Source organism: Glycomyces rhizosphaerae (assembly GCF_042647865.1).
Taxonomy (GTDB): domain Bacteria; phylum Actinomycetota; class Actinomycetes; order Mycobacteriales; family Micromonosporaceae; genus Glycomyces; species Glycomyces rhizosphaerae.
Window position 1 is genome coordinate 56,097 of record NZ_JBHRWO010000013.1, and the last position, 57,448, is coordinate 113,544.

Genomic DNA, 57,448 nt, shown 5'->3' on the forward strand with positions numbered 1-57,448 from the left:
GCTTGCGCCAGATGATGATCGCGCCGATGAGCGCGGCCAGCGAGATCCACGTCAACGGCCGCCCGATCGTGCCCAGGGCGGCGTCGGCCTTGCGGATGAGGATGTTCATCGCGGTGCCGTCCAGGACCGAGCCCACGAACCGGCCCAAGTGGGTCTGGTCCTCCTGCGGCCGCAGGTAGTCCAGGAACCCGCCGATCGCGAACACGCCGAGGGCGATACCACCCGCCAACGCGAGCGCACCCAGCGAAAGCTTCCGGCCCCACAGTTTCAGGCAGCACAAGATCCCCGCGGCGACGAGAGTGAGCGTCCCGCCCATGTCCCGCCCGAGAGTCGGGGCGCCGACGATGACGACGGCGCACACGCCGATAGCGATCGGCCCCCACACGCGGGCACGGCCCCTCCACGGCAGGAACGCCACCAGCAGAATCACCGCGGCGGCGAACACACTGAAGGCGTAGTTCCCGAGCCCGGTGAACCGGGCCCCGGCCTGCGCCGTGTACCCCATCGGCGTGTGCAGCGGCCACGTCGCCCCCGACACCTGGTCGACGGCGATCAAAGCCGCGCAGACCCCGGCGACCAGCAGCGTCGCCCGCGCACCCCGCCGCATCCACGGCACCGAAGCGGCAACGGTCAAGACCGCGACACCCGCGGCGATGAGCGCCCAGAACGCCAAGACCGGGTTGTCGGCCCGCCACCAATGCGGGATACCGGCCGCGACACCCGCGACCGGGATCGACGCCACCGCCAGGCACACCGTCCGCGCCAAGCCCCGGTACCGGTCATCGCCGCACAGCAGCCACACGGCCGCGACGACACCGATGACCCCCAGCCCCGACAGGACCGAATAGAAGATGAAACTGACATCGATGACCGACTGCGACGCGGCCGTCTCGTCGATGCCCTGCGCCACCGCGTCACCGCTCGTGCGGTTCTCATCGGGCAGGACCGTCACCGCCGCACCCGCCACCGTCGCCGGCACCTCCGCGCCGACCGAGGCCAGCGCCGTCGCCGTCAGGTCCACCAACTGCACATACCCGTCGCGACCCGTGGTCGCCGAAGTCAACTCCCCCACCTCGACACCCGCACCCGAATACAGGACCGGATGCAACGCCGACGGCGCCGAAGCATCCGCGACACCCGCGACCAGCAGACGCCAATCCTCCGGCAGCGCCGCCTCGACCTCGCCCACGGCGGCGTCAGCCGCCGCCGCGGCACGGGCGCGCACCGCGTCGGCCTCAGGCTCGATCTCACCGGTGTCGATCTCCCCGGAAGGCTCATCGGTGCCCACACCGATGTCGTCCTCACCGAGCTGGTCGTAGTCGGTGCCCGTGTCAGGCGCCTCATCGGCCGTGTCCCCGATGACCACACCCGGGTCCACGATCACCACATCGCACGCCGCCATCGCATCACCGAGCGCCGCCAGTTCCGGGGCCCAGAACGAGATCCGGCCCTCCGTGTCCGCCGCCGCCAGCGCCGCACCGTCACCGATCCCAGCCACGCACGCACCCGGATCAGGCTCGACCACCGGCTCCCCGGCAGTCTCCGCCTCAACCGCGGCCGCCTGCTGCTGGAGGGCCATCTCGGCCACCGCATCCGCGAACGAACCCAGCCGCGCCCCGTAGTTGAACGACTCGTTCGCCTCGACGATCGCGTCCCAACCCCCGACCGACCAACCGGACCCGTCCTCCACCGGCGCCGGCAACTGCGACTGCGCCGCGCACTGCGCATCCCGCGGCGCCGCACCACCGGCACGCTCACCGGCCCCCAGACTCAACCAGCCCGCCTCCGGGCACGTCCACGACCCGATCGTGCGCACACTCATCGACGCCGACGCACCCGAACCCGCCATCGCCCACAGATGCGGCGTCACCGACGCATCAATGTCCGTCCACGCCAAACCCGGCACACCGAACACGATGATCCCGGCGACCTCGTCCTCCTCGGCCGCCACCGCCGCAGGAGGCAGCGCCAACGCCGCGCAGACCACGGCCAGCACGGCCGCGAACCCCCGCACCCATGAACCGCCCCACGGCACTCGCACGCCCGCCCCCGATGTCATGACAGCAGTCTATGGGGTCCCCCCGACCGCACCAGGTCCCTCCCGCCAGACCTCCGCCACACCCCGTCGCGCCGCGGCCAGCCGAGCCACCACGGCCGCGTTAGGCTGGGCCGATGCGCACCATCGCCACCGCCAACGTCAACGGAATCCGAGCCGCCGCCAAGAAGGGCATCGTCCCCTGGCTCGAACAGACCACAGCAGACGTGGTGCTGCTCCAAGAAGTCCGCGCCGACCACACCCAGATCCCCGCCGAAGTCCTCGAAGCCGGCGGCTGGCACTGGCACATCGCCCCCTCCACCGTCGCCAAAGGACGCGCCGGCGTCGCCGTCCTCACCCGCACCGAACCCGAAACCGCCCGCATCGGCTTCGGCGCCGAATTCGACGACCACGGCCGCTACGCCGAAGTCGACCTCCCCGGCCTCACCGTCGCCAGCCTCTACCTCCCCTCAGGCGAAACCGACACCCCCCGCCAGGTCGAGAAGGAACGCTTCATGACCGTCTTCGCCGACTACCTCGCCGAAGCCGCCGAGAAAGCCCAAACCGACGGCCGCGAACTCCTCGTCTGCGGCGACTGGAACATCGCCCACGCCGAAGCCGACCTCAAGAACTGGAAATCCAACAAGAAGACCGCCGGCTTCCTCCCCAACGAACGCGCCTGGCTCACCGACCTCTACGCCACCGGCACCTTCGTCGACGTCGTCCGCGCCCTCCACCCCGGCGTCGAAGGCCCCTACTCCTGGTGGTCCTACCGCGGCCGCGCCTTCGACAACGACGCCGGCTGGCGCATCGACCTCCACATCGCCACCACCGGCCTCGCCGCCAAAGCCCGCAAAGCCTGGGTCGACCGCGCCGCCGCCCACGACCAGCGCTGGTCCGACCACGCCCCCGTCCTCGTCACCTATGACGTTTAGCCCCCCGGCTGGCCGACCGGCCAGGTGAACGGGCACCATTGAACCCCGTGAGCCTCATCGACTACCTGCCAGACTCGAACACGCCCGAACCCGACGACGTCTACACGGCCTTCGCCCAATGGGCCGAGGACTCCGGGATCGTCCTCTACGAGCACCAGGAAGAGGCCCTCCTGGCCATCTGCACCGGCCAGAACACCATCATCGCCACCCCCACCGGCTCCGGCAAGTCACTCATCGCCGCCGCCGCGCACTTCAACGCGCTCGCGAACCAGCGCACCTCCTTCTACACCGCGCCGATCAAGGCGCTGGTGTCGGAGAAGTTCTTCGAGCTGTGCGAGCAGTTCGGGCACGAGAACGTCGGCATGCTCACCGGCGACGCCGCCGTCAACCCCGACGCGCCCTTGATCTGCTGCACCGCGGAGATCCTCGCGAACCTCGCGCTCCGCGAAGGCGCGGCGCTCGACTGCGACTCGGTCGTGGCCGACGAGTTCCACTTCTACGCCGAACCCGACCGCGGCTGGGCCTGGCAGGTGCCCCTGCTCGAACTCCACCGCGCCCAGTTCACGCTCATGTCCGCCACCCTCGGCGACACCGAGTTCTTCCAGACCGACCTCACCCGCCGCACCGGCCGCGAGACCGCGCTCATCGCCTCCGCGACCCGGCCCGTGCCGCTGCACTACGAGTACCGCAAGACCCCGCTGCACGAGACCGTCGAGAACCTCGTGAACAACAACCGGGCTCCGGCGTACCTCGTGCACTTCACGCAGGCCGCCGCCCTGGACACGGCCCAGGCGCTGTCAAGCCTGAACCTCGTGGACAAGGACGCCAAGGCCGCGATCAGTGCGGCGCTCGGCGGGTTCCGGTTCACCACCAAGTTCGGCCAGACCCTCGCGCGGCTCGTGCGCTCCGGCATCGGCGTGCACCACGCCGGGATGCTCCCCAAGTACCGCCGCCTGGTCGAGCGCCTCGCCCAGCAGGGCCTGCTCAAGATCATCTGCGGCACCGACACCCTCGGGGTGGGCATCAACGTGCCCATCCGCACCGTCGTCTTCACGGGCCTCGCCAAGTACGACGGCCGCCGCACCCGCCGCCTGCGCTCCCGCGAGTTCCACCAGATCGCCGGACGCGCGGGCCGGGCCGGGTTCGACACCGAGGGCTTCGTCGTCTGCGAGGCCCCCGACCACGTCATCGAGAACGAGAAGGCCCAGCAGAAGTTCGGGCTCGACCCCAAGAAGCGCAAGAAGATGGCGAAGAAGAAGGCCCCCGAGGGCTTCGTCGGCTGGTCCGACGAGACCTTCGCGTCCCTCTCCGAGGCGCCTCCGGAGCCGCTGCAGTCGCGGATGCGCATGACCCACGCCATGCTCATCAACCTGCTCGCCCGGCCCGGCAACACCTTCGAGCACGTGCGCACGCTGATCGAGGACTCCCACGCCGACCGGGCCACGCAGCTGAAGATGGCGCGCACCGCGCTCACCATCGCCCGCACCCTCCGCGAGGCGGGGATCATCGTCATCGACGGCGGCAAGGTCAAGCTCACCGTCGACATGCCCGACCACTTCGCGCTCAACCAGCCCTTGGCCCCGTTCGCGTTGGCGGCGTTGGAACTGCTGGACACCGAGTCGGACGACTACCCGATGGACGTCGTCTCCATCGTCGAGTCGACCCTCGAGGGCCCCGGCCAGATCCTCGCCGCCCAGCGCAGTAAGGCCAAGGGCGCGGCGATCGAGGCGATGAAGGCCGACGGCCTCGACTACTACGACCGCATGAACCAGCTCGAAGACACCGAAGTGGACTACCCGAAGCCGCTCGCCGAGCTCCTCGAAGAGGCGTTCAGCGCCTACCGGACCAGCCACCCGTGGGCCGCGGACTACCAGCTCGAGCCCAAGTCGATCCTCCGCGAGATCTGGGAGGGCCGCATGAGCTTCGGCGAGTACATCGGCCTCTACGGGATCCAGCGCGGCGAAGGCCTCCTGCTGCGGTACCTCTCCAGCGCCTACAAGGCCCTGATCCAGACCCTGCCCGAGGACACCGGCGGGCCAGAGTTGGACGACCTCACCGCTTGGCTGGGCGAGACGATCCGCCAGACCGACTCCTCGCTCATCAACGAGTGGGAGCAGCTCACCAACCCGGCCGAAGACGAGAACCTCGACACCGGCCGCCCCAACAGGGCCTTCACCGACAACGAGCGAGCGTTCACCATCGCGGTGCGCAACGCCGCGTTCCGCCATGTCGAACTCGCCGCCGCCGACCGCCTCGACGCCTTGGCCGCGTTGGAGACCGGCTGGCCCGTCTCCAAATGGGACACGGCCCTGGAGCGGTACTTCCAGGCCCACGACGACATCGGCACCGCCGGCGCCGCCCGCGGCAACGAGTTCCTCGACATCACCAAGGACGGCCGGACCTGGACTGTCCGCCAGACCATCGACGACCCGGCCGGCGACAAGGACTGGGCCATGACCTTCAAGGTCGACCTCGACGCCTCAGACGAGACCGGCACCGTGGTCATGACCCTGGAGGACTTCACCGACTAACTTTGGGCCACAAGGGATTCGAGGAGTCGGTAGCATCACCGGATGCCCCGACTCCTCCCATTTGACGCCCTCAACGGCCCACCGGTGCGTGCCAGATGGACCGCGGTCCTCGCCGTCGCCCTCTCCATGACCGCCTCGGTGACCGACTGGACCGCCGCCTGGGACACCACCCGCGGCCTGGCCCCGACCACGAGCGACCGCTTCGAGTGGACCGCCGCCGACCTCGAAACCGCCTTCGACGCCGCCGCCTTCCCCGGCGATTTCGAAGGCATCGCCGATCCGACCGGGGCCCGCACGGCGCAACTGCGCGCCGAAGGCATGCTCCTCGACCTGGTATGGGACCCGACGCTGACGGTCGCGAACGTCCGGGTCGAGATCTACGAGGACGGCCTGGGCACCGGCCACCGACTCGCCATCGCCATGGAGTCCACGACCGCGGACGGTATCGGCTGTCTCAACGCCTCCCTGACGGTCGCGGCCGCGGTCTCATCGGACAGCACCACCCTCCAGGTCTGCTCCCGCGCCGACCTGCACGAACCGCCCGGCGAACCCACCGGCGAATGGCGCCCCGACCACCTGTTCATCACCCAGACCGCCAACCTCGACGCGGCCGCCTTCGCCGATCCGACCCTGGTCGACTACTACGGATTCGGCCTCGAAACCGGCAACTCCTACGACACCGGCCTGTGGGGCCCGAACTCAAGGTCTTCCCAACCGCAGACCACAGCGGAATGCGCGAGCGAACCCAGTGTCTACATCGGCCTCGACGACCTCCACCTCAGCGACCGGTACCAGGACCCCGCCCAGCACCGGAGCGGGCCAGAGCCGACGCACGTCGGCTCCCCGGCCTACCCGCTGGAGAACCGGCTGGTCCTTCCGGCCTGCACTTCCGTCGACGACGACGACTTCGACGACATCACCGCCCTCGAGCCGTACTACGACACCGCCTTGGTCCCCTTGGCCTCCTGGTCCGTGTTCAACGCGGCGAACCACGCACCGCAGCCACTGCGCACCGCCGTCGCCTTCGATGTCCGCTCCTGCGACACCGATCCCGGTCCGTGCAGCAGCGACCGCAACGACAACCGCGACGGCTATGCGGACAACGAAGGCATCGCGAGCGAGTGGCTCACCGAACTCCTCGGCCGCTTATCGCCTCGCGCCGCAGTGCATCAAGTGGCAGAATCGGCCGGTGCTCTCCGACCCGCTCCACTCCCCCATCGGCGCACCGGTCCGCACTGTCGCCGCGCTCCAGCACAACACCGGCAACCAGGCCACCGGCGGCATCTGGCGGGTCTCCGGGCCCGGCGGGGACGCGATCCTCAAGCACCTCACCCCAGGCGGCGACGGCTACGCGCACTGGGAGGCCTCCGACGACCCCCGGCACTGGAACCACTGGCCGCGCGAATACCTCGCCTACACCTCGGGGTTCGCCGCCGCATACGGCCTGGAATCCGGGATCGGCGCGCCCGCGCTCCTCGCCGCGGGCGAGCGCCCCGACGGCAGTCGCGAGCTGTGGCTCGAAGCCGTCGACGGCGTCCACGGCCGCCATTGGACCGTGCCGATGCTCGCCGACTTCGCACATCGCCTGGGCACTGTCCAGGCGCTGCATCGCGACACGCCCGAGCAGCCCTGGCACTCGCGCCGCTTCCTGCGCCAGTACGCGGGCCGCCGCGACTTCCCCGACATACCGTGGGGCCACCCGGCCGCGGCCGCCCACTGGCAGAAGGACACCCGCGAGGGCCTGCGCCTGATCTGGGAGCGCCGCACCGACCTCTTCACCGTCGCCGAAGACCTCCCGCAGACCATCTGCCACCTCGACGTCTGGCCCATGAACCTCGTCCAGCGCAGTGGCGCACCGGTCCTCCTCGACTGGTCCTTCACCGGCCGCGGTGCCGTCGGCGAAGACCTCGCGAACCTCATCGCCGACACCTTCTTCGACGGCCTCCAGCCCGTCGAGCGCCTCGCCGAGACCGAGACCGCCCTCACCGACGCCTACCTCGCCGGACTCACCGAAGCCGGACACCGCGACGAGGCCGCCACCCGAAAAGCCATCGCCGCCACCGGCGCCGCCAAGTACTGTTGGCTCGCCCCGGCGATGCTCACCCGCCTCGCCGCAGGCGAATCGATCGCCAGCGCCGACTACGATGCCGCCGAAGACGAAGCGGTGCTCCAGCGGCGCCGCCCGATCTTCGACATGCTCGTACGCTGGGCCCGCACCGCCCTCGACCTCTGAGAGACCACCATGCCCGTCCAAGTCACCGAGACCATCGCCATCCCCGACAGTGAACTGCGGTGGCGCTTCTCGCGGTCCTCGGGCCCGGGCGGGCAGGGGGTCAACACCACCGACTCGCGCGTGGAGCTGGTGTTCGACATCGCCGGGACGAAGACGCTGCCGCCGGCGCTCATCGAAAGAGCGCTTGCGCGCCTGGGAGACCGGGTGGTGGACGGGGCAGTCGTGATCGCCGCGTCCGAGTTCCGCTCGCAGCTGCGCAACCGCGAGGCCGCCATGGAGCGGCTCGCCGAGCTGCTGCGGCGGGCGATCGCCGCGCCGCCGCCCACGCGGCGGGCCACGAAGCCCTCGAAGGGAGCGAAACGGCGGCGTCTGGAGGACAAACGCCGCCGCTCGGACGTCAAGAAGCTGCGCCGCAGCACCGACGACTAGTTCTCGGGCAGGGGCTGCCCGAAGTCGGGGGTGCCGTCCTCGTTCCAGCCGAACGGCTGGACGCGGCAGTGCCGGTCGGGGTTGTCGAGCGGGTCGCCGACAATCTCCTCGTACGCGCGGGCGTGGAAGACCAGGAGGTCGTTTCCGTCCTCGTCCACGGTGAAGGCGTTGTGGCCGGTTCCGAAGATGCCGTTGGCCTCGCTGGTGGTGAAGACCGGGACGGGGTGCTTGGTCCAGGCGCCCGGGTCGAGCAGGTCGGCATCGGCGTCGGCGGTGAGCAGGCCCATGCAGTACTCGGCGCCGGTGCCGGAGGCCGAGTAGGTGATGAAGACCTTCCCGTTGCGCACGATCGCGTAAGGGCCCTCGTTGACGGCGAAGCGGATGGTCTCCCAGGGCAGTTCGGGGCGGGAGAGCTCGACGGGCTCGCCTTTGAGCGTCCAGGGGTTCGCGAGTTCACCGAGGAACAGGCTGGTGTTGGAGCCTTCGAGGCCGGGGTCGTGCTGGGCCCAGCACAGGTAGCGGGTCCCGTTGTGGGCGAATGTGGTCGCGTCGAGGGAGAACGAGTCGATCGGCGTCTCGATCTGGCCTTTCTCGGTCCATTCCCCGACCAGCGGGTTCGGGTTGCGGTTCTCCAGGACGTACATGCGGATGCGCCAGACGTCGGCGGTCGCCGACTCGGCCTCGCCGGCGGCGAAGTACACGTACCAGGCGTCGTCGATCCAGTGCAGTTCCGGCGCCCAGATGTGCGAGCCCATGGCGCCTTCGGGGTGCTGGACCCAGATGGTCGTCTCTTCGGTGTCGCGCAGCCCCAGCAGGGTGTCCGCGCCGCGCAGCACGATCCGGTCGTAGGCCGGGACCGTGGCGGTGAAGTAGTAGCGGCCGTCGGTGTGCCGGGTGATCTGGGGGTCGGCGCGCTCGAGGATGAAGGGGTTCGGGAGCGCGCTCGACGCAGTGGTCTTGTTATCGGTCACAATGCTGATGTTACAACTCCACCCGGAGCGTGCCCGCAGGCTCCACCTCGGCGGCGCCCGCCGATTGGGACGCGAGCCAGTCGACCAGCAGTTCCGCGTCCGCGCACCCGAGGTCGAAGACCACTTCCGCGCCGAAGGCGACGTTGACCAGGCGCACGTCCTCGCGCAGCCGCAGCAGCCCTTCGAGGCTCCCGGCCAGGCCGTAGTCCACGCGCACCGAGAGCCGCTGCCAGTTCGCCAGCGCGACCGTGCCTGCCGCGTCGATCGCGGCCGAGACGGCGGCGCCGTAAGCGCGCACGAGGCCGCCCGCCCCGAGTTTCACGCCGCCGAAGTGGCGGGTGACGACCGCGAGCACGTCGGTGAGGTCGCGGCCGCGCAGTACTTCGAGCATCGGGACCCCGGCGGTCCCGGCCGGTTCCCCGTCGTCGTTGGAGCGGGCCGCTCGGCCCTCGTCCAGGACGTAGGCGGTGCAGTTGTGGGTGGCGTCCCAGTTGGCCCTGCGGTGGGCGCTGATGCGTTCGCGCGCTTCAGCATCGGTCGTGACCCGGTAGAGCGTGCAGATGAACCGGGACCGGTTGACGACGGTCTCGGTCTCGGATCGGGCGACGGCGATGGTGTGCATGTCAGCCCACGACGCCGTGCTCCCAGGCCCACGCCGCGATGCCCACGCGGTTGCGGACCCCGAGTTTGGCTCTGACGGCCTCGAGGTGGGTCTTCACCGTAGAGACGGAGACGAAGAGCGTCTCGGCGATCTCTGCGTTGGTCTTGCCGCGCGCCACCAGTTCGACGACGTCGAGTTCGCGTTCGGTCAGCACGTGCGTCGCCTTCGGCCCCTCGGGGACCGGGTCGGTGAGCCGCTCCAGGAGGCGCACGGTGACCGACGGCGAGATGAGCGACTCCCCGCTCGCGGCGGCGCGGACCGCCTCGACCAGGAGCGTGGGTCCGGAGTCCTTGAGCAGGAACCCGGTCGCGCCCGAGCGCAGGGCCCCGTACACGTATTCGTCGGTGTCGAACGTGGTGACCACGACGATGCGGGGGCCCGTGCCGTTGCCGCCCGCGAGGAGCGTGCGCGTCGCCTCGAGTCCGTCGAGCCTCGGCATGCGGATGTCGAAGAGGCACACGTCGGGCTTGAGCCGCCGCGCCTCGGAGACCGCTATCACCCCGTCGGGGGCGTCGGCCACCACTTCCATGTCGGGCTGGGCGTCGATGATGGCCCGGAACCCTGCCCGGACCATCTCCTGGTCGTCTGCGATCAGCACTCGGATTGCCACGCCCCGAGCCTAACCGGCCGTCGGCCTTACGCGGCCGCACCCGCCAGTTCGAGCTCGCGCGCCACAGGCGCGTGCACCGGCTCGACGACCGGGGCCGAGCGGACCGGCATGACGGCCGAGGCTTCCGCCTCGCGCTCCAGGACGGCCTGGCGCCGCGCCGACCGCTGCCGGATGGCGAAGGTGGTGGTCACCAGGAACAGCCAGGTGCCCTCGAGGAGGATCAGGCCCCAGTCGTGCCCGATGATGGCCGCGGTCAACAGGATCGAGCAGGCCGAGATCACCAGGAGCAGCGAGGCCGGCTTCGTCGCGTGGATGCGGTGGGTCTGCAGGAGCAGGAAGTTGGTGATGTAGAGGAGCGCGCCGATGATCTGGAACATGATGCGGATGTCGAAGTCGTGCATGAGGAATCCTCGAGAAGACGTGAAGCAGGCAGGAAGGAGCCGCTCCGCACCGGCGATGGAGCGGAAGCGAAAAGAAAGGAAGTGAGGAGAACCGAGGAGGTTACGCAGTGGCGGCCGGGTGGCCGATCGGTCTGCTCCGCGCACAGACCTCCATGACGGCGCCGCGCAGGACCCGCGTCTGGAGCGAACCGCAGATGCACCGGGTCCACACCGTCACGCCCGTAGCACTCCTATGCTTGGACACGGTCGTCACTGGATCGTCGTCGGGCCAGCCGCAAAACGGGCAGCACTGCATAACCGCGTCCTCCTTACAAGGCTTCGGGATTCATCAGGGATGAGCGTCGGCCGATGCCGCCCTGGGCGACGATCGCGCACGGTTTCTCGCGCTCAATAACGAGGTTAAGGTCCCAATCGTCCGGGCTACAACACCTTGGTGACGCTAGTTTGCGAAACTCATCGTGAAGCGAATACTTAAGCGATTGGGGCCACACCGTGATCGACCTCAGGAGACTGCACGTGCTGCGGGCGATCGCCCACCACGGCACCGTCTCCGGTGCGGCGAAAGCCCTGCACATGTCCACTTCCGCGGCCTCGCAGCAGATCCGGTTGCTCGCCAAGGACCTCGGCGTGTCGCTGCTCGAACCGGTCGGGCGCGGCGTGCGGCTCTCCTCGGCGGCCCAGGTACTGCTTGCTCACATCGACGCCATAGAGGCCATGTGGCGCCTCGCCGAGGCCGAACTCCAGGCCACCGAAGGCGAACCGTCCGGCATGCTGCGCCTGTGCGGCTTCCCCACTGCGATCGCGACGCTCCTGGCGCCGCTCGTCGACGCCGCCCGCGCCCGGTACCCGGCTCTCGAGCTGCGCCTGCGCGAGGCCGAGGCCTCCGAGAGCTTCGACCTGCTCTTCGCCGGCGAGGCCGACCTGGCGCTCGTCGAGGCCACGCCCGACAACCCGCCGCCGGAGGACATCCGCTTCGACGCGCAGACCGTGTTCAACGACCCGTTCGACCTCGTCGTGCCCGGCGGGCACTGGTGCGACGGTGCCGAAGCGGTCGACCTGCGGGACCTGGAACGCGAGCCGTGGATCCTCGGCGTGCCCGGGTCCATGCACCGCCGCCACGTCCTGACCGCCTGCTCCAACGCCGGATTCCGCCCCACCGTGACCGGCGAGGCCCGCGAATGGAACGTCATCGCCGTCATGGTCGCCCACCAGATGGGGGTGGCGCTCATCCCCCGCCTCGTCGACCTCCCCCACCACCTCGACCTCGTGCGCGTCCCCGTCTCCGGGCCCTTCACGCCGTTCCGGCACTTCCAGGCCGTCACCCTCCGCGGCGGCGCCCGCCGCCCGGCCGTCGCCGCCGTCATGGAGCTCCTCGACGAGCAGGTGCGCGCCGCCGAGGGCATCGGGCCGCTCCCCGAAGCCCAGCCCTGAGCTCCAAGACATCCGCGTTACACCAGTGCTGAGCTGGGCGAACCAGAGAACGCGAATGCCCCTACAGGACACTGAACTCCGTTACGCTGACCGCATGTTCGACTACGACGGCGTCTCCGCGGCCGAGCCTGCAGGCCCCCGCCACCTGCGCGTACGCGGCGGCACCGCCCTCACCGGGTCGATCGACGTCAAGACCTCCAAGAACGCCGGCGTCGCACTCCTGTGCGCCAGCCTCCTCAACCGCGGCCCCACGACGCTGCGCCGCGTCGCCCGCATCGAGGAGGTCAACCGGATCCTGCGGGTCCTCACCAGCATGGGCGTCGAACACGAGTGGATCGGCACCGAAGGGGACCTCCGCATCCAGCCGCCCGAACGCCTCGACCTCTCCCGCATCGACGCCGAGGCCGCCCGCCGCACCCGGTCCATCATCATGTTCTTCGGGCCGCTCCTCCACGACTACCAGCAGTTCGAACTCCCGTTCGCCGGCGGCTGCGAACTCGGCGACCGCACCGTCGAACCGCACCTGAACGCCCTGCGCCGCTTCGGCCTCTCCGTCGAGCGCTCGCAGGGCTGCTACCGCGCCACGGTCAAGGAGAACGTGGAGGCGCCCGGCTCGATCGTCCTGACCGAACGGGGCGACACCGTGACCGCCAACGCGATCATGGCCGCAGCCCGCTTCCCCGACGTCACCGTCATCCGCAACGCCTCCTGCAACTACCAGGTCCAGGACCTGTGCTGGTACCTCGAACGCCTCGGCGTCCGCATCGACGGCGTCGGCACCACCACCGTCGCCGTCCACGGTGTGGCCGATATCGACACGCCGGTGGACTACGCGCCCGCCGAGGACCCGATCGAGGCCTGGAGCCTCGTCTCCGCCGCGATCGTCACCGAATCCGAGATCACGGTCCGCCGCACGCCCATCGAGTTCGTCGAGATCGAACTCGCCCTCGCCGAGGAGATGGGCCTGGTGTACTCCAGGGGCGACGAGTACCTGGCCGCCAACGGCCGCACCCGCCTGGTCGACCTCACGGTCCACCCTTCGCCGCTGCACGCCGCGGTCGACAAGATCCACCCGATGCCCTTTCCTGGGCTCAACATCGACAACCTGCCGTTCTTCGCGCTCATCGCCTCGTGCGCGGAGGGCTCGACGATGATCCACGACTGGGTGTACGAGAACCGCGCGATCTACCTGACCGAGCTCAACCGGCTCGGCGCGCAGGTGAAGCTGCTCGACCCGCACCGGCTCCACGTCCAGGGACCGGTCCGGTGGTCGGGCGCCGAGGTCGTGTGCCCGCCCGCGCTGCGCCCGGCCGTGGTGCTCCTGCTGGCGATGCTGCGCGCGCAGGGCACCTCGGAGCTGCGGCACGTCGACGTGATCCACCGCGGCTACGAGCAGCTCGCCGCACGCCTCCAGCAGCTCGGGGCCCAGATCGAGCCCTTGTCAACTACCAGTGGTTGATGCCGGTGGTTTGCCGCTCGTGTCCGCCGCTGGCTGCGGCGTGTCGGCGACATTGTCCTTGACCACCCGCGCCTCCCGGCGCGCACGGGCCTTCAGCTTCCACTTCGCCGACTTCGTCGCCTTGGCCTGCAACTCGGCCCGGCCTTCGCCATCCGCTCGTGATACCGGCGCAGCCCCTCGCCCTCAGAGGTGGTGGCGATGTTGACGATCCCCATATCAACGCCGAGGAAATCGGCCGGGTCGGTATTCGGCTCGGCGCCAGCCACCACGGCGGTGGCGACCAGGTATCAGACACCTTCGCGAAAGACCAGGTCCGATTCGCCTTTCCGATGCTGCTCCAAGGTTTTGATCTGGTCGACATTCCCGGTGAACGAGACACGCAATCGCCGCGAATTCCTCCCGGCACAGAGGTACCTGGGTTCCTTCGGGAACCGAACTGACCACGGGCGAACGGGCTGCGACCGTATGTGACACTTCCACTCATGAACATGCCGTCCGATGTGCCGCCGCAGACCTATGCGCTCCTGAGCCTCGTTCAGGCCCACCTCAAGCACCTCGACAAGGTCGAGGGCGAGGTCCTGGAGAGCCCGCAGTGGGAGGCCACGGTCGAGTCCACGCGGACGGTCGCGGCGGTCAAGGCCCCCGGACTCGAGGTCACGGCGGCGGACATCCCGATGATCGTCGGCACCGGCTCACCCGACCGCAAACGGCGCCTCTACACCACGATGCCCGTGAGCACCGAGATCGCCTCTCTCGCAGACGAGTCCGAAGTGGCCCTGTTCGCCTACAACCGGCGCGGCCGTCTCCAGCCGGCCAACCGCACCGCGGTCCAGTCCCAGTCGCGTGCCTGGTATCCGCCCGCGAAGGCCCTCGCCCCCATGCGGATCATCGACGAGACGGTCTGGGCGCCGGTCGCCGCCGCGACCGGCGACAGCGGCCGCCCGGGCATCATGGAGGCCGCCGCCGGATGGCTCGTCCTCTTGGCGGTCATCGCCTTCATCGCCGCCGCGGCCTATCTGGTCCTGTGGTACTTCCACATCATCTGATCCCCCTCGACCGAGAGCCCCCGAGCCTCCCGTTTTCGCTGCTCAGCAAGCGAAACCGGGAGGCTCTCCTTTGGCCTGCTCTTTTTGGTGAGTGCGCGGGCGAAGCCCGTGCCCGTGCTTCAAATTGACGGATTACGTTGACTGACAACGAGGTTTTCTACCTCGGAGTCGATATATCTTGTATTAACTGCCATAATGGACGCATGCTGAAGATGGCCATACTCGGATTTCTGCGGGACTTCCCGCTCCACGGCTACGACCTCAAGAACCGGGTCGCCAGCCTCGCCGGGCACGTCCGGCCCGTCGCCGACGGGACCCTCTACCCCACGATCAAGAAACTCGAAGACGCCCAGTGCCTGACCCGGCGCACCGCGCCCGGGTCGGTCGCCGCACCGCGCCACATGCTCGAGATCACCCAGACCGGCACCGACCAGCTGCGGCGGTGGCTTCGAGACCCCGAGCAGGGGTTCATCACCGACGACAACAAGTGGTACGTGATGCTCGCGTTCCTGCACCACCTCGAGAACCCGCGCGAGCAGGCGCTCGTGCTCGCGCGCCGGCGCGAATTCCTCGACCAGCCCGCGCAGCTGTTCTTCGACGAGAACGGCGTGCCGATCCCGCCCGAGCTGCTCGAATCACCCTTCCGCAAGGGCCTCATGCAGATCCACCGGTCGACGAACCTCACCGAGATCGACTGGCTCGACCGCCAGATCGGCGAACTGAACCGCCGCGCCGGGTTCTCAGCCTCTCGGCGAACGCTTGCGGAGCCGTAGATCCGGCGAGCCGGCGCGACGGTGCACAGCCCTAGGGCTCGTTCAAGAATCCCGGGCGTTCGTCAGGCCAGGATCGTCGACAGCAATACGAAGAAGATGACGATCAGGACGATCACGGCCGCACCGGTCACCAGCACCGCCGGCTCCTGGGTCAGCGGGCGCCTGACGGGAGCCTGCTGCTGTTGCGGCTGCTGGTAGGCCGGCTGCGGGGCCGGCGCGTGCTGCGGGTAGTTGGTCTGGGGCGGCAGCATCTGCGGGGCCTGGGAGGGCGCCTGCACCGGCGGGCGGGGCCCGGACATGTGCGCGGGCGAGACGGGGCCGCCCGAGGTCGGGCGCAGCGGCTGCTCGGAGGGCGCCGGGCCGGAGGCGGCGCGCACGGCGCCTTCGACGACGACGGTCTCGGGCTGCTCGAAGGTCTGCGGCGGCACGCCGAGCTTGGAGTGGATGAGCTGGGAGATCGCGGGGATGCGCGAGGAGCCGCCGACGAGGAAGATGCCGACGAGGTCGGCGGGGTTCATGCGGGCGGCGCTGATGGCCCTCTGGAGGCAGTCGACCGTGCGTTCCAGGGGCGGCCGGGCGATGTCCTCGAACTCCGCGCGGGTGAGGTGGGCGTCCACTTCGAGCGCGGGGAGGTGGATGTCGGCGCTCGCGGTGCGCGAGAGGGTCTCCTTGGCGCCGCGCACGTCCTCGTAGAGCATGCGGCGGTAGCGGCGGTCGCGGTCGTCGGCGGGGCTGAGGAGGCGCTTCCAGTCGTCGGGGTGGGAGGCGCCGTACGTCTTGCCGAGGTGCTCGACGATGCCGTGGTCGAAGTCGAGGCCGCCGATGTCGCCGATGCCCTCTTCGGCGAGGACTTCGAAGCCGGTCTGGGTGCGGCGCACGACGGTGGCGTCGAAGGTGCCGCCGCCGAGGTCGTAGATGGCGAGCGAGCGTCCGGGCGGGACGGCGGTGCCGAGCACGGAGGTGAAGTAGGAGGCCGCGGCCACGGGCTCGGGGATGAGCTGGGGGGCGGGGAGCCCGGCGAGGCGGGCGGAGTCGACGAGGATGGAGCGGCGGCGCTCGCCCCAGCGGGCGGGGTGGGTGAGGCGGACCTGGCCGGGCATCTGGCCGGCCTGGCGCTGGGCCTCGAGGGCGACCTGCTGGAGGACGTACGCGAAGACCTGGGGCACCGGGATCTCGGAGGTGCCGAGGAACAGGGACCCGTCGTCGATGCGGCGCTTCGGGTTCGGTTCGAACCGGGCGGGGTCCATGCGGGCGTTGCGCTCGGCGTCGCGGCCGACGAGCATGCGGCCGTCGGAGTTGTAGTAGACCGCCGAGGGCAGGATCGGGGCACCGTCGAACAGCAGGGGGCGTACGCGTCCGTCGGCCGAGCGGAGCACGGCGACGGTGTTCGAGGTTCCGAAGTCGATTCCAAGCACGTGCATGTGAGAACTCCTTGTCTGATGCACACCATACTGGGCGCGTCCACGCCCGATGCGACCCGTTCGGTGTTCACGCGTCGCTCACGCCCCGTTCGCACCGCCGTGGCCGGATGGGCGGGGCTCGGCAGAATTACGGCTCGCGAGTCGTAAATCGGCAGCGCCGAGGGCGCTCGCCTCCGGTGATGTCCCGCGCGGAACGGGACGAGCGGCATCTCACGTGCTCACCCGCGCGGATCCGGGCCCGTGTTGTGTCACACTTCAGGAGGACGTCCGTGGGCGGCAGTAGGAGCGCCGGGCCACACTTGGGGGTCCGCATCGCGAACGCGGCGCCTGGAAACGGCGGTGCCGGGAAGGATCCGGCCGCGTCCCGGCGTTGTACGAAGCGAAACCCCAGGAATCGGCGTGATCGGTTGGGGACGTTTGCGGCCGGCTACGGCTGACCGGGTCGGCAGCGAGGTCATGGGCGAATGCCCCAGAGGAAGTGCAGGGGAACATGAGCGACAGAATGCTGAGGGGCTCCCGTCTCGGCGCCGTCAGCTACGAATCGGATCGCAACACGGAGCTGGCCCCGCGCCAGACCCGCGACTACGTGTGCCCGCAGGGGCACCGCTTCGAGGTGCCTTTCGCCGTCGAAGCGGAGATCCCGTTGACGTGGGAGTGCCGGCTCGACGGTTCGACGGCCAAGCTGGTCGACGGCGAGGAGCCGGAGACCAAGAAGGTCAAGCCGCCGCGCACCCACTGGGACATGCTGCTTGAGCGCCGGTCGATGGAGGAGCTCGAAGAGATCCTCGACGAGCGGCTGCAGGAGATGCGCGCCCGCCGCGGCGAGCGCTAGGCGCAAGGAACGCTAGGCTCACGGGCCCTGGTCGATGGACCGGGGCCCGTTTTTCGTGTCCCCGTACTTGACGGTCTCGTCCTCGTCCCATTCGGTCGTGGCATCGGCGTTCGCGCTGCGCTCGTCGATGACTTCGCCGTCGATGACGTCCGCTCCCCCGAAGCGCATCGTGGGGGTGCGCGCGGCGATCCAGCGGCCGAGGCCGCGGAAGATGAGCCGGGTGGGCGGGAAGAGCAGCAGCAGCCCGATGAAGTCGGTGACGAAGCCGGGGACGATGAGGCACACGGCTCCGGCGAGGGCGTAGCCGTTGGGCAGTTCGCGAGAGGGGTCGCCGCCGGAGTTGAGGTAGTCGCGGGCTTCCCGGAACGATTTCTTGCCCACGTATTGGATCAGGGCGACGCCGAGGAAGCTGGTGCCGATGAAGATCATCAGGGTGTAGCCGATGCCGATGAGGTAGGCCAGGCCGAAGAAGGCGGCGGCCTCGGCGATGACCCAGATCGCCAGCGCGAGCCGGAGTGCGAACGGTGCTCGCTGGGGCGCCGCGGGCGGCTGCTGGTACGTCACCCCTCGATTCTGCCACGCCGGAAGGCGTTCCGGAGTTGGCGTGCGCGGTGGGCGAGGCCCCAGCGGCTCACGTTCCACAGGGCTTCGACGGTGATCGCGCCGCTCATCTTGGACGCGCCGGCGCGTCGTTCGGTGAAGACGATGGGGACTTCGCGGATGTCGAATCCGGCTTTGACGGCGCGCCAGGTGAGGTCGATCTGGAAGCAGTAGCCGACGGAGTTGACGGTGTCGAGCTGGAGCTTGTGGAGGCCGTCGAGGCGGTAGGCGCGGTAGCCGGCGGTGACGTCCTTGACGCGGAGTCCGAGCATGGCGCGGGTGAAGACGCCGGCGGCGCGTGAGAGGGCGAGGCGGTGGAGGGCCCAGTTGCGGACGGCGCCGCCGGGGATGTAGCGGGAGCCGATCGCGACGTCCGCGCCGGCGTCGAGGGCGGCGAGGAGTCGGGGCAAATCGGAAGGATCGTGGGAGCCGTCGGCGTCCATCTCGACGACGGTGCGGTACCCGTGTTCGGCGGCCCAGGCGAAGGCGGCGAGGTAGGCGGCGCCCAGGCCCTGTTTCTCGGCCCTGTGGAGGACGTGGACGCGTTCATGGGCCTCGGCGAGGGCGTCGGCGAGGTCGCCGGTGCCGTCGGGCGAGGAGTCGTCGACGATGAGGATGTCGATGCGCTCGCATCCGGTGAGCGCAGCGGCGACGGTGGTCTCGATGTTGTCGCGCTCGTTGTAGGTCGGAATGGCCACAATGGCCGGACTCGTCTCGCTGCCGGTCGGGTGCGGGTCCGGTGCTTCGCTCATGGTCGGCTTTCTAGGTCTGGCTGCGGCGGTGCTTGATGTTGATCGCAATGGCGCAGGCCAGGACCACCAGTGCCGCTCCGGTGAGGACCGCTTCAGGAAGGATACCCACTGTGGAGGCCGGAGTCGAGCGGTCCGAGAGTGTCAGATCCGATTGGATGACGGCGGCGGTGTTGAACTCGGTCGCCTGGGAGACCTCGCCGGTGTGGTCGGTGAAGCCGGAGACGCCGACGGTGGAGGCCATGAGGCCGTCGCGGGCGTGCTCGATGGACCGGAGCTGGACCATGGCGAGCTGCTGCTGGGCCTCGTTGGTGTCGAAGGTGGCGTTGTTGGTGCCGACGGCCATGAGCTGGGCGCCGTCGAGGACGGAGGCGCGGGTCTCTGCGTCGAACGCGATCTCGAAGCAGATGAGACCGGTGAGCGTGAGGTCGCCGACTTCGACGATGCCGGCGTTCTGCCCGTGCTCGAATCCGGCGACGTTGTCCAGGCCCTCGGACATGCGCGGGTCGATCCATCCGGCGACGGTGCTGAAGAAGCCCTTGTAGGGAACGTATTCGGCGAAGGGCACAGGGTGGCGCTTGGAGTACATGTAGACCGGGCCGTCTTCGGGGTCCCAGACGATGGTCATGTTCGAGCGGGTGCCGTCGTCGTTGTGGACGATGCCGCCGAGGACGATGGGCGCGCCGATCGCGGCGGCCGCCTGGCTGATGACGTCGTAGGCGTCCTGGTTGGCCAGGGGATCGATGTCGGAGGCGTTCTCGGGCCAGACGACGAGGTCGGGGCGTTCGGCGGTGCCTTCGTTGACGGCGTCGGCGAGGTCGAGGGTGGCCTGGACGTGGTTGTCGAGGACGGCGCGGCGCTGCTCGTTGAAGCTCAAGCCCAGGCGGGGGACGTTGCCTTGGACGACGGCGACGTTGATGGTGTCGCCCGCGGGCGCGGTGGCGTTGATCGGCAGTGCCATGGGGGCCAGCGCGGTGAGTGCGGCAGCGGCGGTGAAGGCGGCGGCCTTGCGGATCCCGGCGGCGCGGCGGGTGACGACTGTGAAGCCGGCGGCGAGGAGGAAGCCGCCGCTGAGGGCCACGAGGAAGCTGAGGAAGGGGGCGCCGCCGAGCCAGATCGCGGCGGCGGTGGGGGCGTCGGCCTGGCTGAAGGCCAGGTTGCCCCAGGGGAAGCCGCCGAAGGGCTGGCGGGAGCGAAGGGCCTCTTCCGCGACCCAGGCGACACCGGTGAGGGGCGCCCAGATCCAGCGATGGCGGTCGATCAGGCGCGAGCAGACGGCGAGTCCAGCGCCGAGGAGGCCCATGCCGAGGGCTTCGAGGGCGCACAGGAACAGCCAGGGCCACTGGCCGACCTGGGTTGAGGACCAGGCGAGGAGGGGCAGGAAGAACGCCATGCCGTAGACGAAGCCGACGCCGAGGCCGCCGCGGAGGCGGCGGCGGTGGACGGCGGCGCCGAAGCCGGCTACGGAGACGGCCGCGAGGGGCCAGGCGCCGTAGGGCGGGAAGGCGAGGACGGCGAGGAGGCCGGAGACGGCGGCGAGGACGAGCGCGGCGGGGAGCGTGAGCCGGCGCCCCAGCGGGGTGTCGGTCAGCAGCAGCGGGCGGCGCTGGGACGCGGGGGCGGTCGCCTCGGACGTCGCGGCGGCGTCGCGGTCGTCGTCGATCACGGTGCTCAAGAAGGGCGCTCCTCGCTGGTACGCGGTGTTCGTGCTCGGCGCCGCGGCACCCGGCTCGCAAGCGTCGCAAGGCTGCTTGGGAACCGCGGATCCGGTGTCGCCGAAGGCGCCCGGCCTGAAACGAGGAGTCCTCGCCCGACCGGGTGGGGCTCTAGCCTACTTCGGGTACGGCAAAGGGGCGTAGCTGTGTCCGGCTACGCCCCTCGCACGGGTTTCTCCCAGTCCCTGTACGGCCGGTGTCCCCTGCCGCGTCAGCTGGTGATCTTCGGACCAACTCGCACCCGTCTGGCTGAGCGACTACGAGTTGTTGTCTAGGGATCTCCTGCGTCTGCTGCGGGTCCACCACCGGCGACCGGCTCGCCTTCCTCCGCCGACCCCCGCGATCTGGACCTGGCCGCCGGTAGCAGTGCGGCCGCGCTGCCACCTTGTCCAGTCTGCGTGGGAGCAAAGCAAGTCGAGTCGCCCCCGACGTTCGGCGAGCTTCCGTTTCCGGTCATCCGCCGAGGACCAGACCACCGTAAGCCAAACTGCGCTGATGGCGTCAACCGGGTCGGATTTTTGATCCCACAATTTTTCTCGCGTCGTTCGGCTGCAACGCGGCGGGCCTGGTCAGGCACGCGAGTACACGACACGCCCTCCGGCGACGGTCATCGAGCACTTCGGATCGGGTGTGCGCGAATCACTCAAGTCGGGGAGGCCGCCGGTGAGGTCCCACACGGTGAAATGGGCGCGCTGCGAGGGCGCGAGGGCGCCGGCGTCGTCGATGCCCAGGGCCCTCCAGCCGCCCCTGGTGGCCGCGGTGAAGGCCGCGGCCATTGGGAGTCGGGAAACCGGGTTGCGGTGCAGCAGCGCGGCTCTCACGCCGCCCCAGGGGTCAAGTGCGGTGACCGGGGCGTCCGATCCGAAGGCGAGCGGGACACCGACCCCGGCGAGCTTCGAGAGCGGGTTCGCCGCCAGCGCCCGCGCGCGCCCGAGCCGGGCGGCGTACATGCTCTTCGGGCCGCCCCAGGCGGCGTCGAACGCGGGCTGGACGGAGGCGTGGACGCCGTGGTGGACCATGCGGGCGATGAGGGCGGCGTCGAGCAGCTCGGCGTGCTCGATCCGGTGGCGGGCATGGCGGATCGCGTCGAGGCCCACTTCGGCCTCGACCCGGTCGAGGCCGTCGAGGACGGCTTGGATCGCGCCGTCGCCGATGGCGTGGAACGCCGCGGACAGGCCGATGCGGTGGCAGTCGAGGAGGTGCGCGGCGACGTCGGCGGCGGTGAGGTACTGGGCGCCGAGGGTCTCCGCATCCGCGTACGGCGTACGAAGAAACGCGGTGCGGGCGCCGAGCGAACCGTCGGCCGAGAGGTCGCCGCCGCAGCCGTGGGCGCCGAGGTCGCGGGCCTTTTCGGCGGCGGCGAGTTCGCCCCACCAGCCGTAGACGGCGGGCAGGTCGGGTTCCCCGCCGAGGGCGATGAGGCCTTGGAACTCGGCTTCGGTGAGCGGGTCGGCGGGGTTGGGGATGGCCATCTCAGCGACGGCGGCGATGCCGAGGCTCGCCGCGTGCGCGAGGGCGGCGCGGGCGATGACCAGGCGCTGGGAGACGGGCACGGCGGTCTGGAGCAGGGCGCGGGCCCCCCGGTGCGCGGCCCGGGTGAGGACCCCGGAGGCGTCGAAGCCGTCGAGGGCGGCCAGCTCGGGGTGCGCGGCGAGGAGGCGGGGCCCGGCGACGCCGGTGTGGCCGCAGGCCCGCGAGAGGTAGGCGATGCGGCCCCCGGCGGCGCGTTCGAGTGCCTCCGCGTTCGGCAGGGCCTGGTCCGCCCAGGCGGTCTCGTCCCAGCCGCCGGCGAGGACGATCGCGTCCTCGGGCAGCGACGCGGCGAACGAGTCGACGCGCTCCAGCACCGCTGCGGCCGAGGGCAGGCCGGCGAGGTGGAGGCCGATGAGGGAGGCGCCGGTGCCGGTCAAGTGCACGTGGGAGTCGACGAACGCCGGGGTCACCAGCGCGCCGTCGAGGTCGACCGCGCGGTCGGCGGCGGGCGCCTCGTTCTCGGGCCCGACCCAGGCGATGCGGTCGCCTTCGGTGAGCAGGGCGGTGGCGGCCGGGCTCGTCGGACTGAGGACGCGCCCGCCGCGCCACAGTGTGCGCTCTGCCGTTGCGGGACCTGTCTTCTGGAGGAGGCTCATACCTCCCATGATGTCAGTCGACGGGGTGCAGGATGCGGTGGAGGAAGCTGCGGGCCCGTTCGGTCTTGGGGTTGGAGAGGACGGCGGCGGGCGGCCCGGACTCGACGATGACGCCGCCGTCGAGGAACAGGACCCGGTCGGCGACCTCGCGGGCGAAGGCCATCTCGTGGGTGACCACGAGCATCGTCATGCCTTCGGACGCAAGGCCCTTCATGACCGACAGGACCTCCCCCACCAGTTCGGGGTCGAGGGCGCTGGTCGGCTCGTCGAACAGCATGAGCTTGGGGCCCATGGCGAGCGCGCGGGCGATGGCGACGCGCTGCTGCTGGCCGCCCGACAGCTGCGAGGGGCGCGCCTGCTCCTTGCCTTCGATGCCGACCTCGGCCAGGCGGCGACGCGCCTCGGCCTCCGCCTCGGACCGCGACCGATGCAGCACCCGGCGCTGGGCGATCGCGATGTTGTCCAGGATCGACAGGTGGCTGAACAGGTTGAAGTGCTGGAAGACCATGCCGATGTCGCGGCGGGCCGCGTCCAGGTCGGCGTCGGGGCCGGTCATGTCGTGCCCGGCGGCGGCGATGGTGCCCTCGGTGGGGGTCTCCAGGAGGTTGACGCAGCGCAGCAGCGTGGACTTGCCGGACCCGGAGGGGCCGATGAGGCACACGACTTCGCCTTCGGCGATGTCGAGGTCGATGCCGCGCAGGACCTCGTTGTCGCCGAACTGCTTGTACAGGCCTTCGATGTGAACGAGCGGGGTCGCTTCGGTGCTCATCGGGGTTCTCCTCGCTTCTCGAGGCGGCGGGCCAGCAGCCCCAGGGGCACGGTCAGCAGCAGGTAGAGCAGGCCGCCGACCAGCAGCGGCGTGGCGTTGGCGTTGGCGGTCAGTTCACTGCGGGCGAACTTGGACAGCTCCATGGTCGCGGTGGTCACGCCGAGGACGAACACGAGGCTGGAGTCCTTGGTGAGCATGACGAGCTCGTTCGTCAACGGCGGGATGACGATCCGCAGGGCCTGGGGCAGGACCACCGTGATCATCGTGCGGGTGTGGCTCATCCCCAGCGACCGGGCCGCCTCGATCTGCCCTTTGGAGACGGCCTGGATGCCGGCGCGGACGCTCTCGGCGATGTAGGCCGAGGAGGTCAGGCCCAGGCCGATCGCGACCTGGCCGTAGACCCCGCCGGGGTACTGGATGCCCGGGAACGCCTGCGGGACGCCGAACCCGACGAGGAACAGCACCAGGAGCGCGGGCAGGCCGCGGAAGATCTCCACGTACGCGGTGGCGAACCACCGGTAGGGGCCGAAGGAGGAGACGCGCATGAGCGCGATCGGGACGCCGACGACCATGCCGAAGATGAACGCGAGGACGGTGTAGACGATCGTGTTCCAGAACGGGGTCCACACCGCCGGGAACATGGCGGCCGCGATGTCGAGCCGGAAGAAGGAGTCGGCGATCTGGCCCCAGTCGGCCACCACCGCCAGCACGGCGACGACGACCGCGATGACGGCGTACTGGATCGTGCGCGAAAGGCGCTGCCGCTGCCGCGGCGACATGCGGCGGTCGAGCGTGTCGGTTCGAGTGCTCACTACTGCCCGGCGTCTCCGGTGTAGGGCTCGCCGATCCACTTCTCGTAGAGCTCGGCGTAGGTGCCGTCTTCGAAGGCCTGGTCGAGCATGGCGTTGACCTCTTCGAGAAGCTCCGTGTCGTCCTTCTGGACGGCGAAGCCGTAGTGCTCGGCGGTCTCGATGGTCTGGACGAGGGTCAGATCGGTCGCGGTCTCGACCATGTCGGTCCACGTGGCGAGGTCGGCGATCGAGGCGTCAGCGCTCTTCGCGGTCAGCGCGGAAGCGATGTCCCCCATCGACTCGAAGGCGACGACCTCGTAGCCGTACTCGGCCGCGTTGTCGTTGGCATAGGTCTCGCCGGTGGAGCCCGACTGGACGGCGACCCGCATGCCGGAGAGGTCGTCGAGGGTCGCGACGGTCGAGCCGGTGGCGACCACGAGGGCCTGGTCGGCGCGGTAGTAGGCCTGGGACATGCCCATCGCGGCCTGGCGCTCCTCGGTGATCGTGAGGCCCGCCGCACCGATGTCGCAGGTGCCGGCGTTGAGGGCTTCGCCCGAGGCGATCGACTCGAAGCCGATCTCGACGACCTCGACTTCCTGGTCGAGGCGTTGGGCCAGGAGGTTCATGAGGTCCATGTCGAAGCCGACGTACTCATCGCCCTCTTTGGACTCGAAGGGAGCGAAGGGCACCTCCGTGCAGACGGTCAGGGTGGAGTCGTCGCCGGAGTCCGACGTACAGGCGGCGGCGGCCAGCCCGGTCCCGATCAGGACCAGGGCGGCAGCGGCGCGGCGGGCGTTGGTCTTCACCTGAGGACTCCTCAAACTTCGCTGAATAGCCGATCAATCCGGTCGGACCCTCCCATAGTTATTCGACCTGGTTGCGAATGTGGCAGGTTTCGCACTAAAGGGGGCGGTCGAATCGCCGTTCGCGCGCCCCGTCACACCCGCATGAGACAGTGGTGGGCATGCTGATGCTCATCGACGCCGCCTCGTTGTGGTACCGCGCTTACTACGGGCTCCCCTCCTCGATCAAGGCCCCGGACGGGCGGCGTTCGGGAGCGGTGCGCGGCTTCTTCGACGGCCTGGCCGTGCTCGCGCGCAAGTACTCCCCCACCGGGATGGTGTGCTGCCTGGAAGGGAACTGGCGGCCCGAGTGGCGGATCGACCTGATGCCGGGCTACAAGGCCGACCGGGCGCGGCCGGACGGCTCGGAGGACACCCCGGAGGGCCTGAACGAGCAGGTCGCGGCGATCGAGGCCCTGCTGCCGGCCCTGGGGCTGGCGACGGCGACGCACCCGCGTTTCGAGGCCGACGACGTGATCGCGACCCTGGCGGCGCGCACCGCCGAGCCGGCACTGGTGGTCACCGGCGACCGGGACCTGTTCCAGCTCGTCGACGACGAGCGGGACCGCAAGGTCGTATACCTCGCACGCGGGATATCTAAAGCAGAATTGTTCGACGGCGAGGCGGTCGCGACGAAGTTCGGTGTGGACCCGCGCCACTACGTGGACTTCGCGGTGCTGCGCGGCGACCCCTCGGACGGGCTGCCGGGGGTCAAGGGCATCGGCGCGAAGACCGCGGTGACGCTCGTGAACACATACGGCGGCATCGCGGGCTTGAAAGCCGCCGCGGCCGAAGATGGATCGGATCTGCCTGAGCGCCAGCGCAAGGCGATCACGGAGGCGAGCGACTATCTGGACCGTGCGGTCAAAACCTCGACGGCGGTGACGGACGTCGACGTCCCCTTGATCGACGCGACCCTCCCGAAGTCCCCGAAGGAGCCCGCCAAGGTCGAGACCCTCGCGGCCGAATGGGGCGTGGCCTCGGCTCTCAAGCGCTTCCACGAGGCCATCGGCACCGAAGCGGCCTAAGTCACCACACCGACCAGGCCGCCGAGCCCCGAAACTGTCGTACCCCGAAGCCACGCTTGAAATCGGGGGCCCAACCCAGACCCGATTCGCACGACCGGCGTGCCCGCCGGACCGCGCCGCGGTCCTGGCATGTTGCAACGTAAGGTCGCCGGGTTGTCGGACCCTCACGGCACCATTGCAAACCGGGGGCCCAACCCCGAGGCCGCTACGGACGGTCGGCGTGCCCGCCGATCCGACCACATCACCGTGGCCTCACTCCCAGATCGTCGCCGCCGCTTCGAACTCCGCCCGGTCGGAGTGGACCGGGATGACGCATACGATGTGGCCGCCGGGAACTCGCAGGGTCCGGCAGTCGAGCCAGCGCGAAAGCTCCGTCGCGCCGAGCGCGATCAGCCGCGCGGTCTCGGCGTCGAGGTCGTCGGTCTCCATGTCCACATGGATCCGCGGCTCGCCTTCCTCGATGCGCTGCACCACCGTCACGAGCCCAGGCAACGCTCCTTCGAGCACCTTGAAGTGCTCCTCCCCCACCGCCGGCTTCGCCGGCACGCCGAGAGCCCCCGACCAGAAGGCGACCGCCTCGTCGGCTTCGGGGGTGTCGATCAGGACCGTCGAGATGCGACTGCGGTGCACGGGATTCCTTCCAGCTCAAAGACGTCGGGTGCGGTGGCGGCAAAGCCGCCACCGCACCCGAAGCCACACTTGCTCAGGGCCCGTTCGGGTCAGACGTCGGCGACGACGCCTCGGCGGATCGCGTCCACCGCGTCGTAGGCCTCGTCAGCGAGCTTATTGGAAGCCTCGGTGCCGATATATCTTGCAGCAGTCCCCATTTGATGCAGGAGGTCAGCGGTGCGGCGGGCCCAGCGCACGAAGTCGCCACCGGGCATCGGCCACGGCCCGTCCGCGGCCGCGAGCGCCTTCGACAGCTCCTCGCCCTTGGTCCACCGGTAGATCGGCCAGGCCAGACCCATCTGCGGGCGCGAGATCAGCGACAGGCCGCGGGTGTTCTCGGCCCGCCGGATCGCCTCCCAGCGCCGCACGGTCTTCGCCACCGGCTCGGTGATCGGGCCCGGCACCGCCACGAAGAACTCGTCCTCCTCGAAGCGGGACTCGTAGATCACCGTGGACGCGATCGCGGCCAGCGACGCCGCGTCCAAGCCCTCCCAGATGCCGTCGCGCAGGCATTGCGCGACAAGGAGATCGGTCTCGACAAAGAGGTTGCGCAGCAGCCGCCCGTCGCTCGTGACGGTCTCGCCGTCGAGGTACCCGAACTCGCTGAGGACCTCGCGCACGGCGGTGAACTGGCGGGCCAGGGAGTGCTCGCGGCGCTCGGAGCGGCGGCGCAGCAGATCGCCTTCGCGTTTGAGGCGCGACCAGCGGGACGCGTGCACGGTATGCTGCCCAGCGTCGGGGCAGGTGCGGCACGGGTGAGCCTTGACCTCCTCGCGCAGGCGCGCGATCTCGGGGGTCTCGGCCGCGCCGCCGCGGCGGGTCGGGCGCGAACGGTCCCGGGTGGCCTCGCGCAGGCTGGCGGCGAGGTCGGAGCGGGATTTGGGGTCGCGCCGTTCGAAGCGCTTGGGCATGCGAATGCGGGTGACGACCTCGACGCCGCCGTCGAACGCGGAGGTCTCGAGGGTGCCGGTCCAGCCGTCGGCGGTGAGCACCGACCAGCGCGAGTCGTGGTGGCGCGAGCCGCCGGTGGGACGCAGGAACACGGCCCAGCCGGTGCGCTTGCCGCGGGAGATCCAGATGACGTCGCCGCCGCGGAGCTTCTCGAGGTTGGTGCGGGCCTCGTCGCGCAGGGCGCCCTTGCGCTTCTTCTGCGCGCCGCGTTCGGACTGCGAGAGCTGCTGCGTGAGTTCGTAGTACGCGAGGAAGTCGCCCTTGTGGCAGGTGGCGCCCTCGGCGGCCTCGGCCGCGCGGCGGCTCAGAGTGCGGGCCTGCTCGGCGATGTGGACGGCTTCTGAGTCGGACTGGAACTGCGCGAAGGACGAGGCCAGGACCTCTTGGGCGCGTTCGACTCCGGCGGCACCGATGAGGTTGACGGCCATGTTGTAGGACGGCGCGAAGCTCGAGTTGAGCGGGTAGGTGCGCTTCGAGGCGAGACCGGCGAGCTCCTTGGGGCGCACGTCCTCGGCCCAGACGGTGACGGCGTGGCCCTCGACGTCGATGCCGCGGCGCCCGGCCCGGCCGGTCAGCTGCGTGTACTGGCCGGGGGTGAGCATGACGTGGTCGGAGCCGTCGTACTTGATGAGCCGTTCGAGGACGACGGACCGGGCCGGCATGTTGATGCCGAGCGCGAGCGTCTCGGTGGCGAAGACGGCTTTGAGCTGGCCGCGCTCGAAGAGCTTCTCCACGACTTCCTTGAAGACGGGGAGGAGCCCGGCGTGGTGGGCGGCAATACCGGCGGCGAGGCCGGCGAGCCACCGGTCGAAGCCGACCGCTTCGAGGTCGGCGGCGTCGATGTGGGCGACGGCGGCGGTCGCGTAGTCGACGATGTCGTCCCGCTCGCGACCGTCGGTGAGCCGCAGCCCTGCGCGGACGCATTCGTCAACGGCCGCGTCGCATCCGGCGCGGGAGAAGATGAAGTAGATGGCGGGCAGCAGCGCGGCCTGGTCGAGGCGGGAGACGACGCGGCCGCGGTCGACGTACGGTCGGCCACCACGGCGACGGCCTCCGGTGCGGCCTTCGTTGCGTTCGCGCGCGCGGGCGTCCTTTTTGAGCAGCTCTTGGGAGACGTAGTCGCCGTCGGGCTCGAACAGGTCGAGCAGGGCGCCGCCGACCATCATGTGCTGCCACAGCGGGACCGGGCGGGTCTCTGAGACCACGACCTCGGTGGAGCCGCGGACGCTCTTGAGCCAGTCGCCGAACTCCTCGGCGTTGGACACGGTCGCCGAGAGGGAGACGACACGGACCTCTTGCGGGAGTTCGATGATGATCTCCTCCCACACGGCGCCGCGGAACCGGTCGGCGAGGTAGTGGACCTCGTCCATGACCACATAGCGCAGTCCCTGCAGGGTGGACGAGCCCGCGTAGATCATGTTGCGCAGGACCTCGGTGGTCATGACGACGATCGGGGCCTCGCCGTTGACGACCGTGTCGCCGGTCAGCAGCCCGACGTTCTCGGCGCCGTGCGCGACGACGAGGTCGTTGAACTTCTGGTTCGACAGGGCCTTGATCGGGGTGGTGTAGAAGCATTTCGCGCCCTCGGCCAGCGCGAGGTGCACCGCGAATTCACCCACGACGGTCTTGCCAGCGCCGGTGGGCGCGCACACGAGCACGCCGTGGCCCCCTTCGAGGATGCGGCAGGCTTCGACTTGGAAGTCGTCGAGTTCGAACGAGTAGTCCCCTGCGAAGGCCGCCAATTGAGGCCATTGCCGGCGCGCCTGGGAGGCGGCGTGGCGTTGAGCCGGGGAGCGGTCGTCGGCGTAAGGCACGTCGGCGGTAACCATGGCCTCAACACTAGTCTGCCACCCCGACAAGAGCACTCCGGTAACGCGCTTCCGCACCCGGCTGTGACGACGCCTACACGGCCGGGTATCGTCCGGTTGTGCACCGGGATTCCTCACCAGGAGATGACGATGCGGGACGCGGAGGGGTCGACGCGGTCCTGTTCGATTTCCACGGCACCTTGGCGCAGCTCGAACCGCTGACCCGGTCGGTGTCGCTCGCGGCCGAGTCCTGCGGGAGGCGGCTCAATCCGCTCGCGGTGACCGCTCTGGCCGACGCCATCGGCGCTCAGGGCTGGCTCGGTTCAGGCATGGAGCCGCGGGTGCGGCCGGATTTCGCCGACGCCTGGGCCGATCGCGACCTTGACGAAGAGGCCCACCGTGAGGCGTTCACCGCGCTCGCGGCGCAGGCCCACGGGGTCTTCGAGGGTCTGGCCGAGGCGCTGTACGACCGGATGGCCTCGCCTGAGGGCTGGGTCGCGTTCGCCGACACGATCGGCACGCTGGTTTCGCTGAAGGCCCAGGGATACCCGATCGCGCTGGTCTCGAACATCGGTTTCGATGCGCGTCCGATCCTGCGGCGCTTGGGTATCGACCGGTTCATCGACGAGTGGGTCCTGTCGTACGAGGTGGGCTACTGCAAGCCCGACGAGAAGATCTTCTACGCCGCCTGCCATGCGCTGGATGTGGAGCCGAGCCGGGTGCTCATGGTCGGTGACACGATGGCCGACGCGGGGGCGGCTCGGATCGGTGCCCGCTGCTACCTGGTGCCGCACGCCGAGGCGGGCCGGATGGTCGGCCTTGATGCCGTGCTGCGACTGGTGCGCACCGGCTGCTAGAGGGAACAGAGACGCTGAAAGGGCCCCACCGCTGTCGCGGTGGGGCCCTTCTTCAATGCTCGACCTTCTTCGTCCTCAGGGGACTCAGGTGATGTCGTCGTAACCGTCGACGCGTCGGCCGAAGCGGTTGCGCCGCTCGGGCTCGCCGGGATAGTCATCGTCGTCGAGGTTGCTGGCGCCCACGTCCGCGGTAGCGGTCATGTCGTCCGAGGCGCCGATGTCACTGGCCTCCTCGTCGTCCCACTGGTCGGTGTCGGTGATGCCCTTGCGCTTGTCGTTGAGCGTCGCGACGATGAGTGCGACCCCGTACAGGAGCAGCATGCAGATCGCCAGCGCGGTCATGCCGAACGGGTCGGGGGTGGGGGTGAAGATCGCGGTGAACGTGAAGCTCACCAGGACAACGATCCGCCACCAGCCGCGCATCCGCTTGGCCGTCACCAGGCCCATCACGTTGAGCATCAACATGATCAGCGGGAACTCGAATCCGATCCCGAAGACCATCATGACGGCTACATAGAAGTTGATGTAGGCCTCGAGGTCCAGCTCGATGCTCATATCGGCGCTGGTCAGGATCATGATGAACTGCATGCCGTGGGCGACCACGAAGTACGCCAAGACGGCGCCGCTGAGGAACAGCGGCGCTGCGACACCGATGAACAGGTACGCGTACTTGCGCTCGTTGCGGTGCAGCCCGGGGGCGATGAACGCCCAAAGCTGGTAGAGCCAGATCGGCGCGGTGCCGACGAGGCCCATGTACAGCGAGATCTTGAGGTACAGACCCAGATGGGAGATCGGCGACTGCAGGTTGAAGTTGCAACCCACCAGCGTGTCACTGGATTCCTGGACAGCGTGCTGCGAGTCGCAGTACGGCTGCGTCAGAAAGGTGATGACGTCCTTGGAGAACGCCATGCCCAGTGCGGTGCCGACCAGGATCACCAGGACGGCGATGAGCAGCCGGGAGCGGAGGTCCGCGAGGTGCTCCATGAGCGTCATGGAGCCGTCGGCGGCGCGCTGGAATTTGGACGGCTTGCGGGCCTTCCCAGCGGTCCGCGGTGGTTCGTCAGCCATATGCGTAACGGCCGGATCCGGGCTATCGGGTCTTCTTGTGGTCGACCGATTCGCCGTCGATCACGGACTCGTTGACCGGCGCCGGCGGGTCGAGCGGCTCACGCGTGTGCCTGGGCTCAGCGCGGGTGTCGCCGTCCTCGTCGGGGTTGCCGGAGTCCTTCTTCATGGCCTCGGTCTCCGACTTGAGGATCCGCATGGAGCGACCCAGACCACGCGCCATGTCAGGGAGCTTCCTGGAGCCGAACACCAGCAAGATGACAACGACGAGAATGATGATGTGCCAGGGCTTCAATGCACCCATTGTTCGGTCCCTCCGGATATATGTCGGTGACGTTAACCATCGTATGCCGCTTGGAAGGCGGATGCCACGGAGCCTGAGTCTCGGTTCGAACCGAGGTCATCTGCGGTGGCGTGGCTACGACATGTCGAGCCGGACAAGCATGACCGACGTTTGACACTTCCGTCAACACTGGAGCCTTCGGGAACCCTGATCTTTATCAGAATGTGGCGGCAGTGACGGTGCCACGTCACTTCTTGGGCAGTGCGGCGGCGGTGCGTTCGGCTTCGGCGAGGGTCGCGTTCAGGCGTTCTTGCAGGTCCTGGAGCTCTCCGGCGCGTTCTTGGACGCGTTCGAGGCCGAAGCCGAGCTCTTTGAGGCCGCCGAGGAGGCGCATGGCCGCTATGGCCAAGAGCACGAGTCCGGCGAGTGCCAGCACGACCGATATCGCCCAGATCATGGCGTCAGTCTAGCCCCGGGCCCGGTCGTGTTCGAGCGGGCCCGGCGGCGGGTCGAGCGGGTTCACGCGGCCTGGTAGCGGTCCAGCGCGGCTCGGGCGGTGTGGCGGACGGCGTCGCGCAGTTCGGCGGGGGCGAGGACTTCGGCTTCGCCGCCGAGGCCGAGGACGAAGCGGCGGGCCCAGTCGAGGTCCCGCACACGCATGGTGACGCGGCGGCGGCCGTCGCTCTCGCCGATGACCTCGTCGCACGGGTAGGCGTCGGTGACGCCTTTGGCGCCGGGGCCGAGGAGCAGCTGGATGCGCGGCAGCTCGGAGGCGAGGAACGCGGTGGGCGCGGGCTGGTTGGTCAGGCGCAGCGGCTCGGACGGCTCGTCGAGTTCGGAGCACGCGTCGATGCGGTCGATGCGGAACTGACGGATCTCGCCGGCGGTGCGGCACCAGGCGCGCAGATAGGCGTGTCCGTCGGCGGCGACGACCTCGATGGGGTCGACGACGCGTTCGGAGGTGGTGTCGCGGCTGGCCGAGTAGTAGGTGATGCGGGCGGCGTGCCCGGAGGCGACGAGCGCCGCATAGCGTTCGGCGCCGGGGTCGGCGACGGTGCCGCGGACGGTGACCTCGGCGGGGGCCTCGCCTGCGGCGGCGGCGAGCTTGTCGAGAGCCGAGGCGATCGCGGCGCGGTCGCCGACGCCGGGCGTGTCGGCGAGGACCCGCAGGGCGACCGAGAGCGCCATGGCCTCGTGGGCGGCGAGGCGAACCGGGCGGTCCATGCCGGCGGCGAAGAGGACGCGGACGGTGTCGGCGTCGAAGGCGAGGTCGATGAGATCGCCGGGGCCGTAGCCGGGCAGGCCGCACATCCACAGCATCGTCAGGTCGGACTGGATCTGGTCGGCCGAGACGCCGAAGTCGGCAGCGATCTCGGTGATCAGGACCCCTTCGGGCCGGGCGACGAGGTACGGGACGAGGTTGAGCAGGCGGGCGAGGCGGTTCTGCGTCACGGCGTCTCCTCCTCGTCGACGAGGGCTTGCAGGCACGCGATGGTCTCCTTGACCAGTTCGGGCGGATCGAGGACGAGGACGTCGGCGCCGAACGAGGCGATCCAGGCGGCGGTCGCGGCGGTGTCGGTGTAGGAGAAGCAGGCGTGGTCGCCTTCGGCGGTGCGCGGGCCGATCTGGTCGGCGCGGCGGCGCACGCCCCAGGCGCGCTTTGGCCGGACGAGGACCGTGGCGCGGCTCGGGAGCTGGCGGGCCTCGGATTCGGAGGCGAACGCGAGGACGTCGACGTCCTCGGGGATCGTGAAGGCCCCCTCGGGGCCGGTGAGGCGGACCTTCCCGGTGATGCGCGAGAGCCGGAAGCAACGCTGGGCCTCGCGGTCGAGGTCGTGTCCGGCGACGTACCAGCGGCCGCGCCAGGCCGCGCAGCCCCAGGGCTGGATGCGGCGCTGCTGGGCCGACTCGTCGCGCGAGCCGAGGTAGTCGAAGACGACGGCGCGCCTCGACGCGACCGCTTCGAGGAAGGGCGCGAGGGCCGCTTCGGCACCGGGCAGGGACTTGACCGGGGACGCGGCGGCGTGCGACTCGACGTCGATGCCGGCGGCCCGGAGTTTGCGGAGCGCGTCTGAGGACCCGGACTGGAGCTCGGGCTGCTGCCAAAGGCGCGCCGCGGCGGCCACGGCAGCCGCCTCGGCGTCGGTGAACTCGATCTGCGGCAGCTCGAAGTCCGAGCGGGCGATCCGGTAGCCCGGTTCGCCGTCGCCGAGGTAGTCGACACCGGACTGCAGCGGAATGCCGATGCGGCGCAGCTCGGCCTTGTCGCGTTCGAACTTGCGCTGGAACGCGTCGTGGGCCTTCTTGTCATCGAGGTTGTGCTCGTAGCCGGGAACGGTCCGGGCGATCCTGCTGGAGGTCTGGAAGCGCCGCGAGGACAGCAGGCAGAGCACCAGGTTCACCAGTCGTTCAGTGCGATCGTTGGACACCTGCCCAGCCTATGCCAGGCGGCGCGGGCACTGCCATCACGCCTGCCCGCGCCCGGCGCGTCGCCGCCCGAACGCGGGATCGGGTCGTGTCGCCGCGGTGCGCCGCGAGCGGGGGCGCTTGATAATGTCCGGGCGTGATCAGATGGCGATACGGGACCGTCACCGGCGTGCGCGGCGGCTGGCGCGGCTGCACCGAACTGGAAGTCGACGTCGAGGCCCGCGAGGGCGAGGACGCGTTCTCGTGCCGAGGCCTGGCCTACGACGAGCTCGTGGGGGTGCCCGAGGTCGGCGACCGGGTCCTGCTCAACTGCAACGCCATCGCGAAGGGCCTGGGGACGGGCGGGTACGCGCTGGTCGTGGCCGTGCCCGACCGGCTGCCTGCGGACGTGGAGGGGCCGGGGCACATCGTCAAGGCCCGCTATACGCCGATGCAGGCGATGCGCCTGGCCGTGGACGAGGACGACTCGCCGCACCGGGCGGCGGTGGAGGCCTGCGAGGACCTCGGCGGGATGCCGGTGGTCGTGGCGGACCTGCACTCGGCGCTCGCGCCGGTGCTCGCCGGGATCCACTCGACCGCGCCTGACGCGCGGGTCGCGTACGTGATGACCGACGGCGGTTCGCTTCCGGCGTGGTTCTCGCGCCAGCTCGACCAGCTGTCGGATCGGCTGTGCACGACGGTGACGGCCGGGCAGTGCTTCGGCGGCGACCTCGAGGCGACGAACATCCACAATGCCCTCATCGCGGCGCGGGTCGTCGGCGGTGCGGACATCGCGATCGTGGCGCAGGGCCCGGGGAACCTCGGGACCGGCACGGTCTGGGGCTTCTCGGGGACCGCGGCGGGAGAGGCGGTCAACGCCGCGGCGGTGCTCGGCGGCAGGCCGGTCGCGTCGCTGCGAATCTCCGAAGGTGATGCGCGCGAACGCCACCGCGGAATCTCGCACCATTCGATGACAGCTTACGGCAAGGTCGCGCTGGCGGCGGCGGACGTGCCCGTGCCGGACGAACTGCCGGCCGACCTCGAAGCCAAGATCAAGCGGCAGTTGGCGCAGCTCCCGGAGCGCCACCGCCAGATCGAGATCGACTGCTCGGGCCTGGTGGAGGCCATGGAGGCCCTGCCGGTCAGGTTGTCCACCATGGGAAGAGGACTCGACCGCGACCGCGTGTACTTCGTGGCGGAAGCGGCAGCGGGAAGGCACGCGGCCCAGATCGCCAAACACCGCGCTTGAGGCCACTCCCCCGCCCTCGCTTCAGCTCCCCTTCAGGTTCACCGCGCTAGCGTCGAAACCGGGGGTCCTTCCCAGCGCCCGAGCGAACGTTTGGCGTGCAGTCCGGCTTCTCACGCTTCAGCTCGGCTTCAGGATCGCCCCGACAGTGTCGAAACCGGGGGGCCTTCCCAGCTCCGAAGCTGACGTTCGGCGTGCGCCGGAACGCGAACCGCCCCGCCGGCGCTTTCGCGTCGGCGGGGCGTCGTTCACTTCAGTGTTCGATTCGCTAGAGCACGAACAGGACCAGGATCCACACGCCGATGACCGCGGCCAAGGCGAGGGCCAGGACCCAGGTCGGGACCGTGTACTCGCCGCGGCGGTTCCTCGCGATCTCCTCGCGGATGCGCGAGGTCCGTCGCTCGTAGACGGCCAACGGGTCGAGTGAGCTCAGTGCGCCGGTCCGGCGCTCCTCCCGCTCGCCGTGCCCCGTCTCGGCGGTGCGATCCGCGTCGGCCGGGCGCTCCGGCTCGGCGGCGCCGTTGCGATCGGACATCACTCGACTCACATGCTGGCGATGAGCTTGTCGACGCGCTCGTCCCGCGAACGGAACGGGTCCTTGCACAGGACCGTGCGCTGCGCCTGGTCATTCAGCTTCAGATGCACCCAGTCCACAGTGAAGTCGCGTCGCTTCTCCTGCGCCTTGCGGATGAACTCCCCGCGCAGCCGCGCCCGCGTGGTCTGCGGCGGCACTTCCTTCGCCTCGAAGACCTCTACGTCGTGCGTGAGCCGCTCGGCCTCGCCGCGCTTCTCCATCAGGTGATGCAGGCCCCGGCCGCGCCGGATGTCGTGGTAGGCCAGGTCGAGCTGCGCCACGCGCGGGCTCGAGAGCGCCAGGCCGCGCTTCTCGCGGTACCGCTCGATGAGCTTGTACTTGGCGACCCAGTCGATCTCGCGCGAGACCGAGTCGAGGTCCTCCGACTCGACGGCCTGCAGGACCCGGCCCCACAGGTCGATGACGCGCTTGGTGCCCGCGTCGGCGCCGCGCTGGTCGACGAAGTCGATGGCCTTCTCGAGGTACTCGCGCTGGATGTCCAAAGCGGAGGCCTCGCGGCCGCTCGCCAAGCGAACCAGGCGCTTGCCCGTCGTGTCGTGGCTGATCTCGCGGATCGCCCGGATCGGGTTCTCCAACGTGAGGTCGCGCATCGTCACACCGGTCTCGATCATCCGCAGCACCAGGTCGGCAGAGCCGACCTTGAGCATCGTGGTGATCTCGTTGATGTTCGAGTCGCCGACGATGACGTGCAGGCGGCGGTAGCGTTCGGCGTCGGCGTGCGGCTCGTCGCGGGTGTTGATGATCGGGCGTGAGCGCGTGGTGGCCGAGGAGACGCCCTCCCAGATGTGCTCGGCGCGCTGCGACAGGCAGAAGCGCGCGCCGCGCGGGGTCTGCAGGACCTTCCCGGCGCCGCAGATGAGCTGGCGGGTGACCAGGAACGGGATGAGCACCTCGGCGAGACGCCCGAACTCGCCGTGACGGCTGACGAGGTAGTTCTCGTGGCAGCCGTACGAGTTCCCGGCCGAGTCGGTGTTGTTCTTGAACAGGTAGATGTCGCCGGCGATGCCCTCGTCGTGGAGGCGCTTCTCCGCGTCGATCATCAGGCCTTCGAGGATGCGTTCACCGGCCCGGTCGTGCTTGACCAGGTCCTCGATCGAGTCGCACTCAGGGGTGGCGTACTCGGGGTGTGAGCCCACGTCGAGATAGAGGCGGGCGCCGTTGCGGAGGAACACGTTGGAGGAGCGGCCCCAGGAGACCACACGCCTGAAGAGGTATCGGGCCACTTCGTCCGGGGACAGGCGGCGCTGTCCCCTGAAGGTGCAAGTGACCCCGTATTCGGTCTCCAGTCCGAAAATGCGCCTGTCCATGTCGAAACCCTACCCCGATTCGGTTGAGGAGAACACCCCTCGCGGTCGAACGGTTCCGTACCGCGACGGGCACTATGGAGATTGTTCGCATTACGGCGATATGCACCGGGTCTGTTCCGGCTTCGCCGGGCCCGACCGTCCACTTGAGTGGGACGGCCGGTTTTTCGTAGGAACGTCGGCCATGGGGCCCTGCAACCGCGATTGAGCGGTTGCCGACCGGGCCGGTCGGGGCCCGCGCAAGCGCGGGTACCCCGCTCGGCCCGGTCTCAAGCGATGGCAGAACGCCAGGCAGTCGTCAGGATTCGTCGGTTTCGGGTGTCTCGTCAGCTTCCGTGGCGGTTTCGGCTTCAGCTCTCGATTCGGGCTGCGCCAGCAGCGCGTCGAGGGCCAGGCCCTGGATGCGCCGGAAGGCGCGGCCGGGGCGGGCCCGCTCGAGCACCGCGACCTCTAGGACGTCCTTGGTCAGCTCCCGGGGGGTGCCGTTGCCACGGTCGGTCGAAAGCGCCCGCAGCGCCAGCGCGAACGCGTCGGCGAGCGGGGCCGCGAAGTCGTGGCCTTCGGCCAGGACTTCCTTCAGCTGGTCGGCGTCGCCGCCCATGGCGAGGTAGCCGGGTTCGTCGTTGATCGAGCCGTCGAAGGTGAGCCGGTAGAGCTCGTCCTCTTCCGGGCCGGCCCCGACGCCGGCGACGCAGATCTCGACCTCGAAGGGCTTGGTCTGCTCCGAGAAGATCGCGCCGAGGGTCTGGGCGTAGGCCTTGGCGAGGCTGGCGGCGTTGACGTCGCGGCGGTCGTAGGAGTAGCCGCGCAGGTCGGCCATCCGGACGCCGGCGGTGCGCAGGTTCTCGAACTCGTTGTACTTGCCGACGGCGGCGAAGCCGATGCGGTCGTAGAGCTCGTAGACCTTGTGCAGGGCCGAGGAGACGTTCTCCGCGACGAGGAGGACGCCGTCGGCGCAGGAGAGCACCACGACGTTGCGGCCCCGGGAGATGTTCTTGCGGGCGAACTCGGCCCGGTCCCGCATGATCTGCTCGGGACTGGTGTAGAACTGCATGGCCATGTCCGGCTCCTCTCCTTATCCGTAGGGGTTCTCGGTGCGGGCCGCGATGACCGAGCGGGCGACCTCGGCCACGTCGGCCTCGTCGATCCGCTTGGAGCCTTCGGCGGTGGCGGTCATGACCACGGGGTAGAGGTCGCGGGTCGGGTCGGGTCCGCCGGTGGCGGAGTCGTCGTCGGCCGCGTCGTAGAGGGCCTCGACGGCGATCTTGACGGCCTCGTCGGTGCCGATGTCCCTGCGGTAGCGCTTCTTGAGGGAGCTCTTGGCGAAGATCGAGCCGGAGCCGATCGAGTCGAAGTCGCGTTCGGCGTAGATGCCGCCGACGACGTCGAAGCTGTAGATCTTGCCGGCTTCGGGGATCGACGGCGCGTCGACGTCGAACCCGGCGAACAGGGGCACGACGGCGAGGCCCTGGAGGGCGATGCCGAGGTTGCCGCGCAGCATGGTGGCGAGGCGGTTGGCCTTGCCGTTCAAGGTGAGCGGGGCGCCCTCGATCTTCTCGTAGTGTTCGAGTTCGAGTTGGTAGAGCTTGACCAGCTCGATGCCGAGGCCGGCCGTGCCCGCGATGCCGACGAGCGAGTAGCCGTCGGCCGGGAAGACCTTCTCGATGTCGCGGCTGGAGATGTAGTTGCCCATGGTCGCGCGGCGGTCGCCGGCCATGATCACGCCTTCGGCGGTGCGCAGGGCGACGATGGTGGTGGCGTGGGCACTGATCGATGCGAAGTCACCGGGCGGCAGCGGTCTGCGTCCCGGCAGCAGTTCGGGTGCCACCTGCATGAGGAACTCCGAGAAGGAGGAGGTTCCAGCCGTCATATACGCGTTGGGCAGTTTGCCTGGGAATCCTTGACCTGTCACGACATGACCTCCCTAGTCCTCTATTCAGTAAATGCGCCGGTAGAACGCGGCTGGCCGCTTCGACCCCGCGGGGCCGGCGGGCTCCGGTGGGGCAAGGCCCCTGATGCGCCTCTATGGCGTCGCATCAGGCGGCCCTGTCACCGGCAGGGGGGCTGCTATTGGCCGCCCTTTTGCACGAACGAGCGAACGAATTCCTCGGAGTTGGTCTCCAGGACCTCGTCGATCTCGTCGAGCAGGTCGTCTACTTCTTCGGTGATGGCTTCGTGGCGTTCGGCAATCTCGGGGTCTACAGCGGCCTCGGTGGCCTCGGCATCTGCTTCCTGCCGCGACCGCTGTGACTGCGACTGCCCGCCGGAGTCCTTCGCTGCCATAGCTGTTCCCTTCTACCTCGACGGTGCCTAAACCGTACCGCGAGAGTACGACAGCACGCCAGATACGACGCTGCATCGCTCTGCAATATTCCCGCGGCTGAAACAGGCGCCTCAGTCGGCGGTGATGACGTCGAGGAGGTCCTTCGCTGCGGCGCAGCGTTCGAACAGCTCCCCCACATGGGCTTTGGTGCCCTTCTCGGGCTCCATCATGGGCACTCGCACGAGCGAGTCGGCGCCGACGTCGAAGATGACGGAATCCCAAGAGGCGGCGACGACTTCGGAGGGGTAGCGGGCGAGGCAGCGACCGCGGAAGAACGCGCGGGTGTCGCCGGGCGGCTCGGTCATCGCGTCGATGATCTCGGTGTCGGTGAGGAGGCGCTTCATCTTGCCGCGGGCGACCAGGCGGTGGTAGAGGCCCTTCTCGGGGCGCACGTCGTGGTACTGCAGGTCGATGGCCTGGAGTTTCGCGGAGCCCCAGTCGAGGTTCTCGCGTTCGCGGTAGCGGTTGAGCAGCGAGAGCTTGGCGGGCCAGTCGAGCATGTCGGCCAGTTCCATCGGGTCGCGGGCCAGCGCGTCGAGCACGAACGCCCACATGTCGAGGACCTCGCGGGTGTCGGGGTCGGCGTCGGCGCCGCAGTAGGCCTCGGCCTGCTCCAGGATGGACTGCTGGAGTTCGATGGCGGTGACGCGCTTGCCGTTGCGCAGTTCGATCTTGTGCCGCAGGGTCGGGTCGTGGCTGACGGCGCGCAGTTCGGCGACGGGCTCGGCGATGCCGAGGGTGCCGTCGAAGGCGCCGGACTCGATCATGGCCAGCACGATGGAGGCGGTGCCGACCTTGAGGAACGTGGCGTGCTCGGCGAGGTTGGCGTCGCCGATGATGACGTGGAGGCGGCGGTAGCGCTCGGCGTCGGCGTGGGGCTCGTCGCGAGTGTTGATGATGGGTCGCTTGAGCGTGGTCTCCAGGCCCACTTCGACTTCGAAGAAGTCGGCGCGCTGGGAGATCTGGAAGCGGTGCTCGGAGGCGTCCTGGCCGATGCCGATGCGCCCGGCGCCGCAGAAGATCTGGCGGGTGACCAGGAACGGCGTGAAGTGGGCGACGATGTCGGCGAAGGGGGTCTGGCGCGACATGAGGTAGTTCTCGTGCGCGCCGTAGGAGGCGCCCTTGTTGTCGGTGTTGTTCTTGTACAGGTTGATCGGGCCGATGCCGGGGGTGTGGGCCGCGCGGAGGGCGGCCTCGGCCATGGTCATCTCGCCGGCCTTGTCGAACAGGACGATCTCGCGCGGGTTGGTGACCTCGGGGGTGGAGTACTCGGGGTGCGCGTGGTCGACGTAGAGGCGTGCGCCGTTGGTGAGGATGACGTTGGCGAGCCCGGAGTCCTCGTCGGCGAGGTTCTCCGCGGGGTCGTAGAGGGCGCCGGTGTAGGTGAAGCCGCGCGCGTCGCGCAGGGGGGTCTCCTCCTCGTAGTCCCACCTGGCGCGTCCGCCCTTGGAGAGCTCGGGGCGGGCGGCGTAGGCGTTGACGATCTGCGAGGAGGTCACCATCGGGTTGGCGCCCGGCTGGCCCGGCACGGAGATCCCGTATTCGATCTCGGTGCCCATAATGCGGCGTACGGTCATGCCTTCGAGCCTAGTCCCTTCGGGCGCGGCGGCGCTCCCTCCGATCGGAGAGGATTGGAAATCGCGGCCGCCGAGTTTTGCGCCGTAGAGGTTCTCCGTCTTCATGGCGACCGGTTACCCGGTTGTGGGGCCGCTGACACGTTCGGCGGCACGCCGATCGGCCGGCGGGGATGCCGCCGGCCGATCGTCGCGTAGTTGCAGCCTGTGCTTCCGGTACTTCCGGTTCGCTACAGGTACTGACCGGTGTTCGACACGGTGTCGATGCTGCGGCCGGAGTCGGGGCCCTTGCCGGAGACGAGCGTGCGGATGTAGACGATCCGTTCGCCCTTCTTACCGGAGATGCGCGCCCAGTCGTCGGGGTTGGTGGTGTTGGGGAGGTCCTCGTTCTCGCGGAACTCGTCGACTGTGGAGTCGATGAGGTGGCTCAGCCGGATGCCCTTCGACTGGTGCGTCAGGAAGTCCTTGATGGCCATCTTCTTCGCTCGGGCGACGATGTTCTCGATCATCGCGCCGGAGTTGAAGTCCTTGAAGTAGAGCACTTCCTTGTCGCCGTCGGCGTAGGTGACCTCGAGGAACCGGTTCTCGTCCACTTCGGAGTACATGCGCTCGACGACCGCCTGGATCATCGACTGCACGGTGGCTTCGCGGTCCTTGTCGTGTTCGGCGAGGTCGTCGTCGTGCAGCGGCAGGGTCGTGGTGATGTACTTCGAGAAGATGTCCTTCGCCGATTCCGCGTCGGGCCGCTCGATCTTGATCTTGACGTCCAGGCGGCCGGGCCGCAGGATCGCCGGGTCGATCATGTCCTCGCGGTTCGAGGCGCCGATGACGATGACGTTCTCGAGGCCCTCCACGCCGTCGATCTCCGACAGCAGCTGGGGGACGATGGTGTTCTCGACGTCAGAGGAGACGCCGGATCCGCGCGTGCGGAATATGGAGTCCATCTCGTCGAAGAACACGATGACGGGCATGCCCTCGCTGGCCTTCTCACGGGCCCGCTGGAAGACCAGGCGGATGTGCCGCTCGGTCTCGCCGACGTACTTGTTCAGCAGCTCGGGACCCTTGATGTTGAGGAAGTAGCTCCGTCCGGAGGCCTCCTCGCCGCGCATCTCGGCGACCTTCTTGGCCAGCGAGTTGGCGACGGCCTTGGCGATGAGCGTCTTGCCGCAGCCGGGCGGCCCGTAGAGCAGGATGCCCTTGGGCGCGCGCAGCTCGTGCTCGCGGAAGAGGTCGGCGTGGAGGAACGGGAGTTCCACCGCGTCGCGGATCATCTCGATCTGCCCGTCGAGGCCGCCGATGTCGTAGTAGTCGACGTCGGGGACCTCTTCGAGGACGAGTTCCTCGACCTCGCTCTTCTGGATGCGCTCGTACGCGTACCCGGCGCGCGGCTCGATCATGACCGAGTCGCCCGCCCGAAGCGGCGAGTTGATGAGCGCGTCTGAGAGCAGCACGACCCGCTCCTCGTCGGCGTGGCTGGTCACCAGGGCGCGGTCGGGTGGACCGCCCGGGGTCTCGATGAGCTCTTTGAGCGTCACCACCTCGCCGATGCGCTCGTAGTCGAGCACCTCGACAACGTTCATGGCGTCGTTGAGCAGGACTTCCTGGCCGCGTTCGAGCTCGTCGACGTCGATCGACGGCGCGAGCGAGACGCGGAACTTCCTCCCGGAGGTGAAGACGTCGACGGTGCCGTCTTCACGGGCCCCCAGGAACACGCCGTAGCCGGACGGCGGTTGTGCGAGCCGGTCGATTTCCTCTTTCAGTGAGACGATCTGCTCGCGGGCCTCCTTCAAGGTGGCCACGAGCCGCTCGTTCTGCTCCGACAGGCGATCGATCTGCGATTGAGCGGCGGCGAGCCGCTCTTCCAGAATGTGCATGTGTCGGGGCGTTTCGGTGAGACGGCGTCGGGCAGCGGCCAGTTCTTCCTGGAGCTCTTCGACCTGTCCTGACAGTTCGTCGTGCTCTGAGCCCTGGCTCAGGTTCTGTCGACGGTCATCGTTGCTACGTGCCACGGGTCACACCTCCCGAGTGAGGGTTGTCCTACACCAACCGTAACTGGTTGTGGAGGCCAATAGTAAGGCTCGACACCGACATTCGCCAGATCCTTTGACGGTGTCTACGCTAGATCCATGTCTGAAGATCGTGAATTGGAAGTGTCGATCGACCAGGACGCCTGCACGGGCGACGGTCTGTGCGTCCAGTACGCGCCCACGATTTTCGAGTTCGACATCGATGGACTTGCCTACGTCAAGGACACCGACGGCGAGCTGTTGACTACTGCCGGTTCGCAAGTCAACGTGCCCGAACACCTGCGTCTGGACATTGTGAACGCGGCTCACGACTGCCCGGGCGAATGCATCTACGTCCGCGATCGCAAGGACAAGACCGCCGTCGCCGGCCCAGGCGCGGACGACTAGCGAGACGAGACAGGGATGAGAGACGCATTCACGTCTCTCATCCCTGTCTTGTTTCAGCGCTTGAAAAGTCGTGAATCCGACTCAGAGTGTGACCGGATCGTTACGAACCGGCGGGCTCGTCCTCAGTGCCGTTGAGGGTCTCGGCGGCTTCGGCAGCCTGAGCTTCGACCACGCGCGCCTCGGCCTCGGCGGCGATCCGCTCCTTGCGCTCGCGCAGCGCCTGCTGTCCCTTGGAGGGCTTGAGCTTTCGCATCGGCGCCACCGTGCCGGGGGCGAGTTTGCGGGCGGTGATGAGGAAGGCGGTGTGCGCGATCATGCGGTGGTCCGGGCGCACCGCCAGGCCCTCGAGATGCCAGCCGCGGATGAGCGACTCCCACGCCGAGGGCTCGGTGAAGGTCTTGCGTTCCCGCAGTGCCTCCACGAGCTCCGACATCTGCGTGGTCGTGGCGACGTAGCCGATGAAGACGCCGCCGGGACGCAGGATGCGCTCCACAGTGTCCAGTACTTCCCACGGGGAGAGCATGTCGAGCACGACCCGGTCGACCGGCTCGAGCTCAGCCTCGGCCACGTCCCCCACCGTCAGGGTCCAGTGGTCGGGCACCTCGCCGTAGTAGCCGCGGACGTTCTCCTCCGCGATCTTCGCGAAGTCCTCGCGCAGCTCCCATGAGTAGACGTGCCCGGTAGGGCCCGTTGCCCGCAGCAGCCAGTTCGTCAGAGCGCCCGACCCGGCCCCGGCCTCCACGACCCGCGACCCGGGGTAGATGTCGCCGAACGTGAGGATCTGGGCGATGTCCTTGGGGTAGATGACCTGGGCGCCGCGGCGCATCGACAGGCCGTAATCGGGCAGGAGCGGACGCAGCGCCAGATAGGCGGTGCCGCCCTCGGTGGTCACGGTGACGCCGTCAGGGCGGCCGATCAGGTCGTCGTGGAACAGCCGACCCCGATGGGTGTGGAACGCGCCGCCCTCCGCGAGGGTGATCGTGGCCATGCGGCCCTTCGCGTCGGTCAGCTGGACGCGGTCGCCCGGCCCCAGCAGGTCAGATGCCAATTCGGTGTACTCCTTGCTCATTTACGGCTCGCAAGCTTCGCCGCGACTGCTCTTCACGGCTCGCAAGCTTCGCCGAGACTGCTCAATTACGGCTTGCAGGCTTCGCCGAGGTTGCTCAATTGCGGCTCTAAAGGCGTCGCCGAAGCTGCTCGTTCAGGGCACCCAAACGTCGCCGGGGCCCGGTAGGTCCGAAGCATCTTAACGGAGGGCTTCGATCACGTCGGCGGTGTAGAGCAGGCCTGTCGGGCGGCCCTCATCGACTATGAAGAACCGCTCCGCGCCGCTCTTGCCGATCACGTCCACCAGCGCCTGGCCTTTGAGCCCGGTCTCGATGCCCGGGATCTGCCCGGCCGAGCGCAGCAGCCCCGCCAGGGGCATCGCGTCGACCTGGTCGGCCGGCACCGCTTCGGCCGCGGCGCGGTCGAGGACCCCGACGATCTTGACGTCGACGGCGACGACCTCGCGTCCGGCGGCGGCGCTCAGCGCCTCCCCCAGCGTCGCGGAGGCGGGCACCAGGGCCACCGGGCGGGCCAGCGCCGCGGCGTCGAGGGCCTTGACGCGCGGGCCCATCCGGGCGGCGCGGATCGCGCCGGTCGCGCCGCGCCACAGTTCGAAGGCGACGAAGACGAGCAGGAGCAACCCGAACGCGGAGAACCAGTTCTCGGCGAACAGCCACAGACCTCCGGCGATCGTGGCCAGCGCGACGACGCGGCCGGCCCAGCCCGCGACGAGGTAACCGGTCCACCGATCGCCGGTGGCGGCCCAGATGCCGGCCTGAAGGGCTTTGCCGCCGTCCAGCGGCAGGCCCGGGAGCAGGTTGTAGACGGCGACGAGGAGGTTGGCGACGCAGATCTGGAAGGAGAACTGCCAGATCAGGGAACCGGGAACGGTGAGGAAGAGGCCGGCGAGGCCGATGCCGCCGAGGACGGCCGAGACGGCCGGTCCCGCCAGCGCGATCGCGGCGGCCGTGCTGGGTTTGGGGGCCTCGCGGTCCATCTCGGTGAAGCCGCCGAGGGCGTCGAGGTTGATCTGGCGGACGCCGATGCCGGCGCGGAGGCTGACCAGGGCGTGGCCGAGTTCGTGGAGGAAGACCGAGACGAGGAGGGTGACGGCGAAGAGGGCGGCCACGATGAGGGCGGCGCCGGCGCCGAGTCCGGGGACCGAGCGCTGCACGATCGGGGCGTAGACGATCACGACCACGGCGGCCAGGAGCAGCCAGGTGTAGCCGAGGGTGACGGGGATGCCCTTGAAGCGGACGAGCGTGAATCCGGATCGGCGGAAGGCCAGGACGTTTGTGGTCGACATCGGCGGCAATGCTACGCGCCCGCCCGCTTGGGCGGCTTCGCGAACCACGGAGCGGGCGCGCTTGTGAGGATTCCGATCCGGTCAGGCGGGGTGGGCCCTGAAGGCGGTGGTCACGTACGGCATCGCGAACGTCTCTTTTCCGGCCAGGTCGGGGTGCGTGTCGACGAGTCGGCCGACGGCCTCGGTGAGTTCGCGCTGACGGGTCGCGTCCGCGGTCAGGTAGTAGGAGCGGGAGTGGACGAGCCGGATCAGGCCTTCGCGGTTGAGCGGCTTGCTGTGGCGGAAGACGCGCATTTGGACCTCGCCGAAGTCGGGGGCGAAGTATCCGGGGTCGGTGGCGTCGATCGGGGTGAGCTCGCCTCTGGAGTTGCCGATGATCTCGGTGAGCTGGTCGACCCAGTCGACGGATTCGTCGCGGATGTTCCAGATGGGCGCGAGGACGCCGCCGGGTTTGAGTACGCGGCGCAGTTCGGGGAGGGCCTTGGGCCGGTCGAACCAGTGGAAGGACTGGCCGGCGGTGATGACGTCGGCTGAGGCGTCGGGGAGCGGGAGGGCTTCGGCGGCTCCTTGGCGGGCCGCGGCGACGCCGGGGCTGGAGGCCCTGAGTCTGTCGAGCATCTTGGTGTCGGGGTCGACTGCGGTGACGTTGTGGCCCAAGGCGATGAGGCCGCGGGTGAGGAGGCCGGTCCCGGCGCCGACGTCGACGACGTCCTTCGGGGCGTCGCCGACCATCCATTCAAGGGCTTCGGTCGGATAGGTGGGCCTGATGGAGTCGTAGAGGTCGGCGGCCTGTCCGAAGGAGCGAGCGTGGCGGCTGGGACCGTTGCCGTGCGTGTCGGTTTCGATGCTCATGCCCTCAAACCGTACGCGCGTTATGTTGAAAAGGCAAGGCACCCGCCGGGAGTGTCGGCCCCCGGTCCTATGCTCGACCCATGCCGCAAGCCGCCCGTCCGAGCCAGCTCTCCCCTTCGCGCGCCGGGGATTTCAAGCAGTGCCCGCTGCTGTACCGGTTCCGGGCGGTCGACCGCCTGCCGGAGCCGCCGTCGAAGGCCCAGGTGCAGGGCACGCTCGTGCACTCGGTGCTCGAACGGCTCTACGAGCTGGACGCGGGCAGGCGGACACCGCGGCAGGCGCTGGCGATGATCGAACCTGAGTGGGCGAAGCTCCAGGCCTCCGGGGAGTACGCGGAGCTGTTCGAAGGCCTCGACGACGAGTCGGCGTGGCTGCGGAACGTGCGACGCCTGGTCGAGACATACTTCGCGATGGAGGACCCGCAGCGGCTGCAACCGCACCGCACCGAGTGCCTGGTGACGACCACCTTGGATGACGGCACGTCGTTGAAGGGCTTCATCGACCGCGCCGACGTCAACCCCGATGGGCTCGTGCGGCTCGTGGACTACAAGACCGGGAAGCGCCCGCCGGACCGCTTCGCGGACAAGGCGCTGTTCCAGATGAAGTTCTACGCCCTGGTGTGGTGGCGCACGCGTGGCACGGTGCCGACCCTGCTTCGGCTCATGTACCTCGGTGACGGGCAGATGCTCGACTACTCCCCCGACCAGCGCGAGCTCGAGGGCTTCGAGAAGACCCTCAAGGCCCTGTGGTCGGTGATGCGCGAGGCGATCGCCACCGGCGAGTTCCGACCGCAGAAGTCGAAGCTGTGCGGCTGGTGCGCGCACCAGGCGATCTGCCCCGAGTTCGGCGGCGAGCCGCCGGCGTACCCGCTGCCGACGGTGCTTCCCGGACTGGCGATGCCGGTCGCGGAGGAACTGGAGGAGACCCCTCCTACCTGAGACGGACTCGCGGATCGTCCTCACGTTCGATGAAACGGGAGTGAACGGCGGATACGGTATAGAGCGTGCAAGCCGCCACCTCCTTCCGACGCCTGCGATGCGGGATCCATGCCCGACCGCTGCTGTCCGACACGCTCCTGGCGCTCGCGCTGGCAATCGGGTACACCGGCTTCTACGCGATCTCGGTCGCGGTGAGCCCCGATCTGACCATGACCGCGGCCGATGTCGGATTGATAGCCGTCCCTTTCACCGCGATCTGCCTGCGGCGCACATGGCTCTGGGGCGCAATCGGACTGTCACTGGCGATCATGTCGGTGGCGGTGCTCGTCGAGCCGCTGCAGAGCCTGGGGTTGGACAGCGGCGTCGGCATGTTCGTCCTGACCTACACGGCGGCCGCCTACCGGCCGCTGTCCAAGGCGCTGGTGGCCAGTGCGGTCATCTGGGTGCCGGTAGTCCTGGCCGTCCAGTCCGCTGCGTTCAGGGAGGACGGTGATCACCTGACGAGCACGCTCGTCACCGTGCTCAACCTGATCCTCGCCACCACCGTGTTCTGGATCGGCTGGGTCATGCGCAACAGGCGCGAAAAGGTCGAGGAGCTCTCTGATCGGGCCCGGTTCGCCGAGGAGCGCCAGGAGGCGCTCGCGGCCCAGGCCGTGGCCGACGAGCAGCGGCGCATCGCCCGGGAGCTGCATGATGTCGTCGCCCACCACATCTCGGTCATCGGCGTCATGTCCGAAGGGGCCAAGCGGGTCCTGCGCTACGACCCCGACGCGGCCGAGGAGGCGCTGACCACGGTGAACCAGACCGCGCGCACCGCGCTGCGGGAGATGCGGGACATCCTCACCGTGCTGCGCCAGGGCCATGACGAAGGCGGCAGCGCCGACCTCGAGCCGCAGCCTACAGTGGACTCGCTGCGGGCGCTGGTGTCGCAGACCAAGGACGCCGGCCTGCCGGTGCGCTACACCGTCCGCGGCGAGGAGTACCCGCTGCCGACGGGCGTGAGCCTGGCGGTCTACCGGATCGCCCAGGAGGCGCTCACGAACACCATCAAGCACGCCGGTCCGCAGGCCAGGGCCGGAGTCGTGATCGATTACAGCGACACCGAGTTCCGCATCTCCATCGGCGACTCCGGGCACGGCGCCCCCGTCGTCGCCGGGTTCTCCGGCGGCCACGGCCTCATCGGCATGAGGGAGCGCGCCACGCTCTACGGCGGCACCCTCGAAGCCGGGCCCCGGCCCGGCGGCGGCTACCTCGTCGAGGCCCGCTTCCCCAAGAACGCGCACCTCCAGGGAGTCACACGTTGAACGACCGGCCGATCCGCCTACTGCTGGCCGATGACCAGCAGCTGCTGCGCGCGGGCTTCAAGATGGTCCTCGGCGCCGAGACGGACCTCGACATCGTCGGCGAGGCCGGCGACGGCGTCGAGGCCTTCGACCTCACCAGGCGGCTGGTCCCCGACGTCGTGCTCATGGACATCCGCATGCCGCGCCGCGACGGCGTCGCCGCCACCGCCGACATCGTGCAGGCGAACCTGCCGACCCGCGTGCTGGTACTGACCACCTTCGACCTCGACGAGTACGTCGTCGGGGCGCTGCGGGCCGGCGCCGCCGGATTCCTCACCAAGGACGCGCCCGCGGCCGACCTGGTCGAGGCCATTCGGACCGTCCATAGAGGCGGCGCGGTGGTCGCACCGCACATTCTCTCGACCCTTTTGGGGCGCTTGGCGGAGCACTACGGCGGGGACGGCGACGCCAAGCCCGCGATCGTCGACTCCCTGACTGCTCGCGAGCGGGAGGTCTTGCTGCTCTTGGCGAAAGGGCTGACGAACGCCGAGATCGCCGACGCCCTCACCGTCGGCGAGACCACCGTCAAGACCCATGTCGGACACCTGCTCACCAAACTCGGCGTCCGCGACCGCGTCCAGGCCGTCGTCCTCGCTTATGAAAGCGGCCTGGTCAAACCGGGCCAGCCGGGCTTATCCGGCGAGTCGCACGCCGAAAGTCATACCCGGGTACCGCCGCATCCGCCCAGCGACGTAGACGAAGACCGTCCTCGAAGCGGATGCGGGCGTGCCTGATGTCCAATATCGTCGAACCATGACCACACGACCCACGACGTCAAATGACATCATGTATGATGTCACAATCGGGCGAGTCGACGTCATCAGTTCGCATCACGTCTGACGCCACGACTTCGCGAGCGTCGTCTCGCGGACCAGGAACCCAACACACCGAATCCCTCGGCACATCGACACCTGCACCGAAAGCGAGAGCGTCGTGTCAACCGCATCCCCCGTAAAGACCACCGCCGTATCGGCCCAAGGCCTCTGGAAGGCCTACGGTATGGGCGAAGCCCAGGTCGTCGCCCTCCGCGACGTCTCGGTCGAGTTCGAATCCGGCGCGTTCACCGCCATCATGGGCCCCTCAGGCTCGGGCAAGTCCACCCTCATGCACTGCCTCGCAGGACTCGACACCACCGACCGCGGCACCGTCCACATCGGCGGTACCGTCGTCACCGGCCTGAACGACAAGGCGCTCACGAAACTGCGCCGCGACAAGATCGGCTTCATCTTCCAGCAGTTCAACCTGCTGCCCACGCTCACCGCCGAAGAGAACATCACCCTGCCCGCGGCCATCGCCGGGGCCAAGGCGGACCCGGACTGGATCAACCAGATCATCAAGACCCTCGACCTCGCCGACCGCCTCTCCCACAAGCCGACCGAGCTCTCGGGCGGCCAGCAGCAGCGCGTCGCCTGCGCCCGCGCCCTCGCCACCCGGCCTGACGTCGTCTTCGCCGACGAACCCACCGGCAACCTCGACACCCGATCCGGCGCCGAAGTCCTCCGCTTCCTGCGCAAGTCCGTCGACGACTTCGGACAGACCATCGTCATGGTCACCCACGACCCGACCGCCGCCGCCTACGCCGACCGCGTCGTGTTCCTGGCCGACGGCCAGATCGTCGAGGACATGGTCGAACCGACCGCCGACAAGGTCATCGACAAGATGAAGCACTTCGAGGAACTCGTCGCCGCGGCCCAAGGGGAGCACGCCTAATCATGCTGCGCGCCACCCTCAAGGGCATGGCGAGCCGCAAAGCCCGCCTCGTCCTCACCAGCCTCGCCGTCGTCCTCGGCACGATGTTCGTCGCCGCGGCGATGATCCTCACCGCGACCATGGAGAAGTCCGTCACCGGCGTCATCTCCGACGCCTTCACCGGCGTCGACGCCGTGGTCTCCTCCGCGGAAGACCCCGCTGCGGCCCAAGGGAACACCCCCAGCGCGACCCTGATCCCCGGCGACGTCCTCGAGACCGTCCGCGGTGTCGACGGCGTCGAAACCGCCGCCGGCGACGTCTCCGGCCAGGTCAACGCCATCGGCGACGACGGCAAACTCGTCGGCGCCTTCGCGCCCACCATCGGGTTCAACTGGAACGACCAGTCCACCGGCGCCAACGAGATCCGCGACGGCCGCGGCCCCGAAGCCGACGACGAGGTCATCGTCTCCGCCCAGTTCGTGAAGGACTCCGGGCTCGGCTTCGGCGACACCGTCACCGCCTACTCCTACACCGCCGACCGCGCCGACTACGAGATCGTCGGCGTCTTCGGCCTCGGCGGCGACCGCGACTCCCTCGCCGGCGAGACCCAGATGGGCTTCACCACCGTCGAAGCGCAACGCCTGCTCGCCCAGGGCGAAGACGCGTACATGGCGATCTACGTCGAAGGCGACGCCAGCACCGGAGCGATCGCCGACGCGATCGGCGGCGACTACCGGGTCCAGACCGGCGAAGAGGCCAGTGAGGAAGCGGCCCAAGGCTTCGCCGCGGTCGCCGACATCATGGGCTACATCTTCCTCGGCTTCGGCCTCGTCGCCGTGTTCGTGTCGGTATTCCTCATCATCAACACCTTCACGATCATCGTCGCCCAGCGCCAGCGGGAACTCGCGCTCCTGCGGGCCCTCGGCGCCGGCCGGAACCAGGTCGTCGGATCCGTCCTCGCCGAAGCCGCCGTCATCGGCGTCATCGCCTCCATCGTCGGCTTCGGCCTCGGCGTACTGCTCGGTTGGGGCCTGTCCCAGCTGGTCAGCTCCTTCGCGATGGGCGGTCTCCCCGTCGAGCTCCAGGTACCGCTCACCGCGCTGTGGGCGCTCGCGGTCGGCATCGGCGTCACGGTGCTCTCCGCTATCGTCCCCGCGGTCAAGGCTTCCGGCGTACCGCCGGTAGCCGCCATGCGCGATGCGGTCAACCCGCCGAAGCCGTTGCGCGGCATCACCATCGCCGGCCTTGCCGTCACCGCGGTCGGCGGCGTCCTGGTCGCGCTCGGGCTCACCGACAACCTCGGTGAACTCGGCCTCGGCGGATTCCTCACCGGCGTGGGCATCGCGTTCGTCGGCATCACACTGCTCACGCCGATCCTGTCGCGTCCCCTCGTGGCGCTCCTCGGCGCGGTCATGTCCTGGTCGTTCTCAGGCCGCCTGGGCAAGCTCAACGCCGGGCGCAACCCGCGGCGCACCGCGATCACCGCCTCCGCGCTCATGATCGCCGTCGCACTCGTCACCGGCATCGCCACACTGGTCTCCAGTTTCAAGGAGACCACTGCGGAGCTGACGGACTCCAACCTCGAATCCGACCTGATCGTCATGGGGCAGCAGGGGGCCAACATCCCCACGTTCCTGCCCGAGACGCTCGCCGAGATCAAGGCGCTGCCCGAAGTGGCGGCCGTCGGCGACCTCTACGGCGAGTTCTTCGGCGCCGAGGTCAACGACGAGCCGACCATGATCTACGCCAGCGAGGACCTCCCCACCACCCTCGGCATCTTCAGCGGCACCGTCGCCGACGGCTCTGTCGACAACCTTCCCGACGACGGCCTCGCCGTCAACGAATCCGCCGCCGAGGACCAGGGTCTCGCACTCGGCGACACCGTCCCGGTGACGTTCGCCAACGGCACCACCGAGCAGTTGCGGATCACCGCGATCCTCGACGACTCCCAGCTCACCGACGGATGGTGGGTCGCACCGGCGCAGATCCAGCACTTCACCGTGCCGAAGCCGATGCAGGCCTACATCCAGGTCGTCGACGGGGCCGACGTCGCCGCGGTCCAAGACGAAGTGGACGGGGTCCTGGCCGACGAACCCGAGGTCAGCGTCACCAACAACGCCGAGTTCGTGGAGCAGCAGACCAGCCAGCTCGACGTCCTGCTCGCGTCGGTGCAGATCCTGCTGGCGCTGGCGATCATCATCGCGATCATCGGCGTGGTCAACACCTTGGTCCTGTCGGTCCTCGAACGCACCAGGGAGCTCGGGCTCCTCCGGGCGGTCGGCATGACCCGCGGCCAGGTGCGGCGGATGATCACCGTCGAGAGCGTCATCATCTGCCTCTTCGGTGCGGTCCTGGGCATCGCGGTCGGCATCGGCCTCGGCTGGACGGTGCAGCAGGCGCTCGAAGAGGAGGGCCTGACGAACTTCGCGCTCCCATGGGGACTCATCGTCGGGTACCTGTTTGCGGCCGTGGCCGTGGGCCTCCTCGCGGCGATCGCCCCGGCGGCGCGCGCGGCGAAGCTCAACGTGCTGGGCGCCATCGCCTACGAGTAGACAACCGATTCTCAAAGCTCTGCACAAGGAAACCAGGTGAGGGGCGGCGCCGAACGGCGCCGCCCCTCCCGTCTGCCCTGCCCCAAACCCCTCACGCCGCCGAACGGCCGAGCCGCGGCTCCCCGGCCCTCGGCCGTTCGGCCGAGACCGGGCCCGGCACTCCGCCTCGCGGAGGACGTGAACTCCGGCCCGCGGACCGAAGCTGCCCGGCGTCCCGCTCAATAGCCTTGTGGCAACAGGAAAGACACCCGATCAGAAAGGCGCTCCCGTGCCACTCAGCACTCCCCCCGCCCCGCAGAGCCTGATGACGCGCACTCGCGCCGCGGTCACCGCCTCCGGCCTCTGGCGCGCGTACGGTTCGGGCGAGGCCCAGGTTGTGGCCCTGCGCGACGTGTCCGTCTCGTTCGGCTCCGGTCAGTTCACCGCCATCATGGGCCCCTCGGGCTCCGGCAAGTCCACCCTCATGCACTGCCTCGCAGGACTCGACACCACCGACCGCGGCACCGTCCACATCGGCGACACGGTCATCACGGGCCTGGGCGACAAGGCGCTCACGAAACTGCGCCGCGACAAGATCGGCTTCATCTTCCAGCAGTTCAACCTGCTGCCGACCCTGACGGCCGAAGAGAACATCCTCCTCCCTGCCTCCATCGCCGGCGCGAAGTCCGACCCCGCCTGGATCCACCAGATCATCCAGACCCTCGACCTGCAGGAACGCTTGACGCACAAGCCGACCGAGCTCTCGGGCGGCCAGCAGCAGCGCGTCGCCTGCGCCCGCGCCCTCGCCACCCGGCCCGAGGTCGTCTTCGCCGACGAACCCACCGGCAACCTCGACACCCGCTCCAGCACCGAGGTGCTGCGGTTCCTGCGCAAGTCCGTCGACGACTTCGGACAGACCATCGTCATGGTCACCCACGACCCGACCGCCGCCGCCTACGCCGACCGCGTCGTGTTCCTGGCCGACGGCCAGATCGTCGAGGACCTGCGTGACCCCACCGCCGACTCCGTCATCGACACCATGCGCGGCTTCGAGAGCCGGGTCCCGCTGGCCGGAGAGGCCGCCTGACCCGATGCTCCGCTCCACATTGAAGGGCATGGCGGCCCGCAAAGCCCGCCTGGCCCTGACCAGCCTCGCCGTCGTCCTCGGTTCAGCCTTCATCGCCGCCGCGCTGGTCCTCACCGCCTCCATTCAAACCACGGTCGACGACCTCAACGGTGAGTCCTACGCCGGCGCCGATGTCCTCGTCCGGCCCATCGAACCCGAAACCCGGGGCGACCGCCTTGTCCGCGAAGGCGTCTCGGCCGACACGCTGGCCGCGGTCGAAGCGACCGACGGCGTCGGCGAAGTGACCACGTCCGTCTCCTGGATGGTCAACGCCATCGGCGACAACGGCAAGATCGTCGGCGGCCTCTCCCCCACGATCGCCTCCAACTGGGAGGACGAGTCCACCGAACGCGAACTGCGCGACGGCCGCGCCCCCGAAGCCGACGGCGAAGTCGCCGTATCAGCCAAGTTCGTCACCGACTCCGGGTTGGGACTCGGGGACACCGTCACGGCCTACTCCGAGTCCACCGACAAGACCGAGTACGCCATCGTCGGCGTCTACGGCTACCCCGGCGGGCGCGACTCGGTCGGCGGCACCACCGAGATCGCGTTCACCACCGCCGAAGCCCAGCGACTGGTCTTCGACGGCGAGGACGCCTACTCGATGATCGCCGTCGACGCGGCCGAAGGCACCGGCACCGGCACCGATGAGCTCCTGGCGGCGCTCGAACCGGTCCTCGGCGCCGAGTCCGAAGCCCTCGCCTGGGAGGACTACAACGCCGAGATGAACGCCGAGACCGCCGAGGCCACCAGCCTCATCGGCAAGTTCCTCCTCGGGTTCGGCCTGGTCGCAGTGTTCGTCTCCGTCTTCCTCATCGCCAACACCTTCTCGATCGTCATCGCCGGCCGCCTCAAGGAGATCGCGATGATGCGCGCGATCGGCGCTGGAAGGGACCAGATCATCCGCTCGGTCCTGGCCGAGGCGCTCCTGCTGGGCGCGATCGCCTCGATCGTCGGTGCGGCGGTGGGCGTCGCGGGCGGCGGCCTGCTGACCTCCGTGGTCGCCAAAATGATCCTCGACGCGGGCAGCTCGAGCCTGACGATCCCGCCCATGGCGATCCTGGCCTCGCTCGCCGTCGGCATCGGCGTGACGGTCCTGTCCGCATTGGTCCCGGCCGTCAGGGCCTCGAAGATCCCGCCGGTGGAGGCGATGCGCGAAGCCGTCAAGGCCGACAAGCCGATCACGGCTCTCACCGTCACCGGCGGCATCATCACCGCCGTCGGCGCGGGCACGCTCGCCTTGGGCCTCACCGAAAGCCTCGGCGGCGACACCGCGAACCTCGCCGCATCGGCCATCGGCGCCGGGCTGATCTTCGTCGGCGTCACGCTGCTGACCGCCTGGCTCTCCAAGCCGCTCGTGGGCGCGCTCGGTCTCTTGTGGTCGTGGAGCTTCGCCGGGAAACTCGGCCGGCGCAACGCCAGTCGCAACCCGCGGCGCACCGCGGTCACCGCCGCGGCGCTCATGATCGGCGTGACCCTCGTGACCGCCACCGCGACACTGCTGACCAGCGTCAAAGCCAGCATCAGTCACTACTTCGAGGACAACGTCAAGGCGGAGCTGTTCGTCGCCGGGCCGATCACCGCCTCCGTGGCGCCGTCGTTCGACCCGGCGCTCATGGACGACATCCGCGCCGTGGACGGCGTCGAGTCCGCCGTCGAGCTGTACTACGACCCGTCCGACATCGACGGCACCGAGCAGCGCGTCTACGCCACCAGCGATCTGGAGGCCGGCATCGGACTCTACGGCGGCGAATTCCTCGAAGGCCGGGCCCCGACGCTCGCCGACGACGAGATCGTCATGAACGAAACCGCCGGTGAACAGCTCGGCGTCGGTGTCGGCGACACCGTCACCGCGACATTCAGCCGCGGCGACGAGGCGCACGACTTCACGATCGTGGGCGTCCTGGCCGACAACGAGAGCACCGACGGCTGGTACGTCGCCCCGGCCTACACCGACGAGTTCTACACGGTCCGCCCGACTTCGGCACTGGTCGACGTGGCCGACGGCGGCGACGTCGAGGCCGTGTCCGCCGCCGTGGACGACATCCTGGCCGCAGAACCAGAAGTGAGCGTGCAGAACCATGAGGAGTACGCCGCGCAGACCACGGTCCTCTACGACTACGCGATCCTCGCGATCCAGCTGCTGCTCGGCCTGGCGATGATCGTGGCCGTCATCGGCGTGGTCAACACGCTGATCCTGTCGGTCCTCGAACGCACCCGCGAACTGGGGATGCTTCGCGCGATCGGCATGACCCGCGGCCAGACCACGCGCATGGTCACCGTCGAGAGCGTCACCATCGCCCTCTTCGGCGCGGTCCTCGGCATCGGGGTGGGCCTCGGCCTGGGCTGGGCGCTCCAGGTCGCGCTGGCCGACACGGGCGTCGACGTCTTCCAGATCCCGACCGCGCTCATCGCCGGATACCTGGCCGCGGCCGTCCTCGTCGGACTCCTCGCCGCCATCGCGCCGGCCGTGCGGGCCTCCAAGGTCAACGTCCTCAGCGCGATCTCCTACGAGTAACGTTCCACCGCAAGGAAACCGATGAGGGCCGCCCCACGGGGCGGCCCTCATCGCATTGCTGAGCGTCAGTCGGCCGCGGTGATGGAGCCCTCCTCGAGCCGCTCCATGTCCTCCAGCTCCACGCCCTTCGTCTCCCTGATCATCTTGCCGACGAAGAAGAACGAGACGAGCGCGAAGGCCGCGTACAGGCCGTACGCCAGGAACAGGCCGGT

The 57,448-nt window shown here is 69.2% G+C and carries 52 protein-coding genes (2 of these 52 only partly in view); 21 read left to right on the forward strand and 31 right to left on the reverse strand.

Annotated features, from left to right (window positions below; translation table 11 throughout):
- Positions 1-2,059, reverse strand: partial view of a hypothetical protein gene (locus ACFO8M_RS16580; RefSeq protein ID WP_387977568.1) — the 5' portion only. The gene continues 218 nt to the left of window position 1, outside the view; the window shows 2,059 of its 2,277 coding nt (coding positions 1-2,059); its start codon is at positions 2,057-2,059; the stop codon falls past the left edge of the window.
- A gap of 113 nt (positions 2,060-2,172) precedes the next feature.
- Here ACFO8M_RS16580 and ACFO8M_RS16585 point away from each other — a divergent pair, with 113 nt between their 5' ends.
- The 4 genes from ACFO8M_RS16585 to arfB all read left to right on the forward strand — a co-directional run bounded on the left by ACFO8M_RS16585 (position 2,173) and on the right by arfB (position 8,163).
- On the forward strand, positions 2,173-2,970 hold the full coding sequence (locus tag ACFO8M_RS16585) for an exodeoxyribonuclease III (protein ID WP_387977569.1): 798 nt from the start codon (positions 2,173-2,175) through the stop codon (positions 2,968-2,970).
- A gap of 38 nt (positions 2,971-3,008) precedes the next feature.
- Complete coding sequence (locus ACFO8M_RS16590; RefSeq protein WP_387977571.1) at positions 3,009-5,501, forward strand: DEAD/DEAH box helicase; 2,493 nt, start codon at positions 3,009-3,011, stop codon at positions 5,499-5,501.
- Positions 5,502-6,690: 1,189 nt separating this feature from the next.
- Entirely contained in the window at positions 6,691-7,734 is a 1,044-nt protein-coding gene (locus ACFO8M_RS16595; RefSeq protein WP_387977573.1) for an aminoglycoside phosphotransferase, read from the forward strand.
- 9 nt (positions 7,735-7,743) lie between these two features.
- Positions 7,744-8,163 carry an alternative ribosome rescue aminoacyl-tRNA hydrolase ArfB gene (gene arfB / locus ACFO8M_RS16600; protein ID WP_387977574.1) on the forward strand — a complete coding sequence of 140 codons (420 nt, stop codon included), beginning with the start codon at positions 7,744-7,746 and terminating at the stop codon, positions 8,161-8,163.
- On the opposite strand, the gene ACFO8M_RS16605 is transcribed toward arfB, so the two are convergent.
- The 4 genes from ACFO8M_RS16605 to ACFO8M_RS16620 are packed head-to-tail and all read right to left on the reverse strand — an operon-like array spanning position 8,160 to position 10,806.
- On the reverse strand, positions 8,160-9,134 hold the full coding sequence (locus ACFO8M_RS16605; RefSeq protein WP_387977576.1) for a glycoside hydrolase family 43 protein: 975 nt from the start codon (positions 9,132-9,134) through the stop codon (positions 8,160-8,162). The two genes, arfB and ACFO8M_RS16605, sit on opposite strands and share 4 nt — an antisense overlap.
- 10 nt (positions 9,135-9,144) lie before the next feature.
- Positions 9,145-9,756 (reverse strand): IMPACT family protein, encoded by a 612-nt coding sequence (locus ACFO8M_RS16610; RefSeq protein WP_387977578.1) that lies wholly within the window; start codon positions 9,754-9,756, stop codon positions 9,145-9,147.
- Between the two features lies 1 nt (position 9,757).
- Complete coding sequence (locus ACFO8M_RS16615) at positions 9,758-10,405, reverse strand: response regulator (RefSeq protein WP_387977580.1); 648 nt, start codon at positions 10,403-10,405, stop codon at positions 9,758-9,760.
- Positions 10,406-10,431: 26 nt separating this feature from the next.
- Positions 10,432-10,806 (reverse strand): hypothetical protein, encoded by a 375-nt coding sequence (locus ACFO8M_RS16620; protein ID WP_387977582.1) that lies wholly within the window; start codon positions 10,804-10,806, stop codon positions 10,432-10,434.
- Positions 10,807-11,298: 492 nt separating this feature from the next.
- Between ACFO8M_RS16620 and ACFO8M_RS16625 the strand changes: the two genes are divergently transcribed.
- The 5 genes from ACFO8M_RS16625 (at position 11,299) to ACFO8M_RS16645 (ending at position 15,515) form a co-directional block, all read left to right on the forward strand.
- Positions 11,299-12,237, forward strand: a complete 939-nt coding sequence (locus tag ACFO8M_RS16625; protein WP_387977584.1) for a LysR family transcriptional regulator — start codon at positions 11,299-11,301, stop codon at positions 12,235-12,237.
- Positions 12,238-12,331: 94 nt separating this feature from the next.
- Positions 12,332-13,696, forward strand: coding sequence for a UDP-N-acetylglucosamine 1-carboxyvinyltransferase (locus tag ACFO8M_RS16630; protein ID WP_387977586.1), 1,365 nt, complete (start codon positions 12,332-12,334; stop codon positions 13,694-13,696).
- Positions 13,697-13,854: 158 nt separating this feature from the next.
- Positions 13,855-14,136: a hypothetical protein gene (locus tag ACFO8M_RS16635; protein ID WP_387977588.1), complete on the forward strand. Its 282-nt coding sequence runs from the start codon at positions 13,855-13,857 to the stop codon at positions 14,134-14,136.
- A gap of 42 nt (positions 14,137-14,178) precedes the next feature.
- A complete protein-coding gene (locus ACFO8M_RS16640; RefSeq protein ID WP_387977590.1) occupies positions 14,179-14,742 on the forward strand; it encodes a hypothetical protein in 564 nt (187 codons plus the stop codon).
- A 203-nt stretch (positions 14,743-14,945) separates the two neighbouring features.
- Positions 14,946-15,515, forward strand: a complete 570-nt coding sequence (locus tag ACFO8M_RS16645; protein WP_387977592.1) for a PadR family transcriptional regulator — start codon at positions 14,946-14,948, stop codon at positions 15,513-15,515.
- Between the two features lie 62 nt (positions 15,516-15,577).
- On the opposite strand, the gene ACFO8M_RS16650 is transcribed toward ACFO8M_RS16645, so the two are convergent.
- Positions 15,578-16,936 carry an Hsp70 family protein gene (locus tag ACFO8M_RS16650; RefSeq protein ID WP_387977594.1) on the reverse strand — a complete coding sequence of 453 codons (1,359 nt, stop codon included), beginning with the start codon at positions 16,934-16,936 and terminating at the stop codon, positions 15,578-15,580.
- A gap of 490 nt (positions 16,937-17,426) precedes the next feature.
- Here ACFO8M_RS16650 and ACFO8M_RS16655 point away from each other — a divergent pair, with 490 nt between their 5' ends.
- Positions 17,427-17,768, forward strand: a complete 342-nt coding sequence (locus tag ACFO8M_RS16655) for an RNA polymerase-binding protein RbpA (protein ID WP_228091996.1) — start codon at positions 17,427-17,429, stop codon at positions 17,766-17,768.
- An 18-nt stretch (positions 17,769-17,786) separates the two neighbouring features.
- On the opposite strand, the gene ACFO8M_RS16660 is transcribed toward ACFO8M_RS16655, so the two are convergent.
- From ACFO8M_RS16660 to ACFO8M_RS16690, 7 genes are all read right to left on the reverse strand, one after another.
- Entirely contained in the window at positions 17,787-18,332 is a 546-nt protein-coding gene (locus ACFO8M_RS16660; protein WP_387977596.1) for an FxsA family protein, read from the reverse strand.
- The gene (locus tag ACFO8M_RS16665) at positions 18,329-19,120 is read right to left on the reverse strand and encodes a polyprenol monophosphomannose synthase (RefSeq protein ID WP_387977598.1); all 792 of its coding nucleotides are present in this window, start codon (positions 19,118-19,120) and stop codon (positions 18,329-18,331) included. Before ACFO8M_RS16665 ends, ACFO8M_RS16660 begins: the two co-directional genes overlap by 4 nt.
- Positions 19,121-19,130: 10 nt before the next feature.
- Positions 19,131-20,783 (reverse strand): apolipoprotein N-acyltransferase, encoded by a 1,653-nt coding sequence (lnt, locus tag ACFO8M_RS16670; RefSeq protein ID WP_387977653.1) that lies wholly within the window; start codon positions 20,781-20,783, stop codon positions 19,131-19,133.
- 618 nt (positions 20,784-21,401) lie between these two features.
- A complete protein-coding gene (locus tag ACFO8M_RS16675) occupies positions 21,402-22,961 on the reverse strand; it encodes an amidohydrolase (RefSeq protein ID WP_387977600.1) in 1,560 nt (519 codons plus the stop codon).
- Between the two features lie 13 nt (positions 22,962-22,974).
- Complete coding sequence (locus tag ACFO8M_RS16680) at positions 22,975-23,730, reverse strand: amino acid ABC transporter ATP-binding protein (RefSeq protein ID WP_387977601.1); 756 nt, start codon at positions 23,728-23,730, stop codon at positions 22,975-22,977.
- Positions 23,727-24,509, reverse strand: a complete 783-nt coding sequence (locus ACFO8M_RS16685) for an amino acid ABC transporter permease (protein ID WP_387977655.1) — start codon at positions 24,507-24,509, stop codon at positions 23,727-23,729. The genes ACFO8M_RS16680 and ACFO8M_RS16685 overlap by 4 nt, the downstream gene beginning before the upstream one ends.
- Positions 24,510-24,541: 32 nt before the next feature.
- Positions 24,542-25,327 (reverse strand): transporter substrate-binding domain-containing protein, encoded by a 786-nt coding sequence (locus ACFO8M_RS16690; RefSeq protein WP_387977603.1) that lies wholly within the window; start codon positions 25,325-25,327, stop codon positions 24,542-24,544.
- A 158-nt stretch (positions 25,328-25,485) separates the two neighbouring features.
- Here ACFO8M_RS16690 and ACFO8M_RS16695 point away from each other — a divergent pair, with 158 nt between their 5' ends.
- The gene (locus tag ACFO8M_RS16695; protein WP_387977605.1) at positions 25,486-26,391 is read left to right on the forward strand and encodes a 5'-3' exonuclease; all 906 of its coding nucleotides are present in this window, start codon (positions 25,486-25,488) and stop codon (positions 26,389-26,391) included.
- A gap of 252 nt (positions 26,392-26,643) precedes the next feature.
- Here the strand turns inward: ACFO8M_RS16695 and ACFO8M_RS16700 are convergent, their stop codons facing one another.
- Positions 26,644-27,021: a VOC family protein gene (locus ACFO8M_RS16700; protein ID WP_387977607.1), complete on the reverse strand. Its 378-nt coding sequence runs from the start codon at positions 27,019-27,021 to the stop codon at positions 26,644-26,646.
- 89 nt (positions 27,022-27,110) lie between these two features.
- Positions 27,111-29,840, reverse strand: a complete 2,730-nt coding sequence (locus ACFO8M_RS16705; protein ID WP_387977609.1) for a DEAD/DEAH box helicase — start codon at positions 29,838-29,840, stop codon at positions 27,111-27,113.
- A gap of 98 nt (positions 29,841-29,938) precedes the next feature.
- On the opposite strand from ACFO8M_RS16705, the gene ACFO8M_RS16710 reads away from it, so the two are divergent.
- Positions 29,939-30,676, forward strand: coding sequence for an HAD family hydrolase (locus ACFO8M_RS16710; protein WP_387977611.1), 738 nt, complete (start codon positions 29,939-29,941; stop codon positions 30,674-30,676).
- Positions 30,677-30,760: 84 nt separating this feature from the next.
- On the opposite strand, the gene tatC is transcribed toward ACFO8M_RS16710, so the two are convergent.
- The 5 genes from tatC to ACFO8M_RS16735 all read right to left on the reverse strand — a co-directional run bounded on the left by tatC (position 30,761) and on the right by ACFO8M_RS16735 (position 34,453).
- Complete coding sequence (gene tatC, locus ACFO8M_RS16715) at positions 30,761-31,744, reverse strand: twin-arginine translocase subunit TatC (protein ID WP_387977613.1); 984 nt, start codon at positions 31,742-31,744, stop codon at positions 30,761-30,763.
- 22 nt (positions 31,745-31,766) lie between these two features.
- Entirely contained in the window at positions 31,767-32,045 is a 279-nt protein-coding gene (gene tatA, locus ACFO8M_RS16720) for a Sec-independent protein translocase subunit TatA (protein WP_387977615.1), read from the reverse strand.
- A 226-nt stretch (positions 32,046-32,271) separates the two neighbouring features.
- Positions 32,272-32,481 (reverse strand): hypothetical protein, encoded by a 210-nt coding sequence (locus ACFO8M_RS16725; protein WP_387977617.1) that lies wholly within the window; start codon positions 32,479-32,481, stop codon positions 32,272-32,274.
- 62 nt (positions 32,482-32,543) lie between these two features.
- On the reverse strand, positions 32,544-33,476 hold the full coding sequence (locus tag ACFO8M_RS16730; protein ID WP_387977618.1) for a helix-turn-helix transcriptional regulator: 933 nt from the start codon (positions 33,474-33,476) through the stop codon (positions 32,544-32,546).
- The gene (locus ACFO8M_RS16735) at positions 33,473-34,453 is read right to left on the reverse strand and encodes a helix-turn-helix transcriptional regulator (RefSeq protein WP_387977620.1); all 981 of its coding nucleotides are present in this window, start codon (positions 34,451-34,453) and stop codon (positions 33,473-33,475) included. The genes ACFO8M_RS16730 and ACFO8M_RS16735 overlap by 4 nt, the downstream gene beginning before the upstream one ends.
- Before the next feature lie 134 nt (positions 34,454-34,587).
- On the opposite strand from ACFO8M_RS16735, the gene ACFO8M_RS16740 reads away from it, so the two are divergent.
- Positions 34,588-35,679 (forward strand): DUF3866 family protein, encoded by a 1,092-nt coding sequence (locus tag ACFO8M_RS16740; protein ID WP_387977621.1) that lies wholly within the window; start codon positions 34,588-34,590, stop codon positions 35,677-35,679.
- 265 nt (positions 35,680-35,944) lie between these two features.
- Here the strand turns inward: ACFO8M_RS16740 and ACFO8M_RS16745 are convergent, their stop codons facing one another.
- The 7 genes from ACFO8M_RS16745 to arc form a co-directional block, all read right to left on the reverse strand.
- The gene (locus ACFO8M_RS16745) at positions 35,945-36,211 is read right to left on the reverse strand and encodes a hypothetical protein (protein ID WP_387977662.1); all 267 of its coding nucleotides are present in this window, start codon (positions 36,209-36,211) and stop codon (positions 35,945-35,947) included.
- Between the two features lie 8 nt (positions 36,212-36,219).
- Entirely contained in the window at positions 36,220-37,578 is a 1,359-nt protein-coding gene (gene pafA / locus ACFO8M_RS16750; RefSeq protein WP_387977623.1) for a Pup--protein ligase, read from the reverse strand.
- A 295-nt stretch (positions 37,579-37,873) separates the two neighbouring features.
- On the reverse strand, positions 37,874-38,635 hold the full coding sequence (prcA, locus tag ACFO8M_RS16755) for a proteasome subunit alpha (RefSeq protein WP_387977625.1): 762 nt from the start codon (positions 38,633-38,635) through the stop codon (positions 37,874-37,876).
- 15 nt (positions 38,636-38,650) lie between these two features.
- The gene (gene prcB / locus ACFO8M_RS16760) at positions 38,651-39,445 is read right to left on the reverse strand and encodes a proteasome subunit beta (protein ID WP_387977626.1); all 795 of its coding nucleotides are present in this window, start codon (positions 39,443-39,445) and stop codon (positions 38,651-38,653) included.
- A gap of 197 nt (positions 39,446-39,642) precedes the next feature.
- Positions 39,643-39,858: a ubiquitin-like protein Pup gene (locus tag ACFO8M_RS16765; protein WP_030155908.1), complete on the reverse strand. Its 216-nt coding sequence runs from the start codon at positions 39,856-39,858 to the stop codon at positions 39,643-39,645.
- A gap of 111 nt (positions 39,859-39,969) precedes the next feature.
- Complete coding sequence (dop, locus tag ACFO8M_RS16770; RefSeq protein WP_387977628.1) at positions 39,970-41,475, reverse strand: depupylase/deamidase Dop; 1,506 nt, start codon at positions 41,473-41,475, stop codon at positions 39,970-39,972.
- Between the two features lie 227 nt (positions 41,476-41,702).
- On the reverse strand, positions 41,703-43,481 hold the full coding sequence (gene arc, locus ACFO8M_RS16775) for a proteasome ATPase (protein WP_205327498.1): 1,779 nt from the start codon (positions 43,479-43,481) through the stop codon (positions 41,703-41,705).
- A 117-nt stretch (positions 43,482-43,598) separates the two neighbouring features.
- Here arc and ACFO8M_RS16780 point away from each other — a divergent pair, with 117 nt between their 5' ends.
- A complete protein-coding gene (locus tag ACFO8M_RS16780) occupies positions 43,599-43,886 on the forward strand; it encodes a ferredoxin (protein WP_387977630.1) in 288 nt (95 codons plus the stop codon).
- A gap of 100 nt (positions 43,887-43,986) precedes the next feature.
- On the opposite strand, the gene ACFO8M_RS16785 is transcribed toward ACFO8M_RS16780, so the two are convergent.
- From ACFO8M_RS16785 to ACFO8M_RS16795, 3 genes are all read right to left on the reverse strand, one after another.
- Entirely contained in the window at positions 43,987-44,874 is an 888-nt protein-coding gene (locus ACFO8M_RS16785) for a tRNA (adenine-N1)-methyltransferase (protein ID WP_387977657.1), read from the reverse strand.
- Between the two features lie 258 nt (positions 44,875-45,132).
- A complete protein-coding gene (locus ACFO8M_RS16790) occupies positions 45,133-46,239 on the reverse strand; it encodes a M50 family metallopeptidase (protein WP_387977632.1) in 1,107 nt (368 codons plus the stop codon).
- Between the two features lie 81 nt (positions 46,240-46,320).
- Positions 46,321-47,091: a class I SAM-dependent methyltransferase gene (locus tag ACFO8M_RS16795; RefSeq protein ID WP_387977634.1), complete on the reverse strand. Its 771-nt coding sequence runs from the start codon at positions 47,089-47,091 to the stop codon at positions 46,321-46,323.
- Between the two features lie 80 nt (positions 47,092-47,171).
- Between ACFO8M_RS16795 and ACFO8M_RS16800 the strand changes: the two genes are divergently transcribed.
- From ACFO8M_RS16800 to ACFO8M_RS16830, 7 genes are all read left to right on the forward strand, one after another.
- Positions 47,172-48,029 carry a RecB family exonuclease gene (locus ACFO8M_RS16800; protein ID WP_387977635.1) on the forward strand — a complete coding sequence of 286 codons (858 nt, stop codon included), beginning with the start codon at positions 47,172-47,174 and terminating at the stop codon, positions 48,027-48,029.
- Between the two features lie 65 nt (positions 48,030-48,094).
- Positions 48,095-49,333, forward strand: a complete 1,239-nt coding sequence (locus ACFO8M_RS16805; protein WP_387977637.1) for a sensor histidine kinase — start codon at positions 48,095-48,097, stop codon at positions 49,331-49,333.
- A complete protein-coding gene (locus tag ACFO8M_RS16810) occupies positions 49,330-50,106 on the forward strand; it encodes a response regulator (RefSeq protein WP_387977639.1) in 777 nt (258 codons plus the stop codon). Before ACFO8M_RS16805 ends, ACFO8M_RS16810 begins: the two co-directional genes overlap by 4 nt.
- Positions 50,107-50,371: 265 nt before the next feature.
- Entirely contained in the window at positions 50,372-51,082 is a 711-nt protein-coding gene (locus ACFO8M_RS16815) for an ABC transporter ATP-binding protein (protein ID WP_387977658.1), read from the forward strand.
- A gap of 2 nt (positions 51,083-51,084) precedes the next feature.
- Positions 51,085-53,613, forward strand: coding sequence for an ABC transporter permease (locus tag ACFO8M_RS16820; protein ID WP_387977640.1), 2,529 nt, complete (start codon positions 51,085-51,087; stop codon positions 53,611-53,613).
- Between the two features lie 304 nt (positions 53,614-53,917).
- The gene (locus ACFO8M_RS16825; protein ID WP_387977660.1) at positions 53,918-54,679 is read left to right on the forward strand and encodes an ABC transporter ATP-binding protein; all 762 of its coding nucleotides are present in this window, start codon (positions 53,918-53,920) and stop codon (positions 54,677-54,679) included.
- A 28-nt stretch (positions 54,680-54,707) separates the two neighbouring features.
- Positions 54,708-57,236, forward strand: coding sequence for an ABC transporter permease (locus ACFO8M_RS16830; protein WP_387977642.1), 2,529 nt, complete (start codon positions 54,708-54,710; stop codon positions 57,234-57,236).
- Positions 57,237-57,301: 65 nt separating this feature from the next.
- Here the strand turns inward: ACFO8M_RS16830 and ACFO8M_RS16835 are convergent, their stop codons facing one another.
- Positions 57,302-57,448, reverse strand: the 3' end of a protein-coding gene (locus tag ACFO8M_RS16835; protein WP_387977644.1) for a sugar porter family MFS transporter. Its footprint extends 1,302 nt past the window's final position; 147 of the gene's 1,449 nt are visible here — the last part of the coding sequence; its start codon lies beyond the right edge, outside the window; it ends in the stop codon at positions 57,302-57,304.

Coding starts and splice junctions, on each gene's coding strand:
- ACFO8M_RS16610 (WP_387977578.1), bottom strand. CDS start 9,756: ATGCACACCATCGCCGTCGCCCGATCCGAGACCGAGACCGTCGTCAAC.
- arfB (WP_387977574.1), top strand. CDS start 7,744: ATGCCCGTCCAAGTCACCGAGACCATCGCCATCCCCGACAGTGAACTG.
- prcA (WP_387977625.1), bottom strand. CDS start 38,635: ATGGCCATGCAGTTCTACACCAGTCCCGAGCAGATCATGCGGGACCGG.
- ACFO8M_RS16785 (WP_387977657.1), bottom strand. CDS start 44,874: ATGGCCACGATCACCCTCGCGGAGGGCGGCGCGTTCCACACCCATCGG.
- ACFO8M_RS16645 (WP_387977592.1), top strand. CDS start 14,946: ATGCTGAAGATGGCCATACTCGGATTTCTGCGGGACTTCCCGCTCCAC.
- dop (WP_387977628.1), bottom strand. CDS start 41,475: ATGACCGTACGCCGCATTATGGGCACCGAGATCGAATACGGGATCTCC.
- ACFO8M_RS16685 (WP_387977655.1), bottom strand. CDS start 24,509: ATGTCGCCGCGGCAGCGGCAGCGCCTTTCGCGCACGATCCAGTACGCC.
- ACFO8M_RS16705 (WP_387977609.1), bottom strand. CDS start 29,840: ATGGTTACCGCCGACGTGCCTTACGCCGACGACCGCTCCCCGGCTCAA.
- ACFO8M_RS16765 (WP_030155908.1), bottom strand. CDS start 39,858: ATGGCAGCGAAGGACTCCGGCGGGCAGTCGCAGTCACAGCGGTCGCGG.
- ACFO8M_RS16830 (WP_387977642.1), top strand. CDS start 54,708: ATGGCGGCCCGCAAAGCCCGCCTGGCCCTGACCAGCCTCGCCGTCGTC.
- ACFO8M_RS16620 (WP_387977582.1), bottom strand. CDS start 10,806: ATGCACGACTTCGACATCCGCATCATGTTCCAGATCATCGGCGCGCTC.
- ACFO8M_RS16650 (WP_387977594.1), bottom strand. CDS start 16,936: ATGCACGTGCTTGGAATCGACTTCGGAACCTCGAACACCGTCGCCGTG.
- ACFO8M_RS16815 (WP_387977658.1), top strand. CDS start 50,372: ATGGGCGAAGCCCAGGTCGTCGCCCTCCGCGACGTCTCGGTCGAGTTC.
- ACFO8M_RS16675 (WP_387977600.1), bottom strand. CDS start 22,961: ATGAGCCTCCTCCAGAAGACAGGTCCCGCAACGGCAGAGCGCACACTG.
- ACFO8M_RS16795 (WP_387977634.1), bottom strand. CDS start 47,091: ATGAGCATCGAAACCGACACGCACGGCAACGGTCCCAGCCGCCACGCT.
- ACFO8M_RS16820 (WP_387977640.1), top strand. CDS start 51,085: ATGCTGCGCGCCACCCTCAAGGGCATGGCGAGCCGCAAAGCCCGCCTC.
- ACFO8M_RS16585 (WP_387977569.1), top strand. CDS start 2,173: ATGCGCACCATCGCCACCGCCAACGTCAACGGAATCCGAGCCGCCGCC.
- ACFO8M_RS16745 (WP_387977662.1), bottom strand. CDS start 36,211: ATGTCCGATCGCAACGGCGCCGCCGAGCCGGAGCGCCCGGCCGACGCG.
- ACFO8M_RS16780 (WP_387977630.1), top strand. CDS start 43,599: ATGTCTGAAGATCGTGAATTGGAAGTGTCGATCGACCAGGACGCCTGC.
- ACFO8M_RS16630 (WP_387977586.1), top strand. CDS start 12,332: ATGTTCGACTACGACGGCGTCTCCGCGGCCGAGCCTGCAGGCCCCCGC.
- ACFO8M_RS16695 (WP_387977605.1), top strand. CDS start 25,486: ATGCTGATGCTCATCGACGCCGCCTCGTTGTGGTACCGCGCTTACTAC.
- ACFO8M_RS16680 (WP_387977601.1), bottom strand. CDS start 23,730: ATGAGCACCGAAGCGACCCCGCTCGTTCACATCGAAGGCCTGTACAAG.
- ACFO8M_RS16725 (WP_387977617.1), bottom strand. CDS start 32,481: ATGATCTGGGCGATATCGGTCGTGCTGGCACTCGCCGGACTCGTGCTC.
- ACFO8M_RS16800 (WP_387977635.1), top strand. CDS start 47,172: ATGCCGCAAGCCGCCCGTCCGAGCCAGCTCTCCCCTTCGCGCGCCGGG.
- ACFO8M_RS16665 (WP_387977598.1), bottom strand. CDS start 19,120: ATGAGCGAAGCACCGGACCCGCACCCGACCGGCAGCGAGACGAGTCCG.
- ACFO8M_RS16655 (WP_228091996.1), top strand. CDS start 17,427: ATGAGCGACAGAATGCTGAGGGGCTCCCGTCTCGGCGCCGTCAGCTAC.
- ACFO8M_RS16640 (WP_387977590.1), top strand. CDS start 14,179: ATGAACATGCCGTCCGATGTGCCGCCGCAGACCTATGCGCTCCTGAGC.
- pafA (WP_387977623.1), bottom strand. CDS start 37,578: ATGGACAGGCGCATTTTCGGACTGGAGACCGAATACGGGGTCACTTGC.
- ACFO8M_RS16825 (WP_387977660.1), top strand. CDS start 53,918: ATGACGCGCACTCGCGCCGCGGTCACCGCCTCCGGCCTCTGGCGCGCG.
- ACFO8M_RS16790 (WP_387977632.1), bottom strand. CDS start 46,239: ATGTCGACCACAAACGTCCTGGCCTTCCGCCGATCCGGATTCACGCTC.
- prcB (WP_387977626.1), bottom strand. CDS start 39,445: ATGACGGCTGGAACCTCCTCCTTCTCGGAGTTCCTCATGCAGGTGGCA.
- tatC (WP_387977613.1), bottom strand. CDS start 31,744: ATGGCTGACGAACCACCGCGGACCGCTGGGAAGGCCCGCAAGCCGTCC.
- tatA (WP_387977615.1), bottom strand. CDS start 32,045: ATGGGTGCATTGAAGCCCTGGCACATCATCATTCTCGTCGTTGTCATC.